Origin of the sequence: Halalkalibacter suaedae (assembly GCF_017939705.1) — a bacterium.
GTDB classification, from domain to species: Bacteria; Bacillota; Bacilli; order Bacillales; family Bacillaceae_D; genus Halalkalibacter; species Halalkalibacter suaedae.
Map to the genome: position 1 here is coordinate 284,199 of NZ_JAGKSQ010000002.1, position 57,671 is coordinate 341,869.

The following is a 57,671-nucleotide window of genomic DNA, read 5'->3' on the forward strand; positions in this document are numbered from 1 at the left end:
ATTTATTGCCGATAGCGGTCTTCTTTCTTGTCATTTATTCTTATACGAAGCGTTTCACATGGACATGCCATCTCATTTTAGGTGTAACAATTGGAATTGCCCCACTCGGAGGTTGGGTCGGAGCAACAGGAACATTGCCTGTAGAAGCATTCCTTTTGTTCTTGGCGGTTGCTCTATGGATTGCAGGATTTGATGTTATTTATTCAACCCAAGACGCGGATTATGATAAAGAGCATCAACTTCACTCTATTCCAAGTCGTTTTGGAATTAAACATGCATTACTCATTGCCCGCTATTTACATGTTGGTAGTTTTTTTGCTTTTTTAAGTTTGTTTTTTGTAACACCATTAGGTTGGATCTATTTCATTGGCGTGTTAATATCAGGAGCAATTCTCGTTTATGAACACTCTCTTGTTAAAGAGGATGATCTATCAAAGGTTCAAATAGCATTTTTCCCGATGAATGGTATCTTAAGTGTGGTCTTATTTGTTTTTGCTATTGGAGATGTTCTACTATGAGTCAATCGATAAAAGGTATTTATACTGTTGGAATTACTGGTGCAAGTGGTGCACAGTATGGTATTTATTTAGTTCAAGAGCTTCTAAGACAATCATATAAAGTCCATCTAGTGCTAACAGAAGCCTCCTGGCAAGTCTTTCGTGCTGAGTTGAACTTAGATACAACTAATCGTGATGCTGTCATTGACAAGTTATTCGGTGGACTACCAGGTGAATTACACACTCATGATCTTCACGATTATACAGCTCCGATCGCAAGTGGTTCTTATCGAAATGACGGAATGATTATTATTCCTTGTTCAATGGGAACTCTTGCAGGAATAGCGAATGGAGCATCTGGAAATCTTTTAGAACGGACAGCCGACGTCATGTTGAAGGAAAGACGTAAGCTTGTCTTAGTTCCAAGGGAAACGCCTTTAAATGAACTGCATCTTGAGAACATGTTACGTGTATCAAAAGTAGGAGGGATTATCCTACCTGCAATGCCTGGTTTTTATCATCAACCTAAAACAATGGATGATCTTATTAATTTCCTTGTCGGTAAGGCACTTGACAGTTTGGGTGTTGAACATCAACTGTTTACTAGATGGGGGGAAGAATCATGAGCCTAAGAATTGGAGAAATTTCCTATACAAACATCCTACCATTTTTTTATTATTTAGACCGTGATGAGTTAGCACGAAGAAACTATCAGTTCATTCCGCAAGTACCAGCCCAACTCAATCAAGCAATGGCAGATGATAGAGTTGATATCGGTGGGATTTCTTCATTTGCGTATGCAAAGCATGTTGATTCCTTTACCCTGTTGCCCAATTTATCTGTAACAACCTACGGGGCTGTTAATTCGATTTTTTTATTTTCAAAATTTCCAATTAACGAATTAGATGGCAAAAAAGTTGCCCTTACATCTAGTTCTGAAACATCAATTCATTTATTGAAAATTATTCTTGATTATTTCTATAAACTGACTGTTTCCTATAATATAGTAAAGCCAAATCTAGATGAAATGTTAAAGGATTATGATGCATGCTTGCTTATCGGGGATGACGCAATTACTGCTCGCCGTGAGCAATCTCCTGCTCTGTACACATATGATCTTGGTGAGATTTGGTATCAACAAACAGGTCTTCCGATGACTTTTGCTGTGTTTGCCGTCCGTAATGAAACGATTGAAACATTAACGAATGAAGTAAATTATTTGTATAATTCCTTTTTAGATAGTAAAAATCAAAGTGAAAAGGATAAGTACCAACCGATGATTTCTGATATTATCAAATCACAGGGGGGGCCAAAACAGTTTTGGGAGATGTATTTCCATAATCTCTGTAATGACTTCGGTCCTGAGGAGCATAAAGGCCTCCTCTATTATTTCTATTTGAACAAGAAATTAAATTTTTTAGATAATGATATCAAGGAAATAAAAGTTTGGAATCCTGTCTTACAACGATAAAAGGACTTGCCAGTATTCGATTTGGATGTTCTAATTAATAAGATGAATGAAATGAAATCGTTAAGTGAATAAGGTGGACGACATGAAACTAGCTGAAATTTATATGCAATTCCAATCGGATATTACTATTATTGAAAACGAGCTAGAGGCAACAGTTAAGGCTAGAAATGACGTACTTTCTAAGGCGTCTATTCAACTGTTAAAAGCAGGGGGGAAACGAATTCGTCCTGTATTTGTCCTTCTCGCTGCTAAATTTGGTCATTATGATATAAATTCGTTAAAGCATATCGCTGTTCCGCTTGAGCTGATTCATATGGCTTCTCTCGTTCATGATGATGTGATCGATGACGCAGACCTACGACGAGGTAGAGAGACGATCAAGTCACAATGGGATAACCGTGTTGCTATGTATACGGGAGATTTCATCTTTGGTAAAGCGTTAGAAACCTCTACCTATTTTGATAATCCACGTATCCATCAAATTTTGTCTCATGCAATGCTTGAAATGTGTTTAGGAGAAATTGAACAAATTCGTGATCAATATAATTGGCAACAGAACTTCCGTGTGTACTTAAGACGAATTAAACGTAAAACGGCTCTACTAATTGCTGTTAGCTGTCAGCTCGGAGCGATTGCTGCTAATGCTGATGTATTTGTTCAAAAACAGCTTTATAAATTCGGATATAATGTCGGAATGTCTTTTCAGATCACTGATGATATATTAGACTTTGTTGGTACTGAAAAACAACTTGGAAAGCCAGCTGGTGGAGATTTACTACAAGGAAATGTAACACTGCCAGCACTCTATGTTATGCATCATGACCCTAAAATGAAAAAGTTGATTGAGGATCTTTTGTCCTCGGAATCACCAAACGAGACTGAGATTGGCCCAATTATTGAAATGATTAAAAACTCTGAGGCGATTAATTATTCTGTTAAGATTAGTGATCAGTATCTAAGTAAGGCATTTGACGCATTAGATAAATTACCTGACCAAATTGAAAAGAAATATTTACATGAAATCGCTGCATACATAGGTAAACGAAAATTTTGAAGGTTAGTGAAAAAGGTATGTTTTTCCCCTTTTTCACTGGCCTTCTCTACTTTTTTGCCCGTTCCCTTCACTTTGTGATTGTGGCTTAACAAGTCGTTTGCTATACTTAACTGTATGAATCAATAAGGGGTGTTAGTAGATGGAACGTACATATGTAATGGTAAAGCCAGACGGGGTTCAACGTAATTTAATTGGAGATATTATTTCGCGTTGGGAAAAGAAAGGGTTTACATTGATTGCTGCTAAATTAACAACACTATCCAAAGAAAAGGCAGAGCTTCATTACGCCGAACATGTCGGACAACCTTTTTTTGAAAACTTAGTTCGTTTCATAACATCAGGACCGGTATTTGCGATGGTATGGGAAGGTGCAGATGTAGTGAGTACCTCTCGTCTAATGATAGGAAAGACTAATCCCGCTGAAGCTACACCTGGCACGGTAAGAGGGGATTATGGAGTAAAGATTCCTAATAACATTATCCACGGTTCTGATTCACCAGAAAGTGCAAATCGTGAGATATCGATCTTCTTTGATGAGAGTGAATTAAATGATTATGTAAAATCAGGCAACGAATGGATATACTAAACGTGGTTGAATAGCTGACTGGAGAGACATACATGAATAACAATGATTATGAGCAATTTATTATTAATATAAAAAATAGAACTGCGATTGATTTGTCCTTATATAAAGAGGCTCAGATGAAGAGGCGATTAACATCCTTACATGAAAAAAGGGGCTTTCAAACTTTTGCAGACTATTATCGTGCCATGAGTAATGACGAGGATTTATTTAACGAATTTCTTGAGAGAATGACGATTAATGTCTCAGAATTTTTTAGGAATGCAAATCGCTGGGACGTCCTTGAAAAGAAAATATTACCTCGATTGCTTAAAGAAAATAGCCGTCCAAAAATTTGGAGTGCAGCTTGTTCTACAGGGGAAGAGCCCTATACATTAGCAATGATCATGGCTCAGTTTATGCCCCTTTCTCAAGTGTCTATTTTCGCTACGGACTTAGATCGAATGATTCTAGAAAGAGCTAAATTAGGACTCTATACGGATCGTTCTTTAAAAGAACTTCCGCAGTCCTATTTAACCAAGTATTTTGATAAGGATCCAATGGGCTACAAAGTGAACCAAGAGGTTAAAAATGCAGTAAAGTTTAAACAACAGAACCTTTTAGCCGATCGATTTGAAGATAAGTATGATTTAATTGTCTGTAGAAATGTTATGATTTATTTTACAGAGGAAGCTAAAAACGAGCTTTATCATAAATTTAGTCGTGCATTAAGACCTGGAGGGGTCTTGTTTGTAGGAAGTACAGAGCAAATTTTTAACCCTGCAACATATCATTTTGAAACAGAAGATACATTTTTCTATAAAAAAGTCGGTATACAATAAAACTCACAATTTGTTTGTGAGTTTTTTTTTCTTAGACGAAAGTGATTTGTTTTGATAGAATAATACAAATAACAAAATGTTCTAAATTTTTTACGAGACAGTTATTCGATATCATGTTATAATTTAACGCATAAAAGCGATAAAGAGAATTGGGTTAAAAATTGGAGGAGTAAAGATGAGATACTTAACAGCTGGAGAGTCACATGGTCCACAATTAACAACGATTATTGAAGGAATTCCTGCACAATTAGAGTTACTTGCAGAAGACATTAATGGAGAGCTTGCGAGACGTCAGGGTGGATACGGACGAGGAAGAAGAATGCAAATTGAAAAAGACCAAGTCCAAATCTTAAGTGGAGTTAGACATGGACGCACAACTGGGGCACCAATTGCACTAGTTGTTGAAAATAAAGATTGGACGCATTGGACAAAAATTATGGGTGCAGAACCAATTGATGAAGAGGCAGAAAAAGAAGTGAAACGTAAATTGACTCGCCCTCGCCCTGGACATGCAGATTTAAACGGAGCGATTAAGTATGGTCATAGAGATATGCGAAATGTGCTAGAACGCTCGTCTGCACGAGAAACGACGGTTCGTGTAGCAGCAGGGGCTGTTGCTAAAAAGCTACTTTCTGAATTTGGTATTAAGGTTGGTGGACATGTTCTTGAGATTGGGGGCGTGAAAGCAGAGAATATTTCCTACGATTCAGTCGAGGATTTGCAAACACGTTCTGAAGCATCTCAAGTTCGCTGTTTAGATGAGAATGCTAGTGTCAAAATGATGGAAGCGATCGATCAAGCAAAGCAAGATGGTGATTCAATCGGTGGAATTGTTGAAGTTGTCATTGAAAATGTACCAATTGGTCTTGGTAGCCATGTTCAGTATGATCGCAAGCTTGATGCGAAAATCGCCGCTGCCGTTATGAGTATTAATGCATTCAAAGGTGTGGAAATTGGTATTGGGTTTGAGGCAGCACGATTACCGGGCAGTCAAGTTCATGATGAAATTATCTGGGATGAGGAAAAGGGGTACACACGTCGTACAAACCGTCTAGGAGGATTTGAAGGTGGAATGACAACTGGTATGCCAATTGTAGTCAAAGGCGTAATGAAGCCTATCCCAACCCTTTACAAGCCACTTCAAAGTGTTGATATCGATTCAAAGGAACCTTTTGCAGCAAGTATCGAACGATCAGATAGCTGTGCTGTACCAGCAGCCGCGGTAGTTGCAGAAGCTGTTGTTGCATGGGAAGTCGCTAATGCAATACTAGAAACTTTTGGTCACGATAAGATGAGCACAATTCAAGCTACTGTAGATCGCCATAAGGAAGAAGCGAGGACGTTTTAATGAAAAAGGTTGAAATTAGAGCTGCATCAAAAACATATCAAGTGTTTATCGGAAGTGGGCTCCGTCATCAAATTGGTTCCCAGCTAAAGAGCATTCTATCTCAACCGCCTTCCTCTATTTTCATTATTTCTGATACAAATGTTGCACCAAAATACTTAGACGATGTGAAAGCTAGCTTTGATAAGGAATTATCAGTATTTGATTATGTGATAAAAAGTGGGGAAGCTTCAAAGTCTTTTCAAGTCTATGAGGATGTGCTAACAAAAGCACTTGAAAGTAATCTGGATCGCAAATCGGTTGTAATTGCACTCGGTGGCGGTGTTGTTGGAGATCTGGCTGGTTTTGTTGCTGCGACGTATATGAGAGGAATTCGATTTGTTCAAGTCCCTACAACATTACTCGCACATGATAGTAGTGTTGGTGGGAAGGTGGCCATCAATCATCCATTAGGTAAAAATATGATTGGAAGTTTTCATCAGCCAGAAGTTGTTTTCTATGACACGGAAACACTTTATTCCTTACCAAAAAGAGAGTGGCGATCTGGCTTTGCTGAAGTGATCAAACACGGGTTTATCCGTAATCGCCGATTTCTTGAAGAGCTTGAACGCGACTGGACCTCTTTTGAAAACATCCCGATTGAGCAGTTGAATACAATGCTAGAAAAGTCAATTTCGGTCAAAGCTGATGTGGTAGCTGAGGATGAAAAGGAACTAGGTGTAAGAGCTCATCTTAATTTAGGTCACACTCTTGGTCATGCATTAGAAGCTGAGCTTGGATATGGTGTTATGACTCACGGAGAAGCCGTTGCAATTGGAATTTTATATGCAATGAGATTAAGTGAAGAAATTAATCAAATTGATTTGAATATTCCTCACTATGAAGAATGGTTCAGACGATTAGGATATGAAACAAGAATCCCTGCCTCTTTAAAAGGTGAAAAGTTATTAAAAACCATGAGTCAGGACAAAAAGGTAGAAGCAGGAACGATACGCATGGTTTTACTAGAGAAGATTGGTCAGGCAACTGTAACTAATATTCCTCCTGACATCATATTAGCATTGATTGAAGAACGAATGGAGGAGGGATCACGTGGTTAGAGGAATTAGAGGGGCAACTACAATTGCAACAAATACAGAGCAAGAAATATCCCATGCTTCATTAGAACTTGTAAGGGAATTGATAAATAAAAATAAGATAGAGCCAGAACAAGTGGCCCACGTATTATTTACCGTAACTTCAGATGTTTCAGCAGCATTTCCTGCCAAAGTCTTGCGTGAAATCTCAGGGTGGTCATTTGTTCCAGTAGTCTGTGCACAAGAGATTCCAGTTCCTGGAAGCCTACCGCTATGTATAAGAGTATTGATGACTGTTAATACAGACGAAAGCCAAGAAAATATTTCTCATGTCTATTTGAAGGATGCTGTTAAGCTTAGACCAGATTTGGCCTTGACTAAAGAGTAATAACAGAGTAGACTTGGGTCAGATGAGATGAAGGGATAGCCCTTCTAGCCTAGAGCTTAGAGAAGCACGTAATTAATGAGAAGAGAATGAGATTGAGCTGAGGAGAGCTGAGTTTAGTTGAGGGAATAGTAATCTATAATCCCCCTAATTCAATTATGGTTTAGGGGGTTTCTCTATAAAAATGTGTATTCGTTCTCCCCTCCCACTCGTTTCATTCATTCCAAAAGGAGTGAAAGAAAATGATAACCCCTAATGTAGAAACATTTCAATCCCTAGCAAAACAATTCAAAACAATCCCGGTGACCGAGCAATTATTTGCTGATGGTCTCACCCCTGTACAAATTGTCCATCAATTAGGTGACCAAGTATCCTTTTTACTAGAGAGTAAGGATGATCATTCACCATGGTCAAGATTCTCATTTATCGGTCTTAACCCAATGTTTGAGCTTGTTGAGGATGCAGGAACGTATCGTACCGTATCAAAGGATCAAGAAGTCGTTGTTGAAGCAAATACCTTCCAAGAAGCATTTGAGCAGACAATGACATTCCTAGATGTTCAACCACTAGAAATGGAGATTCCTTTTCGTGGTGGAGCTGTAGGCTATATGAGTTATGATGCTATAGAAACAATTGAACCTTCTTTGACAGTTGAACGAAAGGAGAGACTTCCTCACTATCAATTTCTTTTTTGCCAAACATTAATCGCTTACGATCATGTAAAGAAGGAATTAACGATTTTATATCATGCAAGACCCGAGAAGCACTCTGAGGTAGAAGCTTACACTGAAGCTAAAAATGAAATCGAGAAAATATCTTTTTTACTTGAACAGCCACAAAGTGGACTCCTTTTAAAGAGAGTTCCGGAAACAAGTGACGACGTTTCATTTGACGGTGTGACTTCAAACTATGATAAGGAAACATTCATTTCACATGTTAATAAGATTAAGGATTATATTCGTTCGGGTGATGTATTTCAAACGGTTCTCTCTCAACGATTCGAAATGAATGTGACGGCTAAAGCCTTAGAAGTATATCGAGTGCTTCGAATGGTTAATCCTTCTCCTTATTTGTTTTATCTTAAATTTGATGAAATAGAGGTTGTCGGTAGCTCGCCAGAACGTCTAGTGCAGGTTCAGGATGGGCATGTAGAGATCCATCCGATTGCTGGTACTAGGAAGCGCGGAAGAAGTGTAGAGGAAGATCAATCACTTGCAACTGAGTTATTAGCTGATGAAAAAGAACGTGCAGAGCATTATATGCTCGTTGATCTTGCCAGAAATGATGTTGGCCGGATAGCGGAGTATGGATCAGTTGAAACCCCAACTTTACTTGAAATTGGTCGGTTTTCGCATGTGATGCATATTATTTCAAAAGTTACAGGACGACTTCGCAAAGGAACAGAGCCACTTGAGGCTTTAATGGCTTCATTTCCAGCAGGAACGGTCTCTGGTGCACCGAAGATTAGAGCAATGGAAATTTTACAAGAGCTAGAGCCAACCAATCGTGGATTGTATGCCGGAGCCATCGGTTACTTAGGGTATGACGGGAATATTGATTCTTGTATTGCCATTCGGACAATGGTTATACAAAACGGGAAGGCATATATTCAAGCAGGGGCTGGTGTTGTTGCTGATTCAGTACCAGAGAAAGAATATGAAGAAACACAAAATAAAGCAAAAGCATTGATTCGAGCAGTGCAGTTAGCGGAAAGTATGTTTGGTACTAAGGGGGTTAAAACACATGCTTAAACAATTATTGCGTTCATGTATGGAAGGACAGACACTCTCTGAATCAGAAGCTGAAAAGGCTATGGATGAAATTATGGCAGGGAATGCAACGCCGAGCCAAATTGCTAGCTTATTAACGATTCTCAGGTTTAGAGGGGAAACGGTTGAAGAAATGTTAGGATTTGTTCGATCAATGCGTTCGCATTCAATCACAATTGAAGCTTCTGGTTTGGACATCATCGATACATGTGGAACCGGTGGAGATGATTTAAAAACATTTAATATCTCAACAGCTACTGCGATTGTTCTATCAAGTATGGGTGTCCCTGTTGCTAAGCATGGCAATCGTGCTGTTTCATCGAAAAGTGGAAGTGCGGATGTGCTTGAGAAATTAGGTATTCAGACGCAGCATACACCTGAGGAAGCAAGTCAATCCTTGCTCGAGAATCAGCTGTGTTTCCTTTTTGCCCCGCTCTATCATCAATCGATGAAGCATGCTGTCGCCCCGCGAAAAGAAATTGGCTTTAGGACAATATTTAATTTACTTGGTCCAATGACTAATCCTGCGAACGCGAAACGACAGCTTCTTGGTGTATACGATCATGAATTCGCAAAAAAAATGGCAGAGACTGTTGCTGTATTAGGAACAGAGCGGACACTGCTAGTTACAGGAGCAGAGGGTCTTGATGAACTGTCTATTACAAATGAGTCAACAGTTATTGAAGTGAATGGGACCGATCAACAAATTTATACAATCTCTCCTGAAGACGTAGGGCTTGAGAGAGGAATCTTAGAAGAAATTCAGGTAAGTACGCCTGCTGAAAGTGCCTCTGTTATTTTGAGTGTGCTTAAAGGAGAAGCGAATCCTTCAGCTCAAGGAATTGTAACTTTGAATGCAGGTGCAGCACTTTATGTTTCTGGAAGAGTCGATTCTATTGAAGCTGGAGTGAAAGCAGTCAAAGAAGCGTTTGAGGTGGGCGATGTTTATCAACATTTCCTAGTATTATCGAAGGGGGAGCTTCAACAACATGCTAAATAAAATATTAGAAACAAAGCGTCGGGAGATTGATGAACTTGTTCTTCCAGAGCAAAAAAAAGTTGCTCATTTTTCACTATATGAGTCACTGAAGAATCCAAACCATACGATTGGATTAATAGCTGAGGTAAAGAAAGCCTCTCCTTCTAAAGGGCTTATATGTGAAAATTTCGACCCTGAAATGATTGCAAAAGGATATGAGGCTGGCGGTGCTGATGCGATTTCAGTTCTTACTGATATCGAATACTTTCAAGGACATCGTGACTTCCTATCTGCTGTTAAGGATGTTTGTTCCTTACCAGTTATGCGTAAAGACTTTATTATAGATAAAAAACAAATTGATGAGACGGTCCGTATTGGTGCTGATGCGATGCTCTTAATTGTTGGAACAGTTCCGATTAAAGAGCTTGAAATCTTATATAATTATGCATATGACAATGGCTTGGAATGCTTAGTTGAAGTCCATGCAAAAGACGAATTAGTCGAATTGCTGTCAACTTTCACACCTAAAATAATTGGTGTGAATAATCGTAATTTAAAAACATTTGAAACATCTCTTAATCAAACAGAAGAAATGGCTTCTTTAATTCCAGAGGGCAGTTTGTTTATTAGTGAGAGTGGAATTCATAAGGAAGCTGACATTTTACGTGTAAAGTCAGTCGGTGCGACTGGTGTTCTTGTCGGTGAATCATTAATGCGTGCACAATCACCGACAATTGGTATTAAAAAACTATTTGGAGGCGAGTTTCGTGAGTCAGCCACTACTTAAATTGTGTGGAAATCACTCATTAAATGATGTTGAAGTCTCGTTTGGAAGTTCAGCTGATTATGTTGGTTTTGTCTTTGCAAAAAGCAAACGTCAAGTTACTAGAGGGCAAATTGCTGAATGGTTGCAGCATCATGAACCAACTCAAAAAAAGCTTGTCGCCCTTTTCGTTAATGCTTCAACTGATGAAATTGTTGAGGCAGTTAGCTCGCTTCCAATCTCGATTATTCAATGTCACGGAAATGAAAGCCCTTCTCAAATATCTGAGATAAAAGAACGGTTGAATATCCCCGTTTGGAAAGTCATTCATCATAGTGAAGATGGAAGTCTAGTTATGCAATCATACGAAAATATTGCTGATGGCTATATTGTTGATTGTAAAGTAGGTAAGCAGTGGGGTGGAACAGGCGTATCTTTTGATTGGACTTATGTCCCTACCTATATGGAGGAAGGACAAAGACAAAACGTTCCTGTGTTCATAGCAGGTGGAATTCGACCAGATAATATCGCTGACCTTCTTGTCTATCAACCAGACGGGATTGATGTCTCAAGTGGTATTGAAGACAATGGTCTAAAGTCAAGAAAACTAGTTAGAGAGTTAGAGGAGAGGATGAGAAACAATGCTACCAGATAAGCGAGGACGTTTCGGTGAATTTGGAGGAAAGTATGTACCAGAAACATTAATGAGTGTTATTGAGGAATTAGAAGCGGCTCTAGATGAAGCACTAGCTGACGAGGCATTTGTGGCAGAATATCATGAGCATCTACGTGAATATGCAGGTAGACCAACAGCTCTATCTTATGCAGAAAATATTACGAAACAATTAGGTGGAGCAAAAATCTATTTAAAGCGTGAAGATTTGTTACATACAGGTGCTCACAAATTGAACAACGCCATGGGGCAGGCCCTTCTTGCTAAACGAATGGGTAAGAAGAAAATCGTTGCTGAAACTGGAGCTGGTCAACATGGGGTTGCAACGGCAACAATAGCAGCAAGATTTGGTCTTGAATGCAAGGTATTCATGGGTGCTGAAGATATGGAGCGTCAAGCTCTGAATGTATTCCGAATGGAATTATTAGGAGCTGAGGTTATTCCTGCTAACTCCGGTAGTCAAACACTAAAAGATGCGACTAATGAGGCGATTAGGTACTGGGTTTCTAACGCTGAAGATACATTTTATTTAATTGGTTCAGTTGTTGGACCACATCCATATCCTAAAATGGTACGTGACTTTCAACGAATTATTGGAGATGAAGCAAAGCGACAATTTTTAGAAAGGGAAGGACGACTTCCAACGGAAATTATCGCTTGTGTAGGTGGTGGGAGCAATGCGATCGGAACCTTTTATCCGTTTTTAGAAGATGATATTCCCTTAATTGGTGTAGAAGCCGCTGGACAAGGTGTCGATACAGACAAGCATGCTGCAACTATTTCAAAAGGTCGTAAAGGGGTCATTCATGGATCATTAACTTATTTACTTCAAGATGAAGCAGGTCAAATTACTGAACCGTATTCGATCTCTGCTGGTCTTGATTATCCTGGAGTTGGGCCGGAGCACGCCTATCTTGCAAGTAGTGGTCGTGTGAAATATGAAGCAGTTACTGATCAAGAGGCATTAGATGCTCTTAAGTTATTATGTGTGACAGAGGGAATTATTCCAGCAATTGAGTCAGCCCATGCATTAGCTAAGGCATTCGAACGTGCGAAACAATTAAAGCCTGAAGACACGATTCTTGTTTGCTTGTCAGGACGAGGAGATAAGGATGTTCATACATTAATGAAGCATTTTAAGGAGGATCAAGATGGCAACTGAGCGAATGTTAGCAGCAACTAATACAGACAAACCACTTTTTATTCCGTTCATTACAGCGGGGGATCCTTCAGAGGAAGCGACGATTGATATTGCCTTGACCTTGCAAGAGGCTGGTGCAAGTATTCTGGAGCTCGGTATACCGTACTCTGACCCACTAGCAGATGGTCCGACAATTCAAGCAGCATCGAAGCGAGCACTCACACACGGAATGTCGCTTGAAAAAGCACTTAACTTAGTTCCGCAAATGCGTAAGCGTGGTCTGTCAATTCCAGTTATTATTTTTACGTATGTTAATCCTTTGATGCAGTATGGTGAGAGAAGAATTGCTGAAGAAGCAGCTCATCACGGAATTGATGGGTTTATCGTTCCTGATTTGCCATATGAGGAAAGTGAAGAATTTGCAGATGTTTGTAATGAGTATGATCTTTCACTTGTCCTTTTAGTTGCACCGACATCCAAGCAACGAATGATTAAAATCGCCGAGAGATCACAAGGCTTTTTGTATTGCGTTTCGTCAATGGGCGTAACAGGGGCAAGGGCTGATTTTGATCCAAAGGTATATGATTTCTTGAAAACCGTTCGCGAGGCAAGTAAGATACCAACTGCTGTAGGATTTGGTATCTCAACGCCTGAACATGTCAAGTCAATGAGAGAGCATTCAGACGGTGTTGTTGTTGGGAGTGCACTTGTTGCCAAAATTGGAGAACTAGAAGAGCAATTACTAGATCATAATTCTCGTCCTTCTGCTTTAAATGAAATAAAAACATTTGTTTCCTCTCTCATTTCGTCGTAACATAGAAGAGACGAAACTAAACTGATGAGGTGCTGAATATGGAAGTTAAAAAACAGTTACTTGGTTTGCCCTCGTACAAACCTGGTAAGCCAATTGATGAAGTAAAAAAAGAATTAGGTTTAACGAAGGTTGTTAAACTAGCTTCGAATGAAAATCCTTTTGGTGCTTCTCCTAAAGCAGCGGAGGCAATTCGTCAAATGGCCGCACAAACAGCGGTCTATCCAGATGGTTATGCTGCCGAGCTTAGAGAAAAAGTCGCGAATAAAATTGGTGTTGAACCGAACCAATTGGTATTTGGAAATGGTTCAGATGAAGTTATCCAATTTTTGTGTCGATCGTTATTATCACCAGGTACAAATACAGTTACGGCAGATCCATCCTTTTCTCAATATAAGTTAAATGCAACAATTGAAGGTGCCGAGGTGCGTGAAGTCCCTTGTATTGATGGTGTACATGATTTAGACTCGATGCTAAAGGAAATTGATGCGAACACGAAAATTGTTTGGGTATGTAATCCGAACAATCCTTCGGGTACATATGTAAATGAACAAAAATTCAAACAATTCTTGGAACAGGTGCCATCAAATGTTTTAGTTGTTTCAGACGAGGCGTACTATGAGTATGTAACGGCTGAAGATTATCCAGAGACTCTGCCATTACTTAAAGAGTACGATAATTTAATGGTACTAAGAACATTTTCAAAAGCTTATGGATTAGCAGCATTAAGAGTTGGATACGGTGTAGCCAATTCTGAGTTGATTTCTAAAATTGATCCTGTTCGTCCTCCATTCAATAACAATACGTTTGCTCACGTAGCAGCATCTGCTGCTTTAGATGACGATCTCTTTATTTCTGAATGTGTTAGTAAAAATACAGACGGTTTAAAGCAATTTGAGGAGTTTTGTGATAAGCATGGCTTAACATATTACCCTTCACAGACGAATTTCATACTAATTGATTTCAAACAATCTGGTGATGTTGTCTTCGATTATTTATTACGTAAAGGTTTCATTGTCCGTTCTGGTGAAGCACTTGGCTATCCGACATGCATTCGAATAACGGTAGGTAGTCAAGATGAGAACAAGGAGTTATTTGAGCATTTAGAATCTATGCTACAAGCCGCATTTCAATAGAGATAAGATGAAAATCCGTCTTTCATGCTAGATGAAGGGCGTTTTTTCGTAAAGATGTGGGTGGAAGGAGAACAGAATGAAGCGTACGGTCTTTATCATTGGACTTGGATTAATCGGTGGTTCAATTTCATTGTCCATTCGAGCTGAGCATGATGTACATATTAGAGGTTTTGATATTTCAGAAGAACAAATGAAAATGGCTTTATCATTAAAAGTAATTGATTCTGCCGCGGCTTCGATTGAAGAAGGCGTTATTGATGCTGATCTAATTGTTTTTGCAACCCCTGTGCTAAAAACAGAGCAATTACTGCAAGAATTAGTAGATTATAAATTGAAGAATGGAGCTATTATAACAGATGTTGGTAGTACAAAACGTCGGATTGTTGAAAAAGCAACTTGCCTAGAAGATAAGGGTGTTACATTTATTGGTGGTCATCCAATGGCTGGGTCTCATAAAAGTGGGGTTGAAGCAGCGAAAGCACATTTGTTTGAAAATGCTTTTTACATATTTACCCCGGCACCACGAACGGATGTACGTTCAATTATTCAATTACAAAACTGGTTAAAAGGTACGAAGGCAACATTTATTGAATTGACAGCAGAGCAGCACGATCATTTAGCAGGTGCTATCAGTCACTTTCCTCATATTATTGCAGCGAGTCTTGTCCATCAAGTTGCGAAGTTAGAAGAAGAGGATCCTTTAGTCGCTCGCTTAGCTGCAGGGGGATTTCGTGATATTACACGAATCGCTTCTTCAAGTCCGATGATGTGGCGAGACATCTTGCTACACAATAAAGAAAGCCTACTTCATTTGTTGAAATCATGGTCGGATGAAATGGATTTGGTCCGTGACATGATTGAACAAGGAAATGCAGAGGACATTTATACCTACTTTGCTGAAGCAAAATCATTCAGAGATGAGATGCCTATCAGAGAAAAGGGAGCGATCCCGGCATTTTATGATTTATTTGTCGATGTTCCTGATCACCCAGGGGTTATCTCTGATGTGACAAGCATTTTAGCAGAGCATCAAATTAGTTTAACGAATATTCGAATACTTGAAACAAGAGAAGATATTATGGGTGTTCTAAGCATTAGCTTTCGCTCTGAGGAAGATCGAGAACGTGCCCAATTGCATCTTAGTGAGCAAATGTATGAGACATATATTATGTAGAAGGGGTGTTATAAGTTGAAACAAGCTGTTGTTCAACCACTTGAAGTGGGATTAAAAGGAAAAATACGTGTACCAGGAGACAAATCGATTTCTCATAGAGCAGTGATGTTTGGGGCGATCGCAGATGGAACAACAACTGTAGAAGGGTTTTTACCTGGTGAAGATTGTTTGAGTACAATTAGTTGTTTCAGGAAACTAGGAGTTGTGATCGAACAGGATGGTGAACGTGTAACAATTGAAGGTAAGGGATGGGATGGTCTCGTTGAACCTAGTGACATTCTTGATGTAGGTAATTCGGGAACAACAACAAGGCTTATGTTGGGAATTTTAGCAACACGTCCGTTTCACTCTGTTGTTATTGGAGATGACTCGATTGCGAAAAGGCCTATGGGTCGAGTGACCGATCCTCTTCGTGAGATGGGTTCAATCATTGATGGGCGTGATCACGGTAATTTTACTCCTCTATCTATACGTGGAGGTTCAACAAAAGGGATTTCCTTTCAGTCTAAAGTAGCGAGTGCTCAGGTGAAGTCTGCTATTCTTTTAGCGGGTTTGCAGAGTGAAGGAGTAACGTCGGTTACAGAGCCTGCCTTATCACGTGACCATACAGAAAGAATGCTTGAAGCATATGGTGTTGAAGTTAAAAGAGATGGACTAAGTGTTTCTGTTGAAGGTGGACAATCATTAAAAGCACAACATATTATTGTTCCTGGTGACATCTCATCTGCAGCTTTTTTTCTTGTTGCTGGTGCGATCGTTCCAAATAGTAAATTGACGCTACAAGGAGTAGGGATTAATCCCACTCGTTCAGGAATTATTGATGTTCTTGAAAAAATGGGTGCTTCAATTGAAATTGAAAATAAAAAAATGGTTGGAGGGGAGCCAATTGCAGACTTAACGATCTCTACCTCTAATCTAAAAGGAATTGAAATCGGTGGTGATCTAATTCCAAGATTAATTGATGAAATTCCTGTAATAGCTGTTTTGGCAACTCAAGCCGAAGGAAAGACGGTTATTTTTGATGCGGAAGAATTAAAAGTGAAAGAGACAAATCGAATTGATACAGTTGTCACTCAATTAGAAAAGCTTGGTGCTACGATTACAGCTACTGATGATGGCATGATCATCGAAGGGAAAACAACCTTAAATGGAGCTTCTGTTAGTAGTTTTGGTGATCATCGTATTGGCATGGCAATGGCGATCGCTGGCTTAATTGCAAAAGGTAAGATGGAGATTGAACGGAGTGAAGCGATAGCTGTTTCCTATCCCGACTTTTTTGAACATATTGAAGCTTTAACAAAGTAGTGAATATAAGCGGTTTGACCAGCACTTTGGTTAAACCGTTTATTTTTATATGAGATTAACAAAAAAAGAGCCTTGAATTAAACTCGAAAGCGTTTACATTCAAGGCCAAAATAATAATGTATGGATAGGAGTGGAGAGAAACCATACGCTTAATTTCATTATACTTCTATTCTATATAATGTCAACAGCTTTTTACGATTTATTTTCAGAATGTTGTTCTCTTTTATTAATCGAATTCATAGCTTGTCTTATAGAAATGAAAAGGAGGAGATCGAACTGTATCTATTAGATCGTGCTATTAAACTAGACGAAGAATGCAATTCTCTCAGATCTTACTTAATTGATAATGGACAAGTAAATTATGTGACGACAACGTTTAATAAATGGAACAAGGGAAGAGTCTGTATGGCTGGGACAAGAATGTTAAATGGTCGAATCCTTCTAGATGACTTCATTTTACAAACAGAGCAGTTTGAGGATTTCCAAGACAGGCAGAAAGAACTGATCCAAAAAGGCTGTACAACACTTGCAGTAGCTCCAAAGGTTCAATACGAATGTGAGATTGATAGTGAGTACAAAAGAACGATTCATAAACTAGCTAGTAGTACGTTAGATTTTGTTATTGGTTTAACAATCCCAGCAACGATGCTTAGATCTGAAGTCTTAAGGAAATGTCAGCTGCTTAAGATTCCCTTTTTAAGAGTAATGATTGATCATGAAAATGAGCTAGAATGTTTTCATTGGACACATCTTTCGAACACTTTACTTTCCTATCCCTTGACAATTATTCCGATTTTTAAGGCGGCTTCTAAGAAAATTGAGGAAAGTTGGAGAACATTTTGTTGCCATTATGGGATTCATACATCCGCTGAGATTATACATGAGCAGATTTGGAATAAGGCGTTACTTCAAAAAACAGGACTTTATCCACAAAAGGGTGCCCTAATTGGGGGGAGTGATGCAGATTATTTACTCTTTGCTGAAGCTAGCAAAGAAACAACTTCATCAATCGGAAAAGTTGCAACTGAAGCACACATTGTTTATCATAAAAAAGAACCCGATGTCGTTGTCTTAAAAGGTGAAATTGTTAAAGTTTATGATTCGATTTTGCTGAAACCAGGTTTTGGGAAGAAAATACAAGTAATTAGACCAGGAAGATTCTTATCTTTAATAGATATAGAAAGTAATGATCAGCAGCAAGTAAACTATGTGTAATGTAGAAGAGTCAGTATTTTCTGTTGCGTTTCGCTTAATATGAGTTAAAAACAAGAAAAACCGATGATCGGTTTTTCTTGTTTTTAAAGGGGAATCATTATAAGTGTCGAAATGGAGAATAGGACTTAATGACGGAGGAATGAATGTGATAAAAGAGATAGAAAAAGCGATTGCGGCAATTGAATTAGGAGATGTAGATAAAGGACTCGGTGACTTGAAGCAACTGCTAAAGCGTGCTGACCATCAATCGAAATATGATATTGCTCAAGTTTTCCATGAACTAGGTCATGTTGAGCAAGCGAAAGAAATTATTGATGAACTAATGATGATGTACCCAGATGAAGGAAGTTTGAATGCACTCGCAGCAGAACTGTTAATTGATATGGATCAGGAAGACGAGGCAATTGAACTTCTGCAGGATATAAAAGAGGACGATGAAGCTTTTTTGCAAGCGCAGTTGTTGTTAGCCGATTTGTACCAAATGCAATCACTTGATGAGGTTGCAGAGCAAAAGCTGTTACTAGCTTTCAAAAAGGCTCCAGACGAAATGATTATCTCATACGGACTTGGGGAATTTTATTTAGAACGAGGGGATTATGTTAAAAGCATACCTTATTTAAAAAAAGCGGTTCATTCAGGTGAAGAAATCAAAGATGTTCATCTTGAACTGAGACTAGCGGAAGCATACAGTGCAAGCGGGCAATTTGAGGATGCTCTTATCTACTATCAACGAGGACTAAAAAACCATTTAGAACCACATGCTTTGTTTGGCTATGGATTCACAGCATATCAAGTAGAGGATATGGTTTTAGCGATTGAACAGTTTGAAGCACTCAAGGCATTGGATCCAGACTTTTCAACCGTTTATCCTTATCTAGCAAAGGCTTATGAAGCAGAGGGGCGGATCGATGATGCACTTGAAACATTAAAAGCGGGTATGAGTGTTGATGAATTTAATGAATCCCTTTATATTCATGCAGCAAAGTTATCCTTTAAAAAGAATACTGCAATTGATGGTGAAGCGTTCTTACGACAAGCGATTGCGATGAACCCATCAAATGTTGAAGCTGTACATACGCTTGCTGCCTTTTTGAAGCATGAGGAGATGTTTGAAGAATTATTGGATTTAATGAAACATATGAAGGAATACGGGGAAGAAGATGTTTTATATACATGGTATGAAGCTACGGCTTTAAAAGAACAAGATCTCTATGATGAAGCATATACTCTTTATAAGGAAATAGCAGGGCAACTAATAGAAGATGTTGATTTCTTAGAAGAATACGGATACTTTTTGTTAGAATATGGTCAACGCGAACGTGCAAAACAAATATTTTCAGAACTACTTAAACTGCAACCTGAACGAGGAGATATCCAAGAATTAATTGTAGATCTTTCAAATTAGAGGAAATGAATTTGAGGTTGACGAATATCATATTTATACATCATCTTTAAGGAGGGATGAAAATGGGTAATATCATTCCGGTTGTAGAAAAGAAAGAATTCCTAAAAGGTTTTTTGCAACAATATGAATTAAAACGTCGTGAGTGTGCCTGGTTATTAAACTTTTTGATGAGTGATGATGATTTAATGAAGAAGGTGCATTTTGTTGAGCAAGCAGCACATACGCCGAAAGCATTGATCATTTCAGCGAAAGGCGTTGATGGTATTCCCTTTTCCTTTCATAAAGAACACCAGGTGACGACAGATACGGAGAAAGCTTTTCATGATATTCGTCTTAATCAAACAGAAGATATCTATATCGAACTTCACTTCACAGGTGCAAAACAATATCCTCCATATCTCGTTGTTCTTGAGGAGAACCCACACATTCCTGAGAATATTGAGCTTTCCGTTGCCTATCAGAAAGAAGCAGAGTACTTATTAAATCGCTCATTACGTTCATTTAGAAAGGCTAAGCTAATTGAATCGATTGATGCGGCTCTGGATAAGCAGGATCGAGATCAATTTAATAAACTTGTAAATGAACTTTTACTACTAGATAAAAAGGAATGACATTCAATCATTCCTTTTTTTAGTGGTTAATAATGATAATCTTGAACTTTAAAGTCGATTTACGTTACACTAAGTAAATGGAGGTGTCTCAATGAAATGGCAGGCTAGTGATATGGATACATATTTACAGGCGAAGGAATATGTTGATACAGCTTTAATACCGCTTGTCCCAATATCTTGGAACAAAAATGTCAAAGGAACCGTTTCATGGGGGGAATTTATCTCGATTATTTCTGTTGAAATCGAGAAGCAGTTTCAAGGGAGGATTGTTCATTTTCCTCCATTCACATATTTGATAAATGAGCCTATGAATCAGCGACTTGAACGGGTTAAGCTTTGGGAAGAAGAATTACAGGCTGGTGGAATTAAACACATCATTTACATAACTTCAGATGGTGATTGGCGTCAAATTGAGAACGATTTAAGTGGATTACATATATGGTTGCCTTCAATTCCATTGGAGCATCTGGAAGCAAAGAATCGACGTACAGTTATCTCAGACCAACTGACCCAAATTATTCCAATATTTACTAAAAATTGGCAAGGTAATTAAATGGACAAAATGTTCATAAATTTGCCTAATTTGTGCCGAATTGTAGATTTTGTTGCACATTGATTGCGGTTGTATTATCATGAGTATGTCCTAGTATGATATGTGCTGAAATTACACCCAATATTGGGTTCACTTTATTTGTGCAAGGGGGGAAAACGAGTGAGCGAAAAAGACCACAAAGTATCACGAAGACAGTTTCTTACGTACACGCTTACGGGTGTTGGCGGATTCATGGCAGCTGGAATGATTATGCCGATGGCGCGCTTTGCCCTAGACCCTGCTTTAAAAGCTGGTGCAGCATCTGATTTCGTATATGTCTGTGATGAAGCAGAACTAACGGAAGAACCGCAGAAATTTTCTTTTTCATTTGATCAAGTAGATGCTTGGTATGAATCAGAAGTGTCACGTGATGCGTATATTTACATTCGTAACAACGAAGTAACAGCATTGTCGGCAAAGTGTACACATTTAGGCTGTACCGTGGCGTTTGACACGCAAGAAGAATATCCGAACCAGTTTTACTGTCCATGTCACTTTGGACGGTTTGACACAAATGGAATCAACATCGAAGGAACTCCACCACAACGACCACTTGATGCTTATGAAGTCAAGGTAGAAGACGGGAAAGTTTACTTAGGATCCATTTATCAACGAACATAAGGGGGAGCGTAATCGATGCTTCAAAAAATTTACGACTACGTTGATGAGCGTCTTGATATTACGCCAATGTGGCGGGATATTGCTGACCACGAAGTACCTGAGCATGTTAACCCTGCTCACCACTTCTCTGCGTTCGTTTACTGTTTTGGTGGTCTCACCTTTTTCATTACAGTAATCCAAATCTTATCTGGTATGTTTTTAACGATGTACTACGCACCAGATATTATCAACGCTTATCGATCGGTAGAATTCTTACAAAATGAAGTAGCTTTCGGTGTCATCGTACGTGGGATGCATCACTGGGGCGCAAGTTTGGTTATTGTTATGATGTTTTTACACACTCTACGTGTCTTCTTTACAGGTTCTTATAAGAAGCCTCGTGAATTAAACTGGGTTGTGGGTGTCCTTATTTTCTTTGTTATGCTTGCTTTAGGTGTAACTGGTTATTTATTACCTTGGGATATGAAAGCGTACTTTGCAACTGCAGTAGTATTGCAAATCGCTGAGAGTGTTCCGTTAATTGGAGGATTTGCGAAGGCGTTGCTTGCAGGTGGGGACATCATTGGTGCGACAACCTTAACGCGTTTCTTTGCGATTCATGTCTTCTTCTTACCAGGTGCTCTACTTGGACTATTAGCGGCCCATTTCTATATGATCCGTAAACAAGGTATTTCAGGACCATTGTAAAAACTAAAGTAATCCGAACATTGTAAAGGAGGGAAACGAGATGGAACGAGGTAAAGGAATGCAGTTTGTCGGTGACTCTCGTGTCAAGGCAAATAATCGTAAACCTAATATACCTAAAGATTATTCTGAATATCCAGGTAAAACGGAAGCGTTCTGGCCAAACTTTCTATTAAAAGAATGGTTAGTTGGTGCTGTATTCTTAATGGGTTTTCTCTGTTTAACAGTAGCACACCCGGCACCACTTGAGCGTATGGCTGATCCAAACGATGCTGGCTATATCCCATTACCGGACTGGTACTTTTTATTCTTGTATCAATTACTTAAATATCAATTTGCTTCTGGTGACTATAATGTCATTGGAGTAATTGTAATGCCTGGTTTAGCATTTGGTGGGTTACTACTTGCACCATGGTTAGATACAGGGAAAGAGCGTAAGCCTTCAAAACGTCCAATTGCTACATCAATTATGTTGTTATCTTTCATTTCTGTTGCATACTTAACGTGGGAATCGGTTGACCAGCATGACTGGGAAGCTGCTGCCCAACAAGGTGCAATTGTAGAGGAAGTCGAAATTAACACCGAAGCACAAGGCTATGAGATTTATTCAGTTCAATCAACATGTATTGGCTGTCATGGTGATCAAATGGCCGGTGTTCCAGGAGTGGGACCATCTCTTTTAGAAACTGAAAGAAGTGCAGAAGAAATTGTTGATGTTATTACTAATGGTATTGAAGGAACAGCGATGCCTGCAGGAGCATTCCAAGGTACAGAGGAAGAGCTACAAATTCTTGCCGAGTACATTGCAGCACATGGCCAACCTGAAGAATAAGACAGAAGCTGACTTTTATAGTCAGCTTTTTTTATCAAAATAAGGTTAATTATACATAAAGGTAGGTACCGCTATGACCCGATATTTACTCTCTTTATTTGGGCATAAATTTGTTATTGTTTTGTTGTTGCTAATTAATATCCCAGGTACCATTTACGGGTATATGTGGTATGGAAGTCAGTTAGAACAAACTCCATTTATGTTTCTTCCTTTTGTCCCAGACAGTCCTACAGCTAGTTTATTCTTTGTCATTGTTTTAATCGCTTTGTTATTGAATAAACGATGGCCATTGTTCGAAGCATTAGCTGCTGTTACTTTAATTAAGTACGGACTCTGGGCAGTTGTAATGAACCTAGCAGCTGGCCTTACGGGGAGTCATTTGAATTGGCAACATTATATGCTGATATTTTCACATGCTGGAATGGCCCTTCAGGCAGTCATATACGCACCTTACTATCGAATTAAACCTTGGCATTTACTTGTAGTTGCACTTTGGACTATTCATAATGATATCATCGACTATGTCTTTATGATGCATCCATGGTTATCAAGTGGCTTACTGCCATATATTGAGCATGTTGGTTATTTTACGTTTTGGCTAAGTATTTTCTCGATTGGAACAGTGTATTTGATATCTGTTAGAAAAAACACATTGAAATTAGAGGTTAATTAAATTAGGTAGTTATTTTACACTATAGGTTAGAGTACGAGCTGATTATCAGCTTGTAATCTAACCTTTTTTTCTTGGTCTACTCTTGTCCATTTCTTCATAGGATGAGAGTAGAAGAAGGAGGGACAAACATGCGTAAAATAATTCTAGCCCTATTTTTAATCCTACTCATATTTCCACTTAATGTTCAAGCAGATGGCTCTCCATCGCTACATACATGGAAAGAATTGAACCAAACATCAGATCAAATTCTTCAGTTAGTAAAACAAGAGAAATTTACTGAGGCGAAGCAGTTGATGGGTTATTTTTCTGTTTCATTTCTGGAAATGGATTTCCGTGATGAGGGAATTACTATGAGTGCGCTTCGTGCGGTAACATTGGCTTTTGAAAAAGCAGAAGAATCGGTAACCGCTACTGAGATGCCTCTCGAACAACGAATTAGTCAAGTGACTGCATTTCGTTTGGCTGTAGATGCATTATCAAGTGAATATCACCCACTTTGGCTTCATTCAGAAGAATCAATTATGAATGCTCTAAATTTGATGGAGGAATCGGTCAAACAAAAAGATAGTCAAGCATATCAAATTCGAATGAATCAATTTTTGGAACAATATGAGAAGATCAGACCAGCGTTATATATTGATACTGAACCACAGCAATTGCAAAGAATTGATTCTCAAATTACTTACTTAGATCATAATCGTGCAAAAAGTCTAAATGAAGAAAATCTTATTCAGCATATTGACGTTATGAAAGATGAGTGGACAAATCTTTACAAACGAGTAAAAGAAGATAGTGCCGATCCATCGTTATGGTGGGTAATGTTTACAATTGGTGGAATGATAACGACATCGCTTTCGTATGTAGGGTGGCGAAAATATCGTGCTGAAAAGAAGAAAGTCCATGTTAAGCAATAAGTGACAAATGTATGAAGTTAAAATGAAGGAAGTTAACATAAACAACGATAACTTGTTTGACTTTATTTGATGTTCTTATTAATATATAGTTATAACAAGATTCATATTCATCAATGAGGTGATTCGCAAAATGTCAGCTGGGTTTATTGTTTATTTTATTCTTCTTCTGATTATTCCAATTTGGGCACAGATGAGAGTGAAAGGTACCTACAAAAAATATTCTAAGGTTCAAACATCATCAGGGATGACCGGTGCACAAGTTGCTCGCAAAATCTTGAACGATAATGGTTTGTACGATGTAAATGTTGAAGAAGTACGTGGAACATTAACGGATCATTACGATCCACGTTCAAAAGTTGTACGACTTTCTACGAATAATTTTCATGGAACATCTGTAGCTGGTGCTGCTGTTGCAGCTCATGAAGTTGGTCATGCGATTCAAGATCAAGAGGAATATGCTTTTCTTCGTTTTCGTAGTGCATTAGTTCCTGTGGCAAGCTTTGGTTCTAACGCATCCTTCTTTTTGATTATTGCTGGGATGCTAATGTATAGTTCAAATTTGATTTTACTAGGGATTTTTGCAATGGCTGCTGCTGTATTATTCCAACTCGTTACACTACCTGTTGAATTCAATGCGAGTAGTCGTGCGATGGAAAAGATTGTTTCGTCTGGAGTAATCCGTAATGATGAAGAGCGTGAGACGAAAAAGGTGCTTAACGCTGCAGCATTAACATATGTAGCAGGGGCCCTTGTAGCATTATTAGAACTCGTTCGTTTCATTTTAATTTATGTCGGTATGAATAACGAAGATTAATTTTAACAAATACATTAGAAAGTCCAGTTAAGAGCTTATCCTCTTTACTGGACTTTTTTTAACATATATCTGTTCACAAAATTGGCTTTTTGTTCTCATCTAATGTAAAGCCTTCTCCAATAACGTCCTGTACATCATTTACAGTTACAAACGCATGTGGATCTATTTGTTCAACTAGCGATTTCAATCTAATTAATTCATTCCTACCAACAACACAATATAGGACCTCTTTTTCATTTCCAGTAAATGTTCCTTTTCCTTGTAGAACAGTTGCGCCACGGTCCATCTCTTTTAAAATTTTGTCAGCAATTTCTTGAACATGATCTGATATAATAAATGAGGCTTTCGCTGAATACGCACCCTGTTGGATAAAGTCAATTACCTTTGCTGCGATAAAGACTGCGACTAATGTATACATGGCTTCTCGGTAATTCAAGTAGAGTAAGGATGTAGCTATAACAAGGGCATCAAACATAAACATTGTTTTCCCCATACTCCAGCCAAGATATTTAAATCCAAGCTTAGCTATTATATCAACACCACCAGTAGTCCCACCATATCTAAAGACAATCCCTAGTCCGACACCGATGAAGACACCAGCAAACAATGCGGCAAGCGTCATATCATCATGAAGAGGGATCTTTACCATCGTGTAACGCTGAAAGACTTCTAGAAAGATCGAAACACCTATAGTGCCAATAATGGTGTAGATGAAAGTAGTTCTACCTAGTATTTTCCAACCCAGAAAAAACAAAGGAATATTTAGAACGAGATTACTAATTGCTGGGTTAAATCCGAAAATAAAAAATAAAATGAGCGTGATTCCCGTAAAGCCACCATCTGCTAAATTATTTTCCATGTTAAAATAAACAAGCCCAAATGATAAAATAGCAGAACCAAGTAAAATAAAAAAGATATTTTTAATTCGAACATGTTGAAGAATAACGATCTCCTCCTAAATTTAGCTTGACTACAACTAGCATTGATCATTATATAGAAAGTAATGGAAACCATCAAATCGAGATTTACTATTTGTCAAATAAACAACAATTCGCTAACATGTAGAAAGGAAGGTGAGAACATGGATAAATCAATGGTTCAAATGCAAGAGGAAGTTGATAAGTATATAGGTCAATTCAAGGAAGGTTATTTCAGTCCACTTGCGATGCTCGCACGGATGAGCGAGGAGGTTGGTGAACTCGCTCGCGAAGTCAATCACTTCTACGGTGAAAAACCAAAGAAGGATACGGAAGCAACTAAGACGATGGAACAAGAAATGGGCGATATACTGTTTGTGTTAATTTGTTTCGCTAATTCCTTACATATTGATTTAGAAGAGGCTTTTGACCTCGTAATGACGAAATTTAATACTCGAGATAAAAATCGTTGGACAAGATTAGAAGAAGAGGGTGCGTTAAATGACTAAAAGGATTAAAATTGTGGTAGCAGGGCCAAGAGGGAATATGGGACGTGAGGCTGTTCAACTCGTTGCCAAGACCGATACATTTGATCTAGTCGCTGTTGTTGATTCTAGAAATGACGGTAAGCTACTAGAAGACGTTGAGGGTTTTTCAGGACTTTCAGTTCCCGTTTATACAGATATGCAAAATTGTTTTGAACAACATCAAGCAGATGTATTAATTGATTTAACTTCTCCTGCATTCGGTCGTAAGCATATGGAGATTGCCTTTGCTAATGGTGTGAGACCGGTTGTCGGGACAACAGGTTTTTCAGATGAAGATATTTCTGAGTTAAGAAAGATGGCTGAAGAAAAGGGGCTTGGTGCAATTATTGCTCCGAACTTTGCTATTGGAGCTATTTTAATGATGAAGTTTTCACAGCTTGCTGCTAAATTTTTGCCTGATGTAGAGATTATTGAAAGACATCATGACCGAAAGCTTGATGCCCCTTCTGGGACAGCATTGAAAACGGCTCAGTTAATTGCCGAAGTCCGCGAAGCGAAAAAACAAGGAAATGAGCTTGAAAAAGAAGAACTTGCAGGTGCACGTGGAGCAGATTTTGAAGGAATGCGGATTCACAGTGTCCGTTTACCTGGTTTGGTGGCACATCAGGAAGTTATTTTTGGTGGGGAAGGTCAAACACTAACGATTCGACACGATTCAATGAATCGAGCATCATTTATGCCAGGTGTGAAGCTTGCTGTAGAGACAGTATTAAAAATTGATACTCTAGTTTATGGTCTAGAACATATTATAGAGTAAAAAGGGGAGAAATCGGGATGAGAATCGCTTTAATTGCACACGACAAAAAGAAAAACGATATGATTACTTTTGCAATTGCTTATCAAAATATTCTGGCTGAACACGAATTAGTTGGAACTGGTACAACAGGGACAAAAGTAATGGAAGCGACAGGTCTTCATGTCACTCTGTTCAATTCAGGTCCACTTGGTGGTGATCAGCAAATTGGAGCATTAGTTGCCGAAAATAAGCTCGATCTCATTTTGTTTTTCAGAGATCCATTGACTGCACAGCCACATGAGCCTGACGTCATTGCCCTTGTAAGACTATGTGATTTACAACAAGTACCACTAGCTACGAATTTAGGAACAGCTGAAATTTTAATAAAGGGCCTAGAGCGTGGAGATTTCGCTTGGAGAGATGCAAGAAAGGACAAAGTGAATGAGTAGGCTGGATATACTAGCATTCGGTGCACATCCTGATGATGTTGAAATTGGAATGGGTGGTACCTTAGCAAAGTATAGTGAAATGGGTTATAAGGTTGGCATTTGTGACTTAACAATGGCTGAGCTTTCTTCAAATGGCACTCCTGAATTACGTCAACTAGAAGCTGCACAAGCTAGTGAGTTTCTAGGTCTAACTAAACGAATTCAGCTTGCCCTTCCAGACAGAGGATTATCTCAAATTTCAAATGAGCAGTTAGCTGAAATTGTTTCTGTTATTCGTTTATATAAGCCAACCTTTATCTTTGCCCCTTATAAGATTGACCGCCACCCTGATCATGGTGACTGTGCCAATGTGATTAAACAAGCAGTATTTAATGCGGGGATTCGTCGTTATATATGTAAGGACAATCTAGATGCATTTAAACCGAATGATCTTTTCTATTATTTTATAAATGGATATGAACGACCTGACTTTGTGATCGATATTTCAAGTTATGTGGAACAAAAAGAATCTGCTTTACTTGCTTATAAGAGTCAATTCGTTACTACAGAAAACTCTGTACAGACACCGTTAACAAATAATTATGTTACTGTCGTAAAAGCAAGAGATCATTTATTTGGGAAAGAAACAGCGGTCACTTATGCAGAGGGATTTAAAACATCAAAGCCTTTATTGGTTAGTGATTTGTTTACTGGAGGGGAAAGACAGGAATGAAGCTACGTATCGGAATTAGTTGCTATCCCACTGTAGGTGGTTCAGGTGTTCTTGCTACAGAACTCGGAAAACTTCTGGCCGAAAGAGGCCATGAGGTCCATTTCATTACCTCAAGTGTTCCATTTAGATTAGATCGTGTATATCCCAATGTTTACTACCATGAAGTTGAAGTGAATCAATACTCAGTGTTTCAATACCCACCATACGATTTAACATTAGCAAGTAAAATGGCTGAAATCGCTAAGCGACAAAAACTAGATATTATACATGTGCATTATGCGGTACCACATGCGATTTGTGCTATTTTAGCGAAACAAATGCGAAATGATGAGATTAAAATCATGACAACACTTCACGGAACGGATATTACAGTTCTCGGCTATGATCCATCCTTAAAAGAGATTATTCGATTCGCAATCGAAAAGTCAGACTGTGTTACGGCTGTCTCAGATGATCTTGTCTCACAAACACATGATCTTGTTCACACGCAAAAATCGATCGAGACTGTTTATAATTTTATTGATGAACGTGTGTATACTAAAAAAAATGTCGATCATTTAAAAGAACACTATGATATTAAAGAAGACGAGAAAGTTATTATACATATTTCGAATTTTAGGCAAGTTAAACGAGTACCAGATGTAGTAAAAAGCTTTGCTAAAATAGCTGATAAAATGAAGGCGAAGTTACTTCTTATTGGTGATGGTCCTGAATTGGTTGTTGTTAGAAAGCTAATTAAGGAATTAAACATTGAGGAGAATGTATTGTTACTTGGTAATCAAAAACATATTTCTGAACTTCTATCAATGAGTGATCTAATGCTATTGCTTAGTGAGAAAGAAAGCTTTGGTCTCGTTGCACTTGAAGCAATGGCCTGTGGTGTACCTGTTATAGGTACAGTGGCCGGTGGAATTCCTGAAGTCATTGTCGATGATGAAACTGGCTTCCTATGTCCAGTTGGCGACATAGATTGTGTAGCAGAAAAAGCATTAGAATTATTGCAAGATGAAACTAAATATCTCTCCTTTTCTACTAAAGGAATAGAGCGCGTACAAAAAGTATTTGCATCTGAATTGATTGTTAGTCAATATGAGAATTTATATATTCAAATGCTTAGAAATTGATAGATAGTTGAAAAGAGGAATTCAATTGTGAAGCAAATGGAGGAAGCAAACGAAATCCTGTCTACCTTAAATAAAGAAGGTTTTCATGCATATATTGTTGGGGGGGCAGTCAGAGATTTCTTGTTAAACCGCAGAAGTGCTGACATTGATATCGTCACATCGGCTCAACCCGATGAGATTCGCTCCCTATTTCCGAAAACAATTCAGATGAATACTGAACATCAAACAGTTATTGTCCGTCTAAATAGTCAGCTATATGAGGTAACGACATTTCGTGGAGATTCGCTCCAACAAGATCTGTTTGAAAGAGACCTTACCATTAATAGTATGGCAATGGATGTTGAAGGTAACCTCATTGATCCAGCAAACGGTGAAAAGGATTTACAAGGTAGATATCTAAGATCAGTTGATCCAGTAAAGACAATGACAGATGACCCGTTACGAATGCTTAGAGTGGCAAGATTTGTTAGTGAACTTGGTTTTGCTGTTGATGAAGATTTAATGAAAGTAATTTATTCTAACCATTCAATACTACATAGTGTTGCAGTGGAGCGTGTAGCAAAAGAATGGTTAAAGCTGTTTAAAGGAATCCATCGTCAGAGTGCTTTTAAATTATTGATTAATTCTTCTATGTACGAATCGATTCCTGGTTTAACTTTAGATAAAGATGTCCTTAATAAATTGTCTCGTCTTGACATCGATCAAGATGAGACTGATGTTGTTTGTTGGACTGTTTATTGCTTAGTACTGAACGTAGACAATGCAAATATATTAAAGTGCCTAGCCTTATCTAGTCAATTAATCCGTGATGTCAACAAAAGGTTGGTAGGGTATTGGCTTAGAACGGAACAGCTCTGGACTAACTTATCCTTATACGATACAACCATTCAAGTCGCAAAAGATATCGAATATATTCGAAGTCTTTTAGGTGAAGCGGCGTACAAAGGTACAGAGCTTGAACAGATCTGGGGTTTAATTCCAATTCATTCTCGTTCTGAATTAGCCATTACCGGCCGAGACTTATTAAATGAAACAAATAAGCAATCAGGACCTTGGATTAAGGATGAGCTTCGTGCAGCTGAAGAAGCAGTCGTGACAAATAACTGTGAGAATGAGAAAGAATGCTTACTTGAATGGTTAGAGAGGAGGAGAAAGTAATGAAAGAGCAGTTATTAAAAATATTTAATGAGCATGAGGGGCAATACGTATCTGGCGAAAAAATAAGTGAGGCTTTAGGTTGTTCGCGAACAGCTATTTGGAAGCATATTGATGCACTGAGGAAAAGTGGTTATGAATTACAATCAGCTCCCCGTAAGGGCTATCGTCTTATAAAAAAAGGGGATAGTATTCAACCGCATGATATTAAATCAAGTCTTACCACGAAAAGACTTGGACAAGAGCAAACGTACTTTGAGTCAACTGAATCAACTCAAATCATTGCTCACAAGTTAGCCCAAGAGGGAGTAAACGAAGGACATCTTGTTGTTGCAAATGAGCAAACATCGGGGAAGGGACGCCTTGCAAGAAAATGGTATTCCCGTGCCGGTGCAAGTATTTCTATGAGTGTTATTCTCAGACCAAAGCTTTCCCCGCAGGAAACGCCACAATTGACATTACTTACTGCAGTTGCTGTCGTTCGTGCGATAAAAAAACAAACTGGATTATCAGCCGATATTAAATGGCCCAATGATGTTCTACTAAATGGAAAAAAGGTCGTTGGAATTCTAACTGAAATGCAAGCAGATCCTGACTTTGTTCATTCTGTTATTATAGGAATTGGCATTAATGTCAATCATCATGCAACTGATTTAGATTCTGAGATTTTAGGGATCGCAACATCCTTAGCCATTGAAAAAGGCAGTGATGTTGACCGTGCAGCACTTATTAGTGTTATTCTTTTAGAATTAGAAACATTATATGAATTATATCTCACCGATGGATTTTCAACGATTCGAACACTTTGGGAGACTCACTCTAATAGTATTGGCACCTATTTAACAGCCAAAACTGCAAAGAGTAGCATATATGGTTTTGCAAAAGGAATCTCAGATGAAGGTTGTCTGTTGCTTGAGGATCAACTAGGAGAGGTTCACCAAATTTATTCCGCTGATATAGAACTAATGTCGAACTCTTGATATAATGGATAAGTGGGCGGTATCTTATAAGAACTGCACCAGAAATAGAAAGCTAAATTTAATGATAATGATCTGCCTTGATCGAAAAGACTAGGACAGAGGAGTTCAAACCATCTGTTTTTATGCCAATAAAAATAGTTTCTTTAAGATGTTTAATCCTCTTTCGCTTTGGAAGTGGATTTTTTTGTGTTTGATCATCTCCTCTCAAAAAATAGGAGGACTATCTCATGAAAACAACTGGTACATTTAAAAAAATGAAACACGATAATGAAAAAATCACAATGATGACTGCATATGACGCACCTTCAGCTAGACTTGTCGAAGAAGCAGGGGTTGAGATGATTCTTGTTGGCGATTCATTAGGAATGGTTGTCCTTGGATATGATTCAACAATTCCTGTAACCGTTGAAGATATGCTACACCATACAAAAGCCGTGAGACGTGGAGCACCAAATACATTTATTGTCACAGATATGCCATTTCTTTCTTATCATGGCGATTTTCAACATACACTACTTGCAGCGAGTTCTCTTATGCAAGAAGGTGGAGCACATGCCTTGAAACTCGAAGGTGCTGATGAAGTAATTGAAACGGTTGCTAAATTAACAAAAGCAGGTGTACCGATTATTGGTCACTTAGGCTTAACACCGCAATCTGTTGGTGTCTTAGGTGGGTATAAGGTTCAAGGAAAAGAAGCGGAAGAAGCTAAGAAGCTAATAAATGATGCATTAAAGTTAGAAGAAGCCGGTGCTGTAGCAATTGTTGTTGAATGTGTTCCACAAAATGTAGGGAAATTGTTAGCTGAGACTTGTAAGATTCCAATTATAGGGATCGGTGCTGGCATTGACACTGATGGACAAGTATTGGTGTATCATGATGTGATTGGTTATGGGGCAGGACATGTCCCGAAATTTGTTAAAACTTATACAAATGTCTCGGTTTCGATTAAAGGGGCAATTGAATCCTATGTAAAAGAAGTAAAGGACAAGAGTTTTCCAAGTCAAAAAGAGAGTTTTACGATGTCTGAAGCTGAACTTGACATGCTCTACGGGGGCTCACATGAAAATAATTAAAACAATAAGTGAACTCAGAACATGTATTCAACAAGAGAGAAGCTTTAGTAAATCAATAGGGTTTGTTCCAACAATGGGTTTTCTTCATGAAGGTCATCAAAGTTTATTACAACATGCCCGTGAAAATAATGACGTTGTTGTTTTAAGTATTTTTGTTAATCCACTACAATTTGGTGTAAATGAAGATCTTGACCGTTATCCTCGTGATTTTGAACGTGATGAACAAATAGCCACTAAAAATGGTGTCGATATTTTATTTTATCCAGCTGTGGCTGAAATGTATCCGAAAGAGATGCCTATGACAATAACGGTTACTAAAGGGGTCGATGTTCTTTGTGGGCAAAGTAGACCTGGTCACTTTGACGGTGTTGCAACAGTTGTGATGAAGTTGTTTCAACTTGTCCAACCAACTAATGCCTATTTTGGACAAAAGGATGCTCAGCAACTCGCGATCATCATGAATATGGTCGAATCATTTAATATACCTGTCACTGTCATTCCATGTCCGACGATTCGTGAAGTCGATGGTCTTGCGAAAAGTTCAAGGAATGTTTATTTGACTGAAAGAGAGCGTATCGAGGCACCCTTCCTTTACAAAACATTGCAAGAAGCTAGAGCACTGATCCAAGCTGGTGAAACAAATCGTACAAAAGTTGTCGATATGATGAAGCGCAGGTTAGCTCAAGGGTTAGGGCAAATTGATTACGTAGAAGTTCTTTCCTATCCTGACTTAGAAATAGACGATACACTAAAAGGTCAAATTATCATCGCCTTAGCTTATCGTTACGAACACGCAAGGTTAATTGATAATGACATCATCCATATTAAGGAGGAAGAATAATGTATAGAACGATGATGAAGGCGAAAATCCATCGAGCTCGTGTAACAGAGTCAAATTTAAACTATGTAGGAAGTATTACAATCGATGAAGATATTATGAATGCTGTAGATATCGTGGAAAATGAAAAAGTCCAAATTGTTAATAATAACAATGGTGCTAGGCTTGAAACATATGTTATAAAAGGCCCAAGAGGTAGTAGGATGATGTGCTTGAACGGGGCAGCAGCTAGGCTTGTTCAAGAAGGTGATATCATTATTGTCATATCTTATGCGATGTTTTCTGAAGAAGAATTGAAGTCGCATCAACCTAAAGTGGCAATTATGAATGAGCATAATGAAATTGAGGAAATTTTAGGTACAGAGCCAGCTTCTACCGTACGCTAAACCGCATATTCCCTCCTTGTTCGTTGAACACTTTATAATAAGTGACCGAGAGGAGGGCTTTTTTTATGGATGATTCGCAGTGGCTTGAAGTACTTAATGAAACTGAAAAAAAATGGTCGCTCTTATCGAAGAGCGAGCAAGAAGAAAAGCTTAGCTATTTAGAAGAAACAGCTGGAATGCTGTTAGATCAGTGGATAGAATTAGACGAGAAAATTCAACAGCTTGAAACAAAGAAAGACAATCATTTCTTAGACACATATTACACGTCAAAGGGAACGACCTTCTTTGAAATAGATATGTTTGCTCAAGCAGTTCATGCTCTAAAGAATGAAAAGCCTACAGGGACAGAGGATGAAATCAGAAGATTGTATCTGGGCTTTGCTTATTTGTATGAAGATCAATACGAAAGAGCTAAGGAACCATTTATTTATGTTGTTCAAGTGGCCACCCACCCTTTAATTAAGCACTTTGCGAACATTGGACTCGGTTGTCTAAATATTCGATTAAACCAGATCGAAGAAGCCACTGTCTATTTTGATAAAGCATATAGACTTACTTCAACAGATGATGTCGTGTATAATTTAGGCATCTGTTATTATTCACTAAACATGTATTCGCTTGCTAGAACATTTTTTGAAACGTATGTTACAAATGTCCCTGAGGATGGAGAAGCTTTTTTTTTCCTTGGCTACTGTTATTGGGAAGAGCAACTACATGATGATGCGTGGTCAGCGTGGACAACCGCTATTCACTTATTAAATACAACTGAAGCCCTTAACGCATTAGCTTATATATGTGAGTGGCACGGGCACCATCAGGCAGCTATTCATTGTTATGAACGAGTAAAAGAAAAGCACGGGACATCATTGGACGTTTTACATGGGTTAGCATGGAATATGGCACTTGTAGGAAATAAAGATGAATCTCTACAGCTTTTTAAACAAGCTTTAAGTCAGGATTCAAAAAATAAAAATCTAAAAAAGTCGCTTTCTTGGCTTAGTCAGAGCGATCCTATGTTCAAATTTGAAGCATTGGAGTAGAAAGAGTTATCGCTTTTCTATTTATGTTTGGGTGTTATTAAATTGAGGTGTGTGTATGAATAAGCGTTATGTAGTAATTGATATTGAAACAACAGGTCATTCTGTTACAAAGGGTGATCGAATTATTCAAATTGGAGCTGTTGTCATTTCAGGAAACGAAATTGTTGATACCTATTCTACTTTTGTTAACCCTGGAATGGCGATTCCGCCATTTATTAGAGATTTAACGGGAATTACCGATGAAATGGTTGAAAATGCACCTACCTTCCATTCGATTATCCCAACACTCGTTACTTTATTAGATCAAAGTCAGTTTGTGGCTCATAATGTCGATTTTGATCGGACGTTTTTGCAAAGACAAATGGAAATGGAAGGCTATGATTTCCCCAATCTTTCTGTTTTCGATACAGTTGAATTGTCGCGAATTTTACTTCCTAAGCAGGAAAGCTATAAACTTAGTCAATTAGCAGAGCAACTTGGCTATGATCATGACCGTCCGCATCAAGCAGATAGTGATGCAGATGTAACTGCAACGTTATTTTTGAAATTATTACATAAATTAGAGCAGTTGCCTCTATTAACATTACAAACACTTGCACCAATGTCGAGGAAATTCAAAAGTGATCTTGAGCCATTACTCGATGAAATAATTTTACGTAAGCTAACGTTTCATAAGACTGAAGAGGACTATGACTGTTTTAGGCAATTGGCTCTAAAGAAAATGCCTGCTGAAGAAAAAAAGAATGCTCCTACTGATATTCAGTTTTCTGAATTTCTCGCAACAACATTCGAGGAAAAAATGTCGTCGGCATTTGATCACTATGAATTACGACAAGGGCAAAAGCAAATGATGGTTGAAGTCGATGAAGCCTTTCAATTAAATGAGTATAAATTGATTGAAGCTGGAACTGGAACAGGGAAGTCCTTGGCCTATTTACTACCTGCAGTCTTTTTTGCAAGGAATACGAATCAACCTGTGATTATAAGTACACAGACCATTCCTCTTCAAGAGCAGTTGTTATCTAGGGATTTACCATTAATTGAGAAATTGATTCCTTTTTCTGTGAAAATTGCTTTGCTTAAAGGAAGAAGTCACTATTTATGTTTAAGGAAATTCGAACAATCATTACAGGCTGAACATGATAGTTATGATGTTCTATTAACAAAATCAATGCTACTCGTTTGGTTAACCGAAACGGAAACAGGTGATGTAGAAGAAATAAATATCCCTACTGGAGCAAAAGCATTTTGGTATGAAGTCCAAAGCAATGCTGCTGATGACCTAGGAAGATTCAGCCCGTGGCTTTCAAGATGTTTTTATCATAGGGCCAGACAAAATGCATTACAGGCAGATATCGTTATTACAAACCATTCATTATTATGTACAGATCTTGTTAATGAACAGAGAATTCTTCCTAGCTATACCCATGCGATTATTGATGAAGCCCATCATTTAGAAGAAACAGCGAGTAGTCATTTAGGGATAAATACGGATTACTTTGCTTTTTCACATATCTTTCAGCGTTTTGGTATTGATCAGGAATTCGGCTGGCATGAACAAATGGTTCGCTTGCTAGAGCAACACAAGCTACCAATGGCAAATCTGGGTACTAACTCAAAACGTCTTATTCTACTAAAGGAAGAAATCGATGAGTTATTTAGGATGCTACATGCATATGTGTTAAGAAATAGACAAGCGAGCTCGACAGATGTCGGCCGTATTCGATACAGATATAATAGCTATCAAGAATATGGAACACAGTGGCAATCAATATTGGAATGTACGATGCGCGTTCATATGCAGACGAAGGATACGCTCGCTGATCTTAGAGCATCTATTAAGCCATTAACTGAAATCAAGGAACAGTTAGCCTATTCTGAAAAGGCACAATTGGCCGATTTAGAGGGTTTAATTGAATCGCTGTATGAGCAAGAACAAAACCTATATGAACTTTTGCTTGAAGCGGATCCGAATGTTGTCTATTGGATTGAAATTGAACCACGTGGAGCTAGAAACGCTACGTACTTATATAGTAAACCAATCGATGTAGCGGAACTGCTGGCAGATAAATTTTTCGCGAAGAAAAAGAGCGTTATTCTTACTTCGGCAACCTTATCTGTTAATGGCTCCTTCTCATATCAGGAGAGAAGACTTGGCTTAGAAGATTTTGCAGCAAAGACATGTATCATTCCTTCTCCATTTTCTTATATTGATCAAGCGAAGCTGCTTTTGCCAACGGATATCCCTGCAATTAAAGATGTTCCAGATACTATATTTGCAATGGAACTCGCAAGTAAGCTTTGGAGAGTAGCAGATGTAACAAAAGGAAAAATGCTTGTTTTATTCACCTCCTACGAAATGCTCAGACAAGTCTATGAAAATGTTAAAGATTTAAATGAGTTTGGGACCTTACAGTTAATTGGACAAGGTGTTACAACTGGAAGCCGAGCCAAATTAATGAAAATGTTTAAACAAAGTGAACATGCGATATTATTTGGAACAAGTAGTTTTTGGGAAGGGATTGATTTACCTGGGGATGAATTACGAACAGTTGTCATTGTTAGGCTGCCATTTTCTCCACCAGATGAACCGTTGCTACAAGCACAGTATGAAAAAGCGAAACAAGAAGGACAAAATCCATTTATGTCAATCTCCCTCCCACAAGCGATTATTCGTTTTAAGCAAGGGTTTGGTCGATTAATACGTACGAGTAGAGATAAAGGTTCTGTTTTTGTATTTGATCGACGAATCTCTACTTCACGATACGGAAAACAATTTATTAAATCACTTCCTGATATCTCTGTTCAAGAAGGGAAGTTAGAGGATTTACTGGAACAGAATAAGGAATATTTGTAACTACGATAAATGAAAGAAGTGAGGTGGAATTGTGTCAGTTCTAATTAAAAATGTATCGATCGTTACAATGACAGAACCTGAACTTGTTTATGGCTATGTCCTAATAAAGGATGGTATGTTTCATACAGTCAATAGTGGTGAACCAACAGATGAGTTAATAAGTGAAGTAGGGCGTATCGTAAATGGACAAGGAAAATGGCTATTACCTGGTTTAATTAATACACATGGACATAAAGGGATGGCACTTCTTAGAGGTCACTCAGATGACTTGCCATTACATCGCTGGTTAGAAGAGAAGATGTGGCCATTTGAAGCTAAACAGGACCGTCAAGCAGTTAGAGCAGGAAGAGATATGGCTATGGCTGAAATGATCCTTTCTGGAACAACGACATTTTTAGAAATGTATCATCTTTTCATGGACGATTTCGCAGAAAGAATTGAAGAAGTTGGAATGCGAGCAAGTTTAATGAGGTCAATGATTGGACTTTGTCCGAAATCAGAGCAAGAGGCTAAACTAGATGAGGCGAAGCTTTTTGCCAAACAATGGCATAAAAAGGCAAGTGGACGTATCCAGACTATGCTTGCCCCACATGCTCCGTATACTTGTCCACCTGACTTTATCGAAAGAATTGTGGAAGAAGCACGTCATATGAGTATTCCGGTCCATATGCATCTTGCTGAAACACAATTTGAAGTGAATAAACACCAAGAGCAATACGGGATTCATCCATTTGATCATTTAGAGGAAATGGGGTTACTCTCAAATGTCCATTGGTTATTTGCACATGGTGTGTATTTGGAAGATACTCATTTAGATCGAATGAAAGAATATGATCTTGCAGTAAGTTATAATCCTGTCAGTAATTTGAAGTTAGGTTCCGGTGTTGCAAGGGTAGATGAAATGCTTAGAAAGGGATTGACTGTTGGCATCGGGACAGATAGTGTTGCTTCTAATAATACATTAGATTTATTTGAAGAGCTTAGAATGGGTGCCTTAATCCAGAAAGGTCAATCCCATGATCCAACAACCCTTCAAGCAAGGGATGCGTTGAAAATGGGCACTGTCAATGGAGCAAAAGCATTACAATTTGAAAATTTAGGGAAAATAGAAAAAGGATATGAGGCAGATTTTGTCCTCGTTGCACCGAATGAGGTTCATCTACAACCTAAAGAACATATTATTTCACATCTTGTATACGCTACGAAAGGAACAGATGTGACAGATGTATATGTCAAAGGAAAGCCACTCCTTGAAAATCGAGAGCTACTAACATTAGATAAGGAACGAATTGTCTTTGAGGCGAATGAAGAATATCAGCGGATTTTGCAGAAATAAAAGATGTTCTGCACTGGGCAGGGTGCAGAACATTTTAGAGGTGTGGGCGAAATGTTATTCTGGTTTTTCATTTTCATTTATCTTTTGAAATATGGAAGGGAACAACGTTTGACGGATGGAAACAGGAAATGCCTCATGCCATTCAAGTCCTTCTCGACGAAGTAAAGCTATATTATCTTTTTCAACTTGATACCGCTCAGCCAGCTTTGTGGCGAGGTTATTAGTTGTCAAGAACTACGCCCCCTTTCATTGGCGTATTACTATTCTTACCTGCTCGAGTAACTATATGTTTATTAACTTTATCCAGTGGAGGATTTATAATGGAACAAAGGGTCGAAATATTATCAACCGTAAAAGTAAACCATACTTCTGACTTGTACAAAATTGTTGATTCCTTAAATCGAACGTTGAAGGAGCAGGATCTAATGTTTGGTTTAGCACTTGACCAAAAAAATGAAGAAAAAATGGTTTTTACCATTTATCGGACATAGAAGGGGTAATATGAAAAAATGGATTATTCTTAGTTGTTTAGTCGTCGTTTTAATCATAGCTGGATTGAGTGTTTACGCCTACCAAGTAGTCAGAGGTCCGCTCGTCCATCAGTATGAACAGGTTGAAAGATATATCTATGGTCAAGGCTTACTCGAGACAATTAATGAAATTAGCTATTATCATGGTACTGAGGCATATTATGTTGTCGAAGGATTAGACGAGGAAGAAAAAAACCTGTTTATTTGGGTGTCTGATGCCTTTAATAACGTGTACGAGGCAGAAGCAGCAGATGGGATTAGTGAGGAAGAGGCAATAGCAATAGTAAATAATGAAGAAGAGATAAAAGAAATCGTATCGATTCGGTTAGGGTATGAGCGAAAGAGACCTGTATATGAAGTGACTTTCACTCATGAGAACAATCGAAAAGGGTATTATTATCTTGATTTTAAAGATGGATCTATCATTAAACACTACACATTAAGAGTAGAATAAGCGTTACAATAACTTTGCTACTTGAATCATTCGCGATATGCTACTATAGTGTATAGTAGAACCAAATGGGAGGGAAGACAATGAGATTAGCAAAAAGAGTATCTACATTAACACCTTCAACAACATTAGCGATTACCGCTAAAGCTAAGGAGTTAAAGGAAGAAGGACATGATGTCATTGGTTTAGGAGCGGGCGAACCTGATTTTAATACACCTCAATACATAATAGATGCCGCTGTTCGTTCGATGGAAGAAGGACATACGAAATATACCCCTTCTGCAGGCTTACCGAAATTAAAAGAAGCGATTATTGGTAAATTTCAAGCAGATCAACACATTACTTATTCACAAGCTGAAGTGTTGGTCGGGTCTGGTGCGAAACATGTTCTTTATACATTGTTTCAAGCAATTCTAGACGATGGTGATGAAGTCATTATTCCAACTCCTTACTGGGTTAGTTATCCTGAGCAAGTTAAGCTTGCCGGAGGAAATCCAGTATACATTGAAGGACTTGAGAGTAATGAGTTTAAGGTGACTGCCGAGCAGCTCGAACAAGCAATTAATGAGAAGACAAAGGCTTTTATTCTTAATTCTCCTAGTAATCCTACTGGTTCAATGTATACTGAAAGTGAATTAAAAGAGCTTGGGGATGTATGTGTAAAGCATGATGTGCTGATTGTTTCAGATGAAATTTATGAGAAGCTCGTCTATGGTGGGGCAACACACACATCGATCGCTCAACTTTCGGACGAATTAAAAGCACAAACAATTGTCGTGAATGGTGTCTCCAAATCCCACTCAATGACTGGCTGGAGAATTGGATATGCTGCTGGTGACAAGGAAATTATTAAAGCCATGACAAATCTGGCGAGTCATAGTACATCTAATCCTACTTCAAATGCCCAATATGGTACAATTGCGGCATATACAGAGGATGATGGCTCTGTAGAAACAATGAGACAAGCGTTTGAAGAGCGTCTTAATGGTGTATTTGAGAAGTTAGTCGAGATCCCAGGTGTTTCGTGTGTGAAACCAAAAGGGGCTTTCTATTTATTTCCTAATGTTAGTGAAGCTGCCAAAATGAATGGTTTTGACTCAGTGGATGCATGGGTTGAAGCAATATTAGAAGAAGAAAAAGTTGCATTGGTTCCTGGTTCAGGTTTCGGTGCACCTAATAACGTCCGATTATCATATGCTACTTCTTATGACGCACTTGAAGAAGCTTTAATAAGAATCGAGCGTTTCGTTCGTAATCATACAAAGTAAGAACGTTTTAACAGCTTGGGGATCTGAATAAGGAGCCAATCCTTGTTCAGACCCTTTTTTCGTGTTCATTTTAAGTCGATTTTGAAATATAGACTTAAGAAGAGTATAATAAATGATATACATATATAATTTTTTGGAGGGTTTATTTTGAAAACAACAATAGGAAAGATTGGTAAATCAAAAGATCAGGAAGTAACAATTGGTGCTTGGCTTGCTGGTAAGCGTTCTAGTGGGAAAATTGCTTTTCTTCAGCTACGCGACGGGACAGGCTTTATACAAGGAGTCGTTGTAAAGGCAGATGTTGGTGAAGATGTATTTCAACAAGCGAAAAGTTTAACACAGGAAAGTTCATTGTACGTTACAGGTATAGTACGTGAAGATGAGCGAGCTCCTTCTGGCTATGAATTAACTGTAACAAAAGTTGAAGTATTGCATGAAGCTGTTGACTATCCAATTACACCGAAAGAACATGGAACTGAGTTTTTAATGGACCATCGTCATCTTTGGTTACGTTCTAAACGTCAACATGCAGTTATGAAAATTAGAAATGAAATTATTCAAGCGACATATCAATTTTTCACAGAAAATGATTTTGTCAAAATAGATCCACCAATCTTAACTGGTAGTGCACCTGAAGGGACATCGGAATTATTTGCAACAAAATATTTCGATGAAGATGCCTACTTATCTCAAAGTGGTCAATTGTACATGGAGGCAGCGGCAATGGCAATGGGACGTGTGTTCTCCTTCGGCCCAACATTCCGTGCCGAAAAGTCTAAGACAAGACGACATTTAATTGAATTCTGGATGATTGAACCAGAGATGGCTTTTGTTGAATTCAATGAGAATTTAGAAATCCAAGAGCAGTATGTTTCTTATGTTGTCAAAGCAGTGCTGGAAAATTGTGTAATCGAGTTGAACACACTTGGTCGTGATCTATCAAAATTAGAAAAAATCGAAGCCCCATTTCCACGTATTACTTATGATGAAGCCATTTCTTTTCTACAAGAAAAAGGCTTTGACGATATCGTTTGGGGTGATGACTTTGGTTCACCACATGAGACAGCAATTGCTGAACACTATGACAAACCGGTTTTCATTACCCATTATCCAACTTCACTAAAGCCATTTTATATGCAACCAGATCCGAACAGAGAGGATGTTGTTTTGTGTGCAGATTTAATCGCTCCAGAAGGATATGGTGAAATTATTGGGGGCTCTGAGCGGATACATGATTTCGAATTGCTGAAGAAGAATATTCAAGCACATCAATTATCACTGGAAGATTATCAATGGTATCTAGAATTACGTCAGTATGGTTCTGTTCCTCATTCAGGCTTTGGATTAGGGCTTGAACGAACAGTTGCTTGGATTTCCGGTGTAGAGCATGTTCGTGAAACGATTCCATTTCCACGTTTGTTAAACCGTCTATATCCATAATTCTTTCATAGTAAGATAGAAGGGTGTCTCAAGGTTTATAACCTTAAAGACACCCTTTTTGGGATGTAATTACAACTCAAATTAATGTGCTATCGTGTTATAATACGTGAAGAGGTGTTTGCACATGGATCAAAAAGTAATTAGTAAATGGACAACACAACGATTCCTATCAATTCCAACTTTGTTGTTTAAACATTATAAAGAAATTGGCTTAAAAGAGGACGAGCTAGTTGCTCTTTTGCATATACAATCATTTATAGATGAGGGCGATCAATTCCCAACCCCGGAATTAATTAGTGACCGAATGACATTATCTATGTCAGACTGTGCTGAATTACTAGGAAGACTGATTAAACATGGTTTTGTATCAATTGAAAAGAAATGGGACAATGAAGGCATTCTTTTTGAGGTGTTTTCACTTGAACCTCTATGGGTTAAGTTATTACAATTATTAAAAGGTGAAGAGCAACAAGTTAAGGAGCGGACGCAGCAAGAAGAGGAAGGACAATTATTCAAGCGGTTTGAGGAAGAGTTCTCTAGACCGCTTTCTCCGATTGAAGTTGAAACATTGTCAATGTGGTTAGATCAAGATCACCATAGTCCTACTCTAATTATTGCAGCATTAAGAGAATCGGTTGTTTCTGGAAAATTAAATTTTCGATACATTGATCGTATCCTATTTGAGTGGAAACGAAACAATGTTCAGACATTAGAGCAAGCACGTGCACATGGTGAGAAGTTCCGAAAATATAATCAACCTGCAAGGCAGGAAAAAAGTCGTGCACGCGTAGAATCAGCTCCAGGCTTTCAATGGCTTGACCAATCGTAGAAAAGGAGTAAGAGATGAGTTTAAAATCAAAAAAACAAACAATCCATGCATTAGACGTCATTGCAGAAATGTTCCCAGATGCGGAGTGCGAATTGACTCATTCTAATCCTTTTGAATTGTTAATCGCAGTCGTTCTTTCCGCACAATGTACAGATGCTCTCGTCAACAAAGTAACCCCAGGTCTGTTTGCTAAATACAAAAAGCCTGAGGATTATTTATCCGTTCCTTTAGAGGAATTAGAACAGGATATTCGTTCCATTGGACTTTTTCGAAGTAAGGCTAAAAATATCCAGAAACTATCTCAATCGTTATTAGATAACTATAATGGAGAGGTACCGAAGGAAAGAGATCAACTAGTTGAATTAGCTGGTGTCGGAAGAAAAACAGCGAATGTCGTAACATCTGTTGCATTTGGGGTTCCAGCTATTGCAGTAGATACACATGTTGAGCGTATTTCAAAAAGATTAGGAATTTGTCGTTGGAAAGATAATGTGCGGCAAGTGGAAGATACGTTAATGAAAAAGATCCCCGAAGAACGCTGGTCTGATGCTCATCATCAGATGATCTTTTTTGGTCGCTACCACTGTAAGGCACAATCACCACAATGCGTGCACTGTCCACTTCTAGACGAATGTCGGGAAGGTCAAAAACGACTAAAGAAAAAAGTATCATGAATATTCCTTTAGTTTATTATCACAGACCCTTTTTTGAGGATAAGACTATAACTATTACTGGTATTAGCTTTGAAGAGAAAATGCGTCAATGTCCATTTTATTTTGATATATCTGAAGAGGTCAAACCATGGACTGATAAACACTTCTATGTACCAAAACTTTTTCAGATTTGGGGCGTAGAAGAAAATAATCTTCGTCTTTTATTTAGACAAAGAAAATCAGCTTTTGCAAAGCCAATCATGACTTTAATGGTTGCTTTATTTATTGACTTACTTTTTTGGAGTAATGAGCAACGAGTGTTGGATCTAGGAGATCAGTTCTTCCTTGATCTAGACACTCTTACATATAAGCCGATCAATTGTAAAGAGAGGCTAGAATTCATTTTGCAATCACTAGATCAGTATCACGCATTAATTCAATTATCAGCATTGTTTGAAGAACACAAAAAAGGATTTGCTAAAATGGTTATACTGGAAAAAAAGAATCAAGAAATGTAGAGAGAATGGGTGGAGAGTGGATGGAACAAGTTCATGTGATCAAGCAAACAGAAAAAGAAATTGAAAAAAAACAGAAAATTGAACAGAAGAAAAGCCAACAAATGTTTCAGGTCGCGTTTTGTGGACATTTTTCAGCTGGCAAATCGACCGTGTTGAACCAATTAGTTGGGGCAGAAGTGTTACCAACTAGTCCGATTCCTACTAGTGCTAATATTATCGGAATTTTTAATGGTGCGCTTGGTCTTACGATTGATGGAGTGAACGGTGAGTCAGAACAATGGGATGGTGATATACCATGGCAAAAGGTTCGTGAATGGGGGATGAATGGTGGAGAAATTCGCTCACTTACGATACACGCACCGCTGCCATTTTTAGCCGACCATAGTGCGATTTTTGATACGCCAGGGGTCGATTCAACAGATCCAACACATCAAGAAATTACGCTTGATGCACTATATCAAACCGATATGATTGTCTATGTGATGGATTATAATCATGTTCAATCAGAAACGAATTTAACCTTTCTTAAACAACTTTCTGATGAGAAGAAACCTATCTACATTCTTGTTAATCAAATTGATAAACACGATGACCTAGAACTATCCTTTTCTGAATTTGATCAATCAATACGTGATACTTTATCGGTTTGGAATATTGATTATTTAAAGCTGATGTATACGAGCATGAAAGTGGATAACCATCAATTGAATCAATGGGCAATCGTTAAAGAAGATCTAAAGAAAATACTCTATTATGGTAAAGAATTAATCCCCTATGCAAATCAACGTTTGCAGCAAGGCTATTATCTAAGTTTAATGCTACGACTTGAAGAAGATAAAGGCGAAGCAATCGAGCAAGTGAAGGATGAAATGGTACAGGCAGGAATAGATAGCAAACAGTTAGAAGAGCGAGAGCAAATTGTTGAACAGTTTGAAAAGATCAAAAAGGCTCAAAAACATTTAGAGGATTCGTTTGAAAAACAATGGAAGACACTTGTGAAGGATGTTACCATTTTCCCTTATACAACTACTGAATTGGTTCGTCAATGGCTAGAAACATTACAACCAGGATACAGGGCTGGATGGTTGTTTGCAAAAAAGAAAACAGAGCAAGAACGAGATGAGCGGTTGGAGCGTTTACTTGTTGAAGCAAGGGATAAGATTAAGAGTCATTTAATTTTTCCATTACAAAAGATCTTCTTATCCTTTGAGTTGACGTTACTAACAAACCGTGAAGAAGTTGAAAATGCAATTGAACAACTTAATAGCACAATTGATCGTTCCTTTTTTGAAGATGCAGTCCAAGCAGGACCAAAAAGTCGTGAGTATGTCTATACATTTACTAAAGATCGAACAGAGGCATTTATCAAACAACTTAGACAGAAATCTGCTTCGGTAATGGATTTAATTATTGATGGATTGCAGGAACATTGGAATAGTAGAATAGCTGAGTTAAATGAGCAATTAGAAACTCTAAATACACTAGATGAATATGTAGAAGAAATTTCTAGAATCACTGATGCCTATGATCATCTGATTGCAACCTATGCAAAGAACAGCAACCAATTTCAAGATGGACAGGCGTTTGAACGAGTACTCATGGATACAATGAAAAAGACTAGTCCTCTTGATACAAATGAAACATGGTACGTATCAGATATGAATGACGATAGCAGTGTAATTGAAACTGATTGGGAGCAAGTAGAGGTTAAACCATTAAATAATTTTGATCAAGCCGAAGCGGAATCCTGGGTAAAACACTTTAAAACAACACTTGAAGCTTTTCAAGGGAAAAGTCAGATTGAAATGGAACGTACTACATTATTAAATCGGATACAACGATTCGAGGAACAATCTTTTACTATTTCACTATTTGGAGCATTTAGTGCGGGGAAATCAAGTTTTGCAAATGCCTTACTTGGGGAAAATGTTCTACCAGTTTCACCACACCCAACGACAGCAACTGTGAACATTGTTCGGGAATCAGATCAAGATCATGAAAATCGAACAGCTGAGATTATAGTAAAATCTCACCAAGAATTAAGCGATGAAATTAAAACGGTTGCAAAACAGCTTGATCTTCAAATAACGATAGAATCGATTATAGAATGGTCTAATGATTCATACCAAGCTTCAACGAGTTGGCAAAAAACGTATTATTCTTATTTAATGACATTAAAAGAGAGTATCGAAAAGACTAATTGGGAGAATGGTTCTACATTTAGTGTCAAACTAGCTGAACTCGCACCGTATGTTGCTAATGAAAAGCATGCATGCTTAATTAAACAGGTTACTCTATATTATGATTGTGAACTAACGAAAAAAGGTATTGTACTTGTTGATACTCCAGGGGTTAATTCCATTCATGGACGTCATACGCGTGTGGCCTTTCAACAACTACGTGATTCAGATGCCATTTTCTATGTAAGCTATTATAACCATTCATTTTCAAAAGCAGATCAACTATTCCTACAGCAAATGGCAAAAGTAAATGATGGTTTCAGGCATGACAAGCTTTACTTCGTCTTAAACGCAGCTGATTTGGCCGATAACGCAGCTGAGTTAAATGGAGTAAAAAAGCATGTCTATGATCAACTTGTCCAAAATGGCGTAGAAAAACCTCGACTATATCCATTGTCGAGTAAAAAAGGGCTAGCAGGTAAAAAGGAAAATCAAACGTTAGATCCACTTTTCCAGAAATTTGAACGAGCATTCTTCCAAGAAACGATTCAAGAATTAAAACAACTTAGCTTCACCTTATTAAAAGAAGAGGCACTTCGTTATCAAAAAATGTTGCATGATGGAATTGAATTCAGTGAGGAACAAGAAGAAGTAAAAGAAGAGAGGAAGCGACAGCTAGCAGATCAAGTTCAATCTTGGAAACAGAAGATAATAGATGATCAAGCAACAGTTGTATATCAGCATAGTGTACAGGAGTTAACTCAATTATTTCTTTATTTACGAGATAGAGCTCGGTATCAACTAGCTGATCTATTTTCAGAAATGGTAAACGTCTCGACAGTAGTAGGTTCAAACAAGCGTGATCAAAAGAATGCATTTCTAATATCATTACAGGAGTGGAGAAGAGAAGGAGATTATTTCTTTGAACAGGAAATCCAAGCAACGTATGTTCGTATTGAAACAGCTGTACGAAATGAGCTTGAAAAATGGTTTGCTGAAACAACCGCAGGTATCCGCCATTCGTTTCCTTCGTTTAACACAGAAGCCACTTCGTTTTCTTCGTTTAATATGAATGGATTAGAACAATTTTTGAGAGTTGATATTGAGGAAATTGCTAATCGTTTTCACTCGCTAAAACGCCTTTTTGAGGAAGGGCAAATTAAGACTTTGAAGGAAGAACTCATTCAATCTAGCACTGAGCAAATGGGCCATTGTCTAAGAGAAGAGGAAGAGCGGACGATTAACTATGTGGAAGTTTATATTAAGGAAAATATCGATGTAGTAAAGAATGGTTTGGTTGATGGATTAGAACGCGAAATCGAACGTTTCACTACCTTAAGTGATCCTCATTCGATAAAGCTTTTAAAAGAAGAATATCAACATCTGTTGAAATTGACATCATAATATCAAAGCAAAAACAGACCATTATTTAAATAATGGTCTGTTTCTTTTAGTTATTGCTATCATCTTGAGGTGGTTCTTCACCTTCAACTGGGTCAGTCGGTTGTTCTTCAACTTCATCGAGTGGGTCTGGGATTGGATCCTCCTCGGCAGAGTCTTCATCAGTTGGTTCTTCAGCTGGCTCATCTTCGCCAGGATCCTCTTCAACAGGTTCTTCTTCAATTGGTTCATCTTCAAGCTTTAATTCGACAGAAATTGCATCACTCTTTAAATTAGAGTGTTCATCAGAAAGGGCTGTGACAGTAAATACATAGGTTGCTCCTTTTTCAGGGGAGTTGTAGATGTATTGCATGTCTTTTTTTCTGTCAAGTATTTGTGGCTCTCCACCATCAATCTGTACTTGTATTTCAAAGGTAATCTGATCACGTGCTTCCTCAGGATAGTCCCAACTCATAAGGATTTGATCGGTTGATTCATCATAGTTTGCCATGACGTTAGTAGGTGCTTCAATATCGATAAATTCTTCAGAAACACGGGTTGGTTCATTTCCTCTTACAAATAGTTCATATGTGATTTCACTTTCAGGGGTAAAATCACTAGGTAAAAGACCAGTGCTTCGTTCAACACCAATTCGAACAACTGAATTCGGCATTTCGAAATCTGGTGTCTCAATGGATGAAGATACTTCTTGAACAACTGCTTTGAAGATTTGCTGGGCAATTTGTCTAGAGTTATGTTGACTAGGAAAATAGTTCTCAGAAGAATTTTCCATAAAGCCGGTCCAAACAGCAGCTGTGTAATTGGTTGTATATCCAGCAAACCAAATATCAGGGACAGCATTAGCAGGAATATTGTATTCGCTTCTAACTTCAGATTCAAAATTAGTAGTTCCTGTTTTACCTGCCATTGGTAAACCTTGAATATTTGCAACTCCGCCAGTACCATTTGTGACAGCTGTTTTTAACATATCGCTAACCATGTAAGCAGTATAATCATTCATTGCTCTTTCAGATTCTGGCTCCAAATCAATAATGCGTCCATCGGGAAACTCAACCTTTCGAACCGTATAAGGTTTGGTGTAGGTGCCGTTGTTTCCAAATGCTGCGTATGCACCAGCAACCTCTTTAGTAGTAAGTGAGATAGCACCTAATCCGTACGATTCATACATTGGCTCAGGTTCAATAGGTAAGCCTAATGCTTCACCAAATGATTTTGAACGTTCAACACCGACCTCTTGAAGAGCTTTAATGGCTGGAACATTTCGTGATTCAGCCAATGCACGTCTCATTGACATTGCTCCCTTAAAACGACCATCAAAGTTATTTATTGCAGGACCTCCTGTATATGTATGAGGTTCATCCACAAGGACTTTACCGGTAGACCATTGTAAATACTCAATAGCCGGACCGTAATCAAGTAATGGCTTTGCTGTTGATCCAACTTGTCTAGACGCTTCTGTGGCTAAATTATAGCCACGCTGCTGATTCGTATCTTCACGACCACTACCTATTGCTTTTATTTGACCTGTTTTTGTATCCATTAACGTTATCGCGGCTTGAAAATCCTCGTTGTCTGGATAGTTATTAATATATTCGTCCGTTTGTAAGACAGTTTCAACATGCTCTTGTGCACTAATATCAAGAGTCGTATATACTTTTAATCCTGAGTTATAAATATCATTCATCGTTATGCCATCAATTTGTTCAAGTTCTGCAAGCACTTCGTTATAGAAGGCTTCGTATGGATACGACTCTTTTTCAGTTAAGACGATCTGGTCCTCGATTGGTACAGCTTTTGCCGTTTCTGCTTGCTCGCTAGTGATTTTACCGTGTTGTTCCATTAGTGAAAGAACCAAGTTCCGTCTCTCTTCGGCAGCTTCTGGATTAATTGTCGGATCATAATAACTAGGTCGTCTAGGTATACCAGCTAATAATGCCGCATCTTCGAGTTTGAGTTGATCAACTGACTTATTGAAATAAGTTCTTGAAGCAAGCTCAATTCCATACACGCCCGATCCTAAATAGATTTGATTTAGATACATTTCTAAAATTTGATCTTTAGAAAATTGCTGCTCTAATTGGATTGCTAAATACTGTTCTTGAATTTTTCTTTTTATTTTCTTTTCTTGTTCTAGAAACAAGTTCTTAACAAGTTGTTGCGTAATCGTACTCGCACCTTCTGCACCAAATCCATCAGTGATATTTGCGGCAACTGCTCCAAATAATCGTTTAATATCAATACCAGAATGTTGACGGAAACGTATATCCTCTACTGAGATGAATGCATCTTCGACAAGTTCGGGAACATCTTGAATATTAACGTTAATCCTTTTTTCAGTTGTATCTAATTGTGAGACAAATGTGTCGTTTTGGTCATACATTTGTGCCCCTTGGGTAAGCATTAATTTATCTTCGTCTAAATCAGGAGCATCTTGGATCATTGAAAAAATTGTAATACCACCAGCTATTACTGCAATTAAGCCAAGGACAAACATTATAAGAACTATTTTTTTGAAAAGTCTTTTTTTAGACTTTTTTGGTTTTGAGGATTGTTGTCGGGCTTGACGACGCCCTTGTCTTGTATTCGTTTTATCTGACATCGTAATTCTCCCTTTCTGCTTGCTTTATGACTAGTTTGAAAAATAGACAGAATCTACAATCTTTAAATAGTCGACACGTGGATGGAACCCCATTTTAATTAGATGCCCATTTTTTTCAATATCTGATTTTCTAATCGATTTTCGAGTCGTATCCATATTTTGATAATAAGAAATAAGAAAGCGACTATCAAGCAAATATATTTCTTCTGTTTGAGTAAACCTAAGGATAACAAAAGAAATTCCATTCTGTTCGATGACTTTTTGCATATGAACGACTTGGTGGTCATGGAAGTTACTTAAAGGAAAGGAGGTTTTATTTTTCGTTTCCTTTGCTTCAAAGTCTATGTACTTACCTTGATAGACCCCATTAAAGTCAGTTGTAGAAGCTTGCTTGAAATAAGCTTCTTTTATTACAGCTGCACTACGTTTTGGATAATCAACTGAAACAATCTGAACAGGTGTTGGTTTTTTGTGGATCACAGCAAGACCATGCTCCAAATAATAACGATTCGTCTCGTTTAGGTCTTCCTCTAGAGTCATTCCGCGATTACTGTACGATATTTTCTTTGGTGCTGGACTTCTTTTTTTCGTGTTCGTTTCGTGAAAGCGCCGACCGTTTGGATAATGGATGGGCAATCAAATCACACCTTCCCAAACTGATATGCATTGATGGAACCTGACAGAACCAAAAGCGATGTGATTCCATCACATTATCTTATCATAAAAAAGGTGAGAAGAGGTACAGATTTTTCTAAATGAAGGAGTAAAGCAAATGACGGAACAAACGATCATTAATAATATTAAACAAAAGACGTTTAAAGGAAATTTGGATAATATTTCACGTACCGTATTTTATGAGCATTTTTATAAAAAAAACCCAGAAATTAAATGGTCACTATTAGCAGGAATTGTGTCAAGAAATGCAGGCTGGAATATGACGGATTTAGAAAGTAAATGGTTTCAACTTTTATTAGAGAAAAAGTATCGAGATTTACTGTTTCATACATTTGAACGGGCTAATTGGACCATTTTCGAAGATGCGTACCCACAATTGTTATGGTATGAACTAGCTAAGAAAACAGGAGAACCTAATTTTCGGATTTTGAATAGACTTGGAGTTTCTAGGTTTATGCAACATGAATGGTGGAGGTTTTTTAAGTGGAGAGATGAAGAAAGACTTTGTCATGCTCTTATTATTAATGAACAATTTATGTTGGAGAACACTGTCATGAAGCATCCCATCTATAATAAGAAGGTGTTTTCATCGCTAACTTACGTTTTAGAAGAGCATGCCCATATGAGTTATGTTATCTTCCCTACTTTAAAAGGTGATCTTTTCGGTTTATATGTTAGAAATTTCAAAGATGTATCTGCTCGAATATGGTTAGGTAAGCAGCTTCAGCAGTTGTTATTTCATCCTGATGTTTACGAACAAATTTATCAATTTACATTACGCACAGAACCTACAGGCTCTAGAAGAGACTATGAAAGATATATCGCATGGTCTACTGGGAATTCAAGTCCTTTTTTACGAACAACCTATCCGATCATAAGCCATAATTGGAAGGACAAGAAAGATTGGTCATTGGATATGAAAACAAGTTCTTATTTTCGTGCCATTAAAAAATCAGAACCAACTGAGAGAACTAAGTGGTTGCAATTTAAGTGGATTGAGTTATATCTGTTAACAAAATTAAAAAAGGTATCTCAACAGGTCAGTTTAGACCAATGAGATACCTTTTGATTTCTTATTATTCAGCTGGGCGATCTGGTCCGCCTAATTTCTTGTCTCCAGTATAACCCTGCTTACGTTGTTCTTTTGTTTGGTCAACTTTATTTTCTTGGTTAAACGATTGTTTACGATCTTTTGCCATGATTCATTCCCCCTTTCACTTATATCGAACATTATTAGTATGCGAGGCAAATCGATTTAGCATACATCACTATAGAGAAAATCCACCATCTTTGGCGAATGAGTTCTAGTTTTGTCAATAGTGAAGGGAAGTTAGAAATGATAGCGAAAATGTTCAGTAAAGAAATAAGGAGGTTGGGACTCATGACAAACGGATTAACACTAATCGAGGTTTCAAATAAGGTAGGGATAGAACCAAAGACCATCCTACGTTGGTCGTCTTATTTCGAATTAAATTGTGAACGCAACGAGCAGGGGTATGAATTATTTACTGAGCATGAATTAGTAGTAATTGAATTTGTCTCGAACAAAGTTAATGATGGAAAGAAAATAGAGAATATTATCATTCCTACTGATCTATATAATAAGAGCAAAATTATTCAAAAGACGGTTGAGAGGGCAGAATATGAAAATAAGGTTGACTCGATTCTGATTCAACTAGAAAATCTTCAGGAAAAGATGTCTAGAAAATCTGGTGAACGGATTAGGAAGAGAGTTAACGTACATCAATTAAAAATGGAATCAATCAATAATAATGTTTCTTTACTACAAACAAAACTCGAAAAGATTGAAATAAATGCAGAAAGAAGAACTCAATCAGAGGCGGAGGACTTACCACTCGCATCAGGAGAGAAATTGAAGAAAAAACAGATGCATAGCTTTAGACCAGTTAAGCAGGTGTTTTCCTTTTAGTAGACATTTGCTAAGATGGTAGCGGAGGTGTCTGATGGAACAGCAAAAAAAAATAGAGCTTTATAATCATACTGTGGAGTTACTTAACTTAAATAAAGAAGCAGAATTATATTATTTAAATGTAGCAAGGGAAGAAGGGATTGAACCTGATTTTTATGGGAAGGTGAAGCCTTTTGCAGATAAAGTAAAAGAGGTAAGAGATAAATGGGTGCCATTAGCTTTAGATTTTGTGCAAACAGAAAAGCCTTTGCACCTCCATCCAAGCCAGATCACGCAAACAGAGGAGAACTTAGAGATTGTTGCAATAAAATCATTTTTTCCGAAAACCGGTAAAAAGAGACAAATTGAAACATTTAAGTCGGTAGAATATGTCTTACAACAATTGGCAAATCAAATAAAAGAAAAGAGCTGTTGAGATTTCAACTGCTCTTTTCTTTTTTTTCATTTATCCATTATCTCGTAATTCTAGAAATACTAAGAAAATTAATGTAGCAAAAGATAGGATAATTAATGAAGTCATTAATAAACCAGAAGGTTCTTCATGTGCCCCTTCAGCAGCACCCCCACCTGCAGCAAGTACTTGAATAGGGATAAATAGCATTGTTACAAAGATCGCAGTAATTGCAGACCATTTTAATTTCATGTTCAACCCTCCTTAATAAAAACCGCATATGTACAGTTATTTCTATCTCCCTATTATAGTGATGCCGATTTAAATAATCAATCCTATTCTATATATCAACTGAACAAAGGCTCAGTAGCTTAGGGGTTCGCAAACGAATAACCTTGTGATAATATAGGAGTATTGTATAAGAATGTTCGAGCGAAAGGGATAGGATAATGGGAATTTTACATATAGAAGATATTATTATAGCTAACCAACGCTTAAAAGATGTTGTCACACATACACCATTACAAAAAAATCAGGTGTTATCTGAACGATATGAATGCAATGTGTATTTAAAACGTGAGGATCTTCAAGTTGTTCGTTCGTTTAAAATTAGAGGAGCTTATTATCAAATTTCAAGCTTAACAGAAGAAGAGCTTAACAACGGGGTCGTTTGTGCCAGTGCTGGAAACCATGCACAAGGTGTAGCATACTCCTGCCGTGCTCTGCAAATCAAAGGAAAGATATTTATGCCTTCTACAACACCGAGGCAAAAGGTAGACCAGGTTAAATTCTTTGGGAAAGAATTTGTTGAAGTCCATTTAACAGGTGATACGTTTGACGATTCCTTTAATGAGGCGATGAAATACAGTAATGAATATAATCTAGCATTCATTCACCCATTTGACCAAGAAAAGATTGTCGCTGGACAAGGCACTGTAGGAATGGAGATCATGAATGATATTGATGAAAATATTGATTATTTATTTTCATCTATTGGTGGAGGCGGCTTAATTAGTGGGACGGGCACTTATATAAAAAGCATTAGTCCACAAACGAAAGTCATTGGTTGTGAGCCACTAGGAGCTCCAGCAATGAAAGAGTCTCTGAAACAAGGAAAAGTAATAGAGCTTGAGAAAATTGATAAATTTGTTGATGGAGCAGCAGTGAAAAAAGTAGGTCAAATTCCTTTCGAGATTTGTCAAACTCTTTTAGATGATGTAGTCCTTGTACCTGAGGGGAAAATCTGCACAACTATACTTGAATTATACAATCAAAATGCTATTGTCGCAGAGCCTGCTGGCGCAATGTCCATTTCAGCATTAGATTTTTATAAAGATGAAATAAAAGGGAAAAATGTTGTATGTGTCGTCAGTGGTGGAAATAATGATATAGGACGGATGCAAGAAATGAGAGAGCGATCATTAATTTATGAAGGTTTACAACATTATTTTATTATTCACTTTCCACAAAGAGCAGGGGCTCTAAGAGAATTTATCCAAGATGTTCTTGGACCTGAAGATGATATTACAAGATTTGAGTATACTAAGAAAAATAATCGCTCAAATGGACCTGTTCTTCTTGGGATTGAATTGAAACATAGCCACGATTATGATCAACTAATAGAAAGATTAACGAAAAAAGGCTTTGCATATCACGCTCTTAATAAGGATGAAAGTCTATTTCAATTACTTATTTGAACGATGATATCCAACTGTACTGCCTTAGGAGGACATACATCAATGAATGATAACAAACAAGGAATTTTATTAGAGAGTGGTACGAATGAATTAGAGGTTATTGTCTTTCAAGTAGGTACTGGAACATTTGGAATTAATGTAATGAAAGTTCGAGAAATCATCCAAGTATTACCACTTACCGCCGTGCCTAATAGTCATCCTAACATTGAGGGGCTTATCCGCTTGAGGGATGAGGTAATTACAGTTATAAACTTAGCGAAAGTACTGGAATTTCCACCTTCCGAAAATCCTGCTGAAGATAAGTTGATTATTGCTGAATTAAATAAGCTTAAAGTGGCCTTTCGAGTTCAAAATGTATCTAGAATTCACCGTATTTCATGGGATCAAATCGAGAAGCCAGATGAGCTTGCACAGAACATTCAAAGCACATCAACTGGTGTGATTAAGATGGATGATCAAATGGTTTTATTGTTAGATTTTGAAAAAATTGTTGTTGAAATTAACCCAGAAAAGGGAATCACGGTTGATCAAGTTAAACAACTAGGACATCGTGAGAGAAGTAATAAAAAGATTATGATTGCGGAAGATTCTGCAGTCCTTAGAAAATTAATCTCTGATACACTAGTTGAGGCTGGCTATGATCAGATTAAATTCTTTGATAACGGACTGGCCCTATGGAATCATCTAGATGAGATTAAGGATCATGAGGACCTTACGTCATCTGTTCAACTAATCGTAACCGACCTAGAAATGCCTAAAATGGATGGACTCCACTTAACGAAAAGAATTAAAGAAAATGATAATTTGAAACAAATCCCTGTTGTTATTTTCTCTTCGTTAATTACGGAGGATCTTTTCTATAAAGGGAAAAGCGTAGGAGCCGACGCTCAAATAAGCAAACCTGAAATAGTTAAGCTTATCGAAGTAATCGATTTGCTTGCCTTATAATTTGAAAAGAAGACCTAGAAAGAATATTCTTTCTAGGTCTTCTTTTCATTTAAATGTTAGTTTAATGTATAAAATAATGTATAAACTTTGTTAGATATTCTAACAAACACTTATAAAATATAAATTTCTGATAATTCAGATGAATAAAAATACACTCATATTCATTGACCTTATCACTTTTTTTGCGTATGGTAGAGTAAGAGGAGGAGTGGTAAAATGGCTGAAAAGTTAAAATTAGTTAGTTTTGTCCTGACAGGTTTGCTGTTAACGTCGTTTGGTTTAAGAATTTTAGCGACTCAAGATTTAACATTTGGAGGCACAGCAGGTCTTGCGACGGTTCTAACATTCATTAGTCCGTGGTCGTGGGGTGTGCTGTTCTTTCTGATAAACATACCTTTCTTTTGGATCTCAATAAAAAAACTAGGAGTTTGGTTCACCGTTTCCAGCTTCATGTCAATTATTGGTATATCTTTAATCCGAGATAGTCTTGATTATGTCCAAATTCAAACCTTACCTGTTCTGCTAGTTGCGATTATTGCAGGTCTATGTATTGGATTTGGAGTGACATTGGTTCTAAATAACGGATCTTCGCTTGGGGGAATTCATATTCTTGCCCTCTATGCTGATCAACGTTGGGGATTAAACCGCGGCTTGGTTATTTTTATT

At 37.8% G+C, this 57,671-nt stretch carries 61 protein-coding genes (2 of these 61 cut by a window edge); 55 read left to right on the plus strand and 6 right to left on the minus strand.

What is annotated here, in order from left to right:
- From J7W16_RS05510 to J7W16_RS05645, 28 genes are all read left to right on the plus strand, one after another.
- Positions 1-518, plus strand: the 3' portion of a protein-coding gene (locus J7W16_RS05510; protein ID WP_210596274.1) for a UbiA-like polyprenyltransferase. Its footprint begins 346 nt before the window's first position; only the last 518 of its 864 coding nucleotides appear in the window; the start codon falls outside the window, past its left edge; it ends in the stop codon at positions 516-518.
- Positions 515-1,123, plus strand: a complete 609-nt coding sequence (locus J7W16_RS05515; RefSeq protein ID WP_210596275.1) for a UbiX family flavin prenyltransferase — start codon at positions 515-517, stop codon at positions 1,121-1,123. The genes J7W16_RS05510 and J7W16_RS05515 overlap by 4 nt, the downstream gene beginning before the upstream one ends.
- Positions 1,120-1,968: a menaquinone biosynthesis protein gene (locus J7W16_RS05520; protein ID WP_210596276.1), complete on the plus strand. Its 849-nt coding sequence runs from the start codon at positions 1,120-1,122 to the stop codon at positions 1,966-1,968. The genes J7W16_RS05515 and J7W16_RS05520 overlap by 4 nt, the downstream gene beginning before the upstream one ends.
- An 82-nt stretch (positions 1,969-2,050) precedes the next feature.
- Positions 2,051-3,022 carry a heptaprenyl diphosphate synthase component II gene (gene hepT, locus J7W16_RS05525; protein ID WP_210596277.1) on the plus strand — a complete coding sequence of 324 codons (972 nt, stop codon included), beginning with the start codon at positions 2,051-2,053 and terminating at the stop codon, positions 3,020-3,022.
- A gap of 139 nt (positions 3,023-3,161) precedes the next feature.
- Positions 3,162-3,608 (plus strand): nucleoside-diphosphate kinase, encoded by a 447-nt coding sequence (gene ndk / locus J7W16_RS05530; protein WP_210596278.1) that lies wholly within the window; start codon positions 3,162-3,164, stop codon positions 3,606-3,608.
- Positions 3,609-3,640: 32 nt separating this feature from the next.
- The gene (locus tag J7W16_RS05535; protein WP_210596279.1) at positions 3,641-4,426 is read left to right on the plus strand and encodes a CheR family methyltransferase; all 786 of its coding nucleotides are present in this window, start codon (positions 3,641-3,643) and stop codon (positions 4,424-4,426) included.
- A gap of 175 nt (positions 4,427-4,601) precedes the next feature.
- The gene (gene aroC / locus J7W16_RS05540; protein WP_210596280.1) at positions 4,602-5,774 is read left to right on the plus strand and encodes a chorismate synthase; all 1,173 of its coding nucleotides are present in this window, start codon (positions 4,602-4,604) and stop codon (positions 5,772-5,774) included.
- Positions 5,774-6,871: a 3-dehydroquinate synthase gene (aroB, locus tag J7W16_RS05545; RefSeq protein WP_210596281.1), complete on the plus strand. Its 1,098-nt coding sequence runs from the start codon at positions 5,774-5,776 to the stop codon at positions 6,869-6,871. Before aroC ends, aroB begins: the two co-directional genes overlap by 1 nt.
- Positions 6,864-7,235 carry a chorismate mutase gene (aroH, locus tag J7W16_RS05550; protein ID WP_210596282.1) on the plus strand — a complete coding sequence of 124 codons (372 nt, stop codon included), beginning with the start codon at positions 6,864-6,866 and terminating at the stop codon, positions 7,233-7,235. The genes aroB and aroH overlap by 8 nt, the downstream gene beginning before the upstream one ends.
- A 239-nt stretch (positions 7,236-7,474) precedes the next feature.
- Entirely contained in the window at positions 7,475-8,983 is a 1,509-nt protein-coding gene (gene trpE / locus J7W16_RS05555) for an anthranilate synthase component I (protein WP_210596283.1), read from the plus strand.
- A complete protein-coding gene (gene trpD / locus J7W16_RS05560) occupies positions 8,976-10,001 on the plus strand; it encodes an anthranilate phosphoribosyltransferase (protein ID WP_210596284.1) in 1,026 nt (341 codons plus the stop codon). Before trpE ends, trpD begins: the two co-directional genes overlap by 8 nt.
- Positions 9,991-10,767: an indole-3-glycerol phosphate synthase TrpC gene (gene trpC / locus J7W16_RS05565; protein ID WP_210596285.1), complete on the plus strand. Its 777-nt coding sequence runs from the start codon at positions 9,991-9,993 to the stop codon at positions 10,765-10,767. Before trpD ends, trpC begins: the two co-directional genes overlap by 11 nt.
- Positions 10,748-11,398, plus strand: coding sequence for a phosphoribosylanthranilate isomerase (locus J7W16_RS05570; RefSeq protein WP_210596286.1), 651 nt, complete (start codon positions 10,748-10,750; stop codon positions 11,396-11,398). Before trpC ends, J7W16_RS05570 begins: the two co-directional genes overlap by 20 nt.
- Entirely contained in the window at positions 11,385-12,578 is a 1,194-nt protein-coding gene (gene trpB / locus J7W16_RS05575; RefSeq protein ID WP_210596287.1) for a tryptophan synthase subunit beta, read from the plus strand. The genes J7W16_RS05570 and trpB overlap by 14 nt, the downstream gene beginning before the upstream one ends.
- Positions 12,568-13,371: a tryptophan synthase subunit alpha gene (gene trpA, locus J7W16_RS05580; protein ID WP_210596288.1), complete on the plus strand. Its 804-nt coding sequence runs from the start codon at positions 12,568-12,570 to the stop codon at positions 13,369-13,371. The genes trpB and trpA overlap by 11 nt, the downstream gene beginning before the upstream one ends.
- Positions 13,372-13,409: 38 nt before the next feature.
- Complete coding sequence (hisC, locus tag J7W16_RS05585) at positions 13,410-14,504, plus strand: histidinol-phosphate transaminase (RefSeq protein ID WP_210596289.1); 1,095 nt, start codon at positions 13,410-13,412, stop codon at positions 14,502-14,504.
- A 76-nt stretch (positions 14,505-14,580) separates the two neighbouring features.
- The gene (locus tag J7W16_RS05590) at positions 14,581-15,678 is read left to right on the plus strand and encodes a prephenate dehydrogenase (RefSeq protein ID WP_210596290.1); all 1,098 of its coding nucleotides are present in this window, start codon (positions 14,581-14,583) and stop codon (positions 15,676-15,678) included.
- A gap of 15 nt (positions 15,679-15,693) precedes the next feature.
- Complete coding sequence (aroA, locus tag J7W16_RS05595) at positions 15,694-16,983, plus strand: 3-phosphoshikimate 1-carboxyvinyltransferase (protein ID WP_210596291.1); 1,290 nt, start codon at positions 15,694-15,696, stop codon at positions 16,981-16,983.
- A 405-nt stretch (positions 16,984-17,388) separates the two neighbouring features.
- Positions 17,389-18,198 carry a hypothetical protein gene (locus J7W16_RS05600; RefSeq protein ID WP_210596292.1) on the plus strand — a complete coding sequence of 270 codons (810 nt, stop codon included), beginning with the start codon at positions 17,389-17,391 and terminating at the stop codon, positions 18,196-18,198.
- Between the two features lie 103 nt (positions 18,199-18,301).
- Positions 18,302-19,603, plus strand: a complete 1,302-nt coding sequence (locus tag J7W16_RS05605) for a tetratricopeptide repeat protein (RefSeq protein WP_346726905.1) — start codon at positions 18,302-18,304, stop codon at positions 19,601-19,603.
- A 62-nt stretch (positions 19,604-19,665) separates the two neighbouring features.
- Entirely contained in the window at positions 19,666-20,214 is a 549-nt protein-coding gene (locus tag J7W16_RS05610) for a ReoY family proteolytic degradation factor (RefSeq protein WP_210596293.1), read from the plus strand.
- A 91-nt stretch (positions 20,215-20,305) separates the two neighbouring features.
- Positions 20,306-20,767 carry a YpiF family protein gene (locus tag J7W16_RS05615; protein ID WP_210596294.1) on the plus strand — a complete coding sequence of 154 codons (462 nt, stop codon included), beginning with the start codon at positions 20,306-20,308 and terminating at the stop codon, positions 20,765-20,767.
- 159 nt (positions 20,768-20,926) lie between these two features.
- Entirely contained in the window at positions 20,927-21,427 is a 501-nt protein-coding gene (locus J7W16_RS05620) for a Rieske (2Fe-2S) protein (RefSeq protein WP_210596295.1), read from the plus strand.
- A gap of 15 nt (positions 21,428-21,442) precedes the next feature.
- Positions 21,443-22,114 (plus strand): menaquinol-cytochrome c reductase cytochrome b subunit, encoded by a 672-nt coding sequence (qcrB, locus tag J7W16_RS05625; protein WP_210596296.1) that lies wholly within the window; start codon positions 21,443-21,445, stop codon positions 22,112-22,114.
- A gap of 40 nt (positions 22,115-22,154) precedes the next feature.
- Entirely contained in the window at positions 22,155-22,943 is a 789-nt protein-coding gene (locus J7W16_RS05630; RefSeq protein WP_210596297.1) for a menaquinol-cytochrome c reductase cytochrome b/c subunit, read from the plus strand.
- A gap of 73 nt (positions 22,944-23,016) precedes the next feature.
- Positions 23,017-23,616 (plus strand): lipoprotein heptaprenylglyceryl N-acetyltransferase LhaT, encoded by a 600-nt coding sequence (gene lhaT / locus J7W16_RS05635; RefSeq protein ID WP_210596298.1) that lies wholly within the window; start codon positions 23,017-23,019, stop codon positions 23,614-23,616.
- Between the two features lie 128 nt (positions 23,617-23,744).
- Positions 23,745-24,530 (plus strand): sporulation protein YpjB, encoded by a 786-nt coding sequence (gene ypjB, locus J7W16_RS05640; RefSeq protein WP_210596299.1) that lies wholly within the window; start codon positions 23,745-23,747, stop codon positions 24,528-24,530.
- A gap of 130 nt (positions 24,531-24,660) precedes the next feature.
- Positions 24,661-25,344, plus strand: a complete 684-nt coding sequence (locus tag J7W16_RS05645) for a zinc metallopeptidase (protein ID WP_210596300.1) — start codon at positions 24,661-24,663, stop codon at positions 25,342-25,344.
- A gap of 73 nt (positions 25,345-25,417) precedes the next feature.
- Here J7W16_RS05645 and J7W16_RS05650 read toward each other — a convergent pair whose 3' ends face one another.
- Positions 25,418-26,287 (minus strand): YitT family protein, encoded by an 870-nt coding sequence (locus J7W16_RS05650; protein WP_210596649.1) that lies wholly within the window; start codon positions 26,285-26,287, stop codon positions 25,418-25,420.
- Positions 26,288-26,425: 138 nt separating this feature from the next.
- Between J7W16_RS05650 and J7W16_RS05655 the strand changes: the two genes are divergently transcribed.
- The 13 genes from J7W16_RS05655 (at position 26,426) to J7W16_RS05715 (ending at position 39,495) form a co-directional block, all read left to right on the plus strand.
- Complete coding sequence (locus J7W16_RS05655; protein ID WP_210596301.1) at positions 26,426-26,770, plus strand: nucleotide pyrophosphohydrolase; 345 nt, start codon at positions 26,426-26,428, stop codon at positions 26,768-26,770.
- Positions 26,763-27,566, plus strand: a complete 804-nt coding sequence (gene dapB, locus J7W16_RS05660; protein ID WP_210596302.1) for a 4-hydroxy-tetrahydrodipicolinate reductase — start codon at positions 26,763-26,765, stop codon at positions 27,564-27,566. Before J7W16_RS05655 ends, dapB begins: the two co-directional genes overlap by 8 nt.
- A 17-nt stretch (positions 27,567-27,583) precedes the next feature.
- Positions 27,584-27,994 (plus strand): methylglyoxal synthase, encoded by a 411-nt coding sequence (locus tag J7W16_RS05665; protein WP_210596303.1) that lies wholly within the window; start codon positions 27,584-27,586, stop codon positions 27,992-27,994.
- Positions 27,987-28,706, plus strand: coding sequence for a bacillithiol biosynthesis deacetylase BshB1 (bshB1, locus tag J7W16_RS05670; RefSeq protein WP_210596304.1), 720 nt, complete (start codon positions 27,987-27,989; stop codon positions 28,704-28,706). The genes J7W16_RS05665 and bshB1 overlap by 8 nt, the downstream gene beginning before the upstream one ends.
- On the plus strand, positions 28,703-29,830 hold the full coding sequence (bshA, locus tag J7W16_RS05675; RefSeq protein WP_210596305.1) for an N-acetyl-alpha-D-glucosaminyl L-malate synthase BshA: 1,128 nt from the start codon (positions 28,703-28,705) through the stop codon (positions 29,828-29,830). The genes bshB1 and bshA overlap by 4 nt, the downstream gene beginning before the upstream one ends.
- A 36-nt stretch (positions 29,831-29,866) precedes the next feature.
- On the plus strand, positions 29,867-30,988 hold the full coding sequence (locus J7W16_RS05680; RefSeq protein WP_246879897.1) for a CCA tRNA nucleotidyltransferase: 1,122 nt from the start codon (positions 29,867-29,869) through the stop codon (positions 30,986-30,988).
- Positions 30,988-31,965 carry a biotin--[acetyl-CoA-carboxylase] ligase gene (locus J7W16_RS05685; RefSeq protein WP_210596307.1) on the plus strand — a complete coding sequence of 326 codons (978 nt, stop codon included), beginning with the start codon at positions 30,988-30,990 and terminating at the stop codon, positions 31,963-31,965. The genes J7W16_RS05680 and J7W16_RS05685 overlap by 1 nt, the downstream gene beginning before the upstream one ends.
- A gap of 227 nt (positions 31,966-32,192) precedes the next feature.
- Positions 32,193-33,038 (plus strand): 3-methyl-2-oxobutanoate hydroxymethyltransferase, encoded by an 846-nt coding sequence (gene panB, locus J7W16_RS05690; RefSeq protein ID WP_210596308.1) that lies wholly within the window; start codon positions 32,193-32,195, stop codon positions 33,036-33,038.
- On the plus strand, positions 33,025-33,879 hold the full coding sequence (gene panC / locus J7W16_RS05695; RefSeq protein WP_210596309.1) for a pantoate--beta-alanine ligase: 855 nt from the start codon (positions 33,025-33,027) through the stop codon (positions 33,877-33,879). Before panB ends, panC begins: the two co-directional genes overlap by 14 nt.
- Positions 33,879-34,262 carry an aspartate 1-decarboxylase gene (gene panD, locus J7W16_RS05700; protein ID WP_210596310.1) on the plus strand — a complete coding sequence of 128 codons (384 nt, stop codon included), beginning with the start codon at positions 33,879-33,881 and terminating at the stop codon, positions 34,260-34,262. The genes panC and panD overlap by 1 nt, the downstream gene beginning before the upstream one ends.
- A 65-nt stretch (positions 34,263-34,327) precedes the next feature.
- Positions 34,328-35,302: a tetratricopeptide repeat protein gene (locus tag J7W16_RS05705; RefSeq protein WP_210596311.1), complete on the plus strand. Its 975-nt coding sequence runs from the start codon at positions 34,328-34,330 to the stop codon at positions 35,300-35,302.
- Between the two features lie 55 nt (positions 35,303-35,357).
- Entirely contained in the window at positions 35,358-38,159 is a 2,802-nt protein-coding gene (gene dinG, locus J7W16_RS05710) for an ATP-dependent DNA helicase DinG (RefSeq protein WP_210596312.1), read from the plus strand.
- Positions 38,160-38,190: 31 nt separating this feature from the next.
- The gene (locus J7W16_RS05715; protein WP_210596313.1) at positions 38,191-39,495 is read left to right on the plus strand and encodes an amidohydrolase; all 1,305 of its coding nucleotides are present in this window, start codon (positions 38,191-38,193) and stop codon (positions 39,493-39,495) included.
- A gap of 54 nt (positions 39,496-39,549) precedes the next feature.
- On the opposite strand, the gene J7W16_RS05720 is transcribed toward J7W16_RS05715, so the two are convergent.
- Entirely contained in the window at positions 39,550-39,726 is a 177-nt protein-coding gene (locus J7W16_RS05720; RefSeq protein WP_210596314.1) for a hypothetical protein, read from the minus strand.
- A gap of 89 nt (positions 39,727-39,815) precedes the next feature.
- Here J7W16_RS05720 and J7W16_RS05725 point away from each other — a divergent pair, with 89 nt between their 5' ends.
- The 8 genes from J7W16_RS05725 (at position 39,816) to J7W16_RS05760 (ending at position 48,768) form a co-directional block, all read left to right on the plus strand.
- Complete coding sequence (locus tag J7W16_RS05725; protein WP_210596315.1) at positions 39,816-39,986, plus strand: YpmA family protein; 171 nt, start codon at positions 39,816-39,818, stop codon at positions 39,984-39,986.
- A gap of 10 nt (positions 39,987-39,996) precedes the next feature.
- A complete protein-coding gene (locus tag J7W16_RS05730; protein WP_210596316.1) occupies positions 39,997-40,479 on the plus strand; it encodes a cell wall elongation regulator TseB-like domain-containing protein in 483 nt (160 codons plus the stop codon).
- An 80-nt stretch (positions 40,480-40,559) separates the two neighbouring features.
- Positions 40,560-41,744, plus strand: a complete 1,185-nt coding sequence (locus J7W16_RS05735; protein WP_210596317.1) for a pyridoxal phosphate-dependent aminotransferase — start codon at positions 40,560-40,562, stop codon at positions 41,742-41,744.
- 147 nt (positions 41,745-41,891) lie between these two features.
- Positions 41,892-43,184, plus strand: a complete 1,293-nt coding sequence (gene asnS, locus J7W16_RS05740; RefSeq protein ID WP_210596318.1) for an asparagine--tRNA ligase — start codon at positions 41,892-41,894, stop codon at positions 43,182-43,184.
- A 124-nt stretch (positions 43,185-43,308) separates the two neighbouring features.
- Positions 43,309-44,013: a DnaD domain-containing protein gene (locus tag J7W16_RS05745; RefSeq protein WP_210596319.1), complete on the plus strand. Its 705-nt coding sequence runs from the start codon at positions 43,309-43,311 to the stop codon at positions 44,011-44,013.
- A 14-nt stretch (positions 44,014-44,027) separates the two neighbouring features.
- Complete coding sequence (gene nth, locus J7W16_RS05750) at positions 44,028-44,687, plus strand: endonuclease III (RefSeq protein ID WP_210596320.1); 660 nt, start codon at positions 44,028-44,030, stop codon at positions 44,685-44,687.
- Positions 44,684-45,184 carry a YpoC family protein gene (locus tag J7W16_RS05755; protein ID WP_210596321.1) on the plus strand — a complete coding sequence of 167 codons (501 nt, stop codon included), beginning with the start codon at positions 44,684-44,686 and terminating at the stop codon, positions 45,182-45,184. The genes nth and J7W16_RS05755 overlap by 4 nt, the downstream gene beginning before the upstream one ends.
- A 20-nt stretch (positions 45,185-45,204) precedes the next feature.
- Entirely contained in the window at positions 45,205-48,768 is a 3,564-nt protein-coding gene (locus J7W16_RS05760) for a dynamin family protein (protein ID WP_210596322.1), read from the plus strand.
- 46 nt (positions 48,769-48,814) lie between these two features.
- On the opposite strand, the gene J7W16_RS05765 is transcribed toward J7W16_RS05760, so the two are convergent.
- Both J7W16_RS05765 and recU read right to left on the minus strand, forming a co-directional pair.
- Positions 48,815-51,364: a transglycosylase domain-containing protein gene (locus J7W16_RS05765; protein ID WP_210596323.1), complete on the minus strand. Its 2,550-nt coding sequence runs from the start codon at positions 51,362-51,364 to the stop codon at positions 48,815-48,817.
- Between the two features lie 30 nt (positions 51,365-51,394).
- Entirely contained in the window at positions 51,395-52,000 is a 606-nt protein-coding gene (gene recU, locus J7W16_RS05770) for a Holliday junction resolvase RecU (protein ID WP_210596324.1), read from the minus strand.
- A gap of 136 nt (positions 52,001-52,136) precedes the next feature.
- Here recU and J7W16_RS05775 point away from each other — a divergent pair, with 136 nt between their 5' ends.
- The gene (locus J7W16_RS05775; RefSeq protein ID WP_210596325.1) at positions 52,137-53,096 is read left to right on the plus strand and encodes a DUF2515 family protein; all 960 of its coding nucleotides are present in this window, start codon (positions 52,137-52,139) and stop codon (positions 53,094-53,096) included.
- Between the two features lie 19 nt (positions 53,097-53,115).
- On the opposite strand, the gene J7W16_RS22115 is transcribed toward J7W16_RS05775, so the two are convergent.
- Positions 53,116-53,238, minus strand: coding sequence for a hypothetical protein (locus J7W16_RS22115; protein WP_283246024.1), 123 nt, complete (start codon positions 53,236-53,238; stop codon positions 53,116-53,118).
- 182 nt (positions 53,239-53,420) lie between these two features.
- On the opposite strand from J7W16_RS22115, the gene J7W16_RS05780 reads away from it, so the two are divergent.
- Positions 53,421-53,969 (plus strand): MerR family transcriptional regulator, encoded by a 549-nt coding sequence (locus tag J7W16_RS05780; protein WP_210596326.1) that lies wholly within the window; start codon positions 53,421-53,423, stop codon positions 53,967-53,969.
- Positions 53,970-54,003: 34 nt separating this feature from the next.
- On the plus strand, positions 54,004-54,384 hold the full coding sequence (locus J7W16_RS05785; protein ID WP_210596327.1) for a YppE family protein: 381 nt from the start codon (positions 54,004-54,006) through the stop codon (positions 54,382-54,384).
- Between the two features lie 30 nt (positions 54,385-54,414).
- On the opposite strand, the gene J7W16_RS05790 is transcribed toward J7W16_RS05785, so the two are convergent.
- Positions 54,415-54,612, minus strand: coding sequence for a hypothetical protein (locus tag J7W16_RS05790; protein ID WP_210596328.1), 198 nt, complete (start codon positions 54,610-54,612; stop codon positions 54,415-54,417).
- A gap of 197 nt (positions 54,613-54,809) precedes the next feature.
- Here J7W16_RS05790 and ilvA point away from each other — a divergent pair, with 197 nt between their 5' ends.
- The 3 genes from ilvA to J7W16_RS05805 form a co-directional block, all read left to right on the plus strand.
- Positions 54,810-56,057 (plus strand): threonine ammonia-lyase IlvA, encoded by a 1,248-nt coding sequence (gene ilvA, locus J7W16_RS05795; protein ID WP_210596329.1) that lies wholly within the window; start codon positions 54,810-54,812, stop codon positions 56,055-56,057.
- A gap of 42 nt (positions 56,058-56,099) precedes the next feature.
- Positions 56,100-57,005, plus strand: a complete 906-nt coding sequence (locus J7W16_RS05800) for a chemotaxis protein (protein ID WP_210596330.1) — start codon at positions 56,100-56,102, stop codon at positions 57,003-57,005.
- A 216-nt stretch (positions 57,006-57,221) separates the two neighbouring features.
- Positions 57,222-57,671: the 5' portion of a YitT family protein gene (locus tag J7W16_RS05805; protein ID WP_210596331.1), read on the plus strand. It continues 183 nt past the right edge of the window; 450 of the gene's 633 nt are visible here — the first part of the coding sequence; its start codon is at positions 57,222-57,224; the stop codon falls past the right edge of the window.

Coding starts and splice junctions, on each gene's coding strand:
- J7W16_RS05760 (WP_210596322.1), top strand. CDS start 45,205: ATGGAACAAGTTCATGTGATCAAGCAAACAGAAAAAGAAATTGAAAAA.
- qcrB (WP_210596296.1), top strand. CDS start 21,443: ATGCTTCAAAAAATTTACGACTACGTTGATGAGCGTCTTGATATTACG.
- J7W16_RS05705 (WP_210596311.1), top strand. CDS start 34,328: ATGGATGATTCGCAGTGGCTTGAAGTACTTAATGAAACTGAAAAAAAA.
- trpE (WP_210596283.1), top strand. CDS start 7,475: ATGATAACCCCTAATGTAGAAACATTTCAATCCCTAGCAAAACAATTC.
- lhaT (WP_210596298.1), top strand. CDS start 23,017: ATGACCCGATATTTACTCTCTTTATTTGGGCATAAATTTGTTATTGTT.
- aroC (WP_210596280.1), top strand. CDS start 4,602: ATGAGATACTTAACAGCTGGAGAGTCACATGGTCCACAATTAACAACG.
- trpA (WP_210596288.1), top strand. CDS start 12,568: ATGGCAACTGAGCGAATGTTAGCAGCAACTAATACAGACAAACCACTT.
- trpD (WP_210596284.1), top strand. CDS start 8,976: ATGCTTAAACAATTATTGCGTTCATGTATGGAAGGACAGACACTCTCT.
- panC (WP_210596309.1), top strand. CDS start 33,025: ATGAAAATAATTAAAACAATAAGTGAACTCAGAACATGTATTCAACAA.
- J7W16_RS05800 (WP_210596330.1), top strand. CDS start 56,100: ATGAATGATAACAAACAAGGAATTTTATTAGAGAGTGGTACGAATGAA.
- J7W16_RS05725 (WP_210596315.1), top strand. CDS start 39,816: ATGGAACAAAGGGTCGAAATATTATCAACCGTAAAAGTAAACCATACT.
- ndk (WP_210596278.1), top strand. CDS start 3,162: ATGGAACGTACATATGTAATGGTAAAGCCAGACGGGGTTCAACGTAAT.
- panB (WP_210596308.1), top strand. CDS start 32,193: ATGAAAACAACTGGTACATTTAAAAAAATGAAACACGATAATGAAAAA.
- J7W16_RS05790 (WP_210596328.1), bottom strand. CDS start 54,612: ATGAAATTAAAATGGTCTGCAATTACTGCGATCTTTGTAACAATGCTA.
- J7W16_RS05785 (WP_210596327.1), top strand. CDS start 54,004: ATGGAACAGCAAAAAAAAATAGAGCTTTATAATCATACTGTGGAGTTA.
- J7W16_RS05655 (WP_210596301.1), top strand. CDS start 26,426: ATGGATAAATCAATGGTTCAAATGCAAGAGGAAGTTGATAAGTATATA.
- J7W16_RS05645 (WP_210596300.1), top strand. CDS start 24,661: ATGTCAGCTGGGTTTATTGTTTATTTTATTCTTCTTCTGATTATTCCA.
- J7W16_RS05610 (WP_210596293.1), top strand. CDS start 19,666: ATGGGTAATATCATTCCGGTTGTAGAAAAGAAAGAATTCCTAAAAGGT.
- J7W16_RS05735 (WP_210596317.1), top strand. CDS start 40,560: ATGAGATTAGCAAAAAGAGTATCTACATTAACACCTTCAACAACATTA.
- J7W16_RS05665 (WP_210596303.1), top strand. CDS start 27,584: ATGAGAATCGCTTTAATTGCACACGACAAAAAGAAAAACGATATGATT.
- dapB (WP_210596302.1), top strand. CDS start 26,763: ATGACTAAAAGGATTAAAATTGTGGTAGCAGGGCCAAGAGGGAATATG.
- J7W16_RS05535 (WP_210596279.1), top strand. CDS start 3,641: ATGAATAACAATGATTATGAGCAATTTATTATTAATATAAAAAATAGA.
- J7W16_RS05745 (WP_210596319.1), top strand. CDS start 43,309: ATGGATCAAAAAGTAATTAGTAAATGGACAACACAACGATTCCTATCA.
- J7W16_RS05630 (WP_210596297.1), top strand. CDS start 22,155: ATGGAACGAGGTAAAGGAATGCAGTTTGTCGGTGACTCTCGTGTCAAG.
- dinG (WP_210596312.1), top strand. CDS start 35,358: ATGAATAAGCGTTATGTAGTAATTGATATTGAAACAACAGGTCATTCT.
- J7W16_RS05730 (WP_210596316.1), top strand. CDS start 39,997: ATGAAAAAATGGATTATTCTTAGTTGTTTAGTCGTCGTTTTAATCATA.
- J7W16_RS05520 (WP_210596276.1), top strand. CDS start 1,120: ATGAGCCTAAGAATTGGAGAAATTTCCTATACAAACATCCTACCATTT.
- J7W16_RS05600 (WP_210596292.1), top strand. CDS start 17,389: ATGGCTGGGACAAGAATGTTAAATGGTCGAATCCTTCTAGATGACTTC.
- J7W16_RS05515 (WP_210596275.1), top strand. CDS start 515: ATGAGTCAATCGATAAAAGGTATTTATACTGTTGGAATTACTGGTGCA.
- J7W16_RS05755 (WP_210596321.1), top strand. CDS start 44,684: ATGAATATTCCTTTAGTTTATTATCACAGACCCTTTTTTGAGGATAAG.
- nth (WP_210596320.1), top strand. CDS start 44,028: ATGAGTTTAAAATCAAAAAAACAAACAATCCATGCATTAGACGTCATT.
- J7W16_RS05765 (WP_210596323.1), bottom strand. CDS start 51,364: ATGTCAGATAAAACGAATACAAGACAAGGGCGTCGTCAAGCCCGACAA.
- J7W16_RS05685 (WP_210596307.1), top strand. CDS start 30,988: ATGAAAGAGCAGTTATTAAAAATATTTAATGAGCATGAGGGGCAATAC.
- hisC (WP_210596289.1), top strand. CDS start 13,410: ATGGAAGTTAAAAAACAGTTACTTGGTTTGCCCTCGTACAAACCTGGT.
- aroB (WP_210596281.1), top strand. CDS start 5,774: ATGAAAAAGGTTGAAATTAGAGCTGCATCAAAAACATATCAAGTGTTT.
- ilvA (WP_210596329.1), top strand. CDS start 54,810: ATGGGAATTTTACATATAGAAGATATTATTATAGCTAACCAACGCTTA.
- J7W16_RS05775 (WP_210596325.1), top strand. CDS start 52,137: ATGACGGAACAAACGATCATTAATAATATTAAACAAAAGACGTTTAAA.
- bshB1 (WP_210596304.1), top strand. CDS start 27,987: ATGAGTAGGCTGGATATACTAGCATTCGGTGCACATCCTGATGATGTT.
- bshA (WP_210596305.1), top strand. CDS start 28,703: ATGAAGCTACGTATCGGAATTAGTTGCTATCCCACTGTAGGTGGTTCA.
- J7W16_RS22115 (WP_283246024.1), bottom strand. CDS start 53,238: ATGGCAAAAGATCGTAAACAATCGTTTAACCAAGAAAATAAAGTTGAC.
- hepT (WP_210596277.1), top strand. CDS start 2,051: ATGAAACTAGCTGAAATTTATATGCAATTCCAATCGGATATTACTATT.
- J7W16_RS05680 (WP_246879897.1), top strand. CDS start 29,867: ATGGAGGAAGCAAACGAAATCCTGTCTACCTTAAATAAAGAAGGTTTT.
- trpC (WP_210596285.1), top strand. CDS start 9,991: ATGCTAAATAAAATATTAGAAACAAAGCGTCGGGAGATTGATGAACTT.
- J7W16_RS05615 (WP_210596294.1), top strand. CDS start 20,306: ATGAAATGGCAGGCTAGTGATATGGATACATATTTACAGGCGAAGGAA.
- trpB (WP_210596287.1), top strand. CDS start 11,385: ATGCTACCAGATAAGCGAGGACGTTTCGGTGAATTTGGAGGAAAGTAT.
- J7W16_RS05590 (WP_210596290.1), top strand. CDS start 14,581: ATGAAGCGTACGGTCTTTATCATTGGACTTGGATTAATCGGTGGTTCA.
- ypjB (WP_210596299.1), top strand. CDS start 23,745: ATGCGTAAAATAATTCTAGCCCTATTTTTAATCCTACTCATATTTCCA.
- panD (WP_210596310.1), top strand. CDS start 33,879: ATGTATAGAACGATGATGAAGGCGAAAATCCATCGAGCTCGTGTAACA.
- J7W16_RS05780 (WP_210596326.1), top strand. CDS start 53,421: ATGACAAACGGATTAACACTAATCGAGGTTTCAAATAAGGTAGGGATA.